The following is a 54,258-nucleotide window of genomic DNA, read 5'->3' as shown; positions in this document are numbered from 1 at the left end:
CAATATCGTTATATCTGAGCATGAGCGGTAAGCCAACATAACCCAGGCCAACAATGGCAATGGTGGCGGTTTTATTATCAAATTTCTCGGTGAGAATGTTGAGTGAGGACATATTTTGCCTTTTAAGATGATGACTTAAAAATAAAACTTATGAAAATAAATTACATTTGGTTTTTAATAGGGTGCTATCTATTTCCATAAGTTTTATTTGGCAGGTGAAAATTTAACAAGCTTTTTAAATAGGTTGTGTAAGATATATTGCTGAAATAATAAATAAGGTAATAACAAAGCTACCGCACTAGGTTATTGGCTCCCAGAACTCCATAGAATGTTATAATTTTATCTACTGTTTTGATTTTTCAATGCTTTTGTCTGCTGTAATAAAAAAGCAATAAAATATAAGGTTTTTTAATGAATAACAGGGGAGGTTAAACCGTCAGACTCGCCGGGTCAAGTATAAATAAAATTTATTTGTTTAATGAATTTGTAGAATAAGCTTAGCAGAAATCTGTATTACCGGCCATGAAGTGGTAGCCAAATAACCAAGCGTAAGCCGCCGAGTGGGCTGTCTTCAGCACGAACCCAACCGCGGTGTTGGTTAATCGCGGTTTCAACAATGGCTAAGCCAAGGCCAGTGCCGCCGGATTCCCGATCGCGGGCTTCGTCTGTACGGTAGAAAGGGCGGAATATGTGTTCACGGTCTTCCGGGTTGACGCCCGGGCCGTCATCATCAACGGTAATAGTGATCCCTTGATTATCGGCGTGAAATGCGACCGCAATATGGTGGTGGGAGTAGCGTAAGGCATTACGCACGATATTTTCAAAAGCACTGCCAAGTGCTAATGGGTTGCAGTAAATTGCCCAAGAACTCGGTGGTAAGGTTGCTTCAAGGGTTTTATCCATCTGTTCAGCTTCGAAGCGAGCATTGTCAAGAATATCGTTCCATAAATCTGTCATTTTAATGTTTTCTCTCAACAGTTCATTTTTATGCTGACTGCGGGAGAGTACTAACAGATCGTTAATCATGCTGTCTAGCCGTTGGGCTTCTGTCTCTATTCTTTCTAGCTCTTTATTTTCACCATGACGGCGGCGAAGTAATGCTGTTGCAAGCTGTAAGCGGGTGAGAGGCGTGCGTAGTTCATGGGAGATATCGGAAATTAACCGTTGTTGTGCGATAACCATTCTTTCCAATACACTGATCATCTGGTTGAAGCTGTTACCGGCGGCCAGAAATTCTTGTGGGCCGGCTTCCAGTTCTGGATGTTGGCGTAAGTTACCTTTAGCAACATCGTCTGCGGCATTTTTTAATTTACGGGCAGGCTTAGCCAAACTCCATGCCAGCCATAATAGGAGTGGCGCACTGATTAACATGGTGGCAGTTAATAATAATAGTGGCCGGTCAAACATCAGATTAATAAAATCCGATTGTGGGCTATTCGCGGGACGAACTAAATAAAGTTGATAATGATCTTCTCCATCTCGAATGGAAAAGGGCCCTAGCATTTCAGAGCGGCCATATTTTTTCTTTTTAGGATGATCTGCGTTATCTGATTGTCCAATAAAGTTACGGACAACTTGCATTTCACTTCTTTGTGCGCCAATAACGCGCCCTTCGCTGGTGACCAGTATTAGGCGCTGACCCGGAGGGGCCCATTTTTCAACCGCGCGAAATAAACGACGCCACCAAAGTAAATCGTTAGCGGGATCTTGAGCTAATTCAGCTTCGATATGTTGTTCCAGCATGACTCCCTGCCGGTATTCATTTTCCAGCAGAGAGGTCAATTGTCTGGAATCCAGTTTCGGCACCATTAATACCAACATTAGGACTAATGCCAGAGTAAACCAGAAAATTGCGAAGATGCGTGCCGTCAAACTGTTTATCATGTCGCAGAAACCATTAAATATCCTCGGCCACGTAGGGTCTTAAACCAAGGGAGCCCATCTTCCCGCTCAGGTAATTTACGGCGTAGGTTAGAAATATGCATATCAATTGCGCGGTCAAATGGCGTGAGTCGCTTACCTAATACTTCTTGGCTCAAATGTTCACGGGAGACAACTTGACCTAAATGTTGAGCTAATAGATAGAGCAATGTAAATTCGGTACCGGTTAAATCGAGAATTTGATTAGCAAAGTTGGCTTCCTGTCGGCCAGGGTTCAATTGTAGGTTATCGACCTGAAGCGTGGGCGGGCCATTGTCTGTTTGCTGTTGTTCACTCCAGTTTGAGCGGCGAAGAATAGCACGTATACGTGCCACTAGCTCACGATCATTAAATGGTTTGGCAAGATAGTCATCTGCCCCTAATTCTAGCCCCAGAACACGATCCAAATCACTTCCTCGCGCTGTCAGCATAATAACTGGCGTTTGATGGTGTAGACGAAGCTCCTTTAACGTCGTAATGCCATTTTTACGCGGCATCATAATATCGAGTAGTAATAAGTCGATCGAATCGTCAAGGAATTTTAATGCCTGCTCTCCGTCATGAGCGATAACAACGTTAAATCCTTCCATTTCAAGTAATTCTTTTAATAGTGATGTCAGTTCACGGTCATCATCAACTAATAGGATTTTATGCATTGATTACTTCCTCCAAGAGCAAAAATACGATAACAAACTTTGCTATTCCACGACTTTACGTTCTTTTACAAGCCTCTGACGCTAGTTTGCAGCCGAGTAAGTATAGTTGTCCACATTGAACCTAATAGCATCGTTCGGGGAAACGAGGAGTTGTTTAATGCGTAACATAGCAGCGTTAGTTTTAGCGTCAATGTTTGTTCTTAGCTCGATGGCATCTTTAGCTGGAACAGCAAGTACAATGCACGCTGCTACGGTACCTGGTAATTGTGCACCTTGTGAATATAAAAATGTAGGAAGTTATCATTATCGTAATAATAACGATATTGGTGATAATGACCATATGTTTAACGGTATCACTTTAACTGAGCAGCAGCGTCAACAGATGCGTGATTTGGTAGGGCAGAAACATCAACCGCGTTCATCGATGTCAATGAGTCCCACAGAGCGAGAAGAGATGCGTAAGCTGGTCACTGCGAAGGATTTTGATGGCGTGGCAGTAAAGGCTCTGATTGAAAGGATGATCAGATGTAATGTGGAGCATCAGGTAGAAATGGCACGTATCCATCACCAGATGTACCAACTGTTGACGCCTGAGCAACAAGCACAATTGGAACAACATTATCGGCAGCGTATGTCTCAGTTACCGAACTGATTTGTAATACCCATAGCAGCAAATGTAGTAGCAAAGTAGTAGCAAACGAGAATTTTTCCTTGCCATAGACACCATCCCTGTCTTTCAGGCCCTTTTTAGGGCCTTTTTTTTTCAGTCACTTACAACACATTTCTTTGTAAAACAACAACATAAAAAAGTATGAAGGGGTTAGAAAGTATACGAAAGTTTTTGAGTGTGGACGCTTGGTGGACGCTCGCCACACTCTCTAGCTTTATTCTACTTCTATCCCACCCTTAAGAGGATTTAATGTAATGGCATGTTGCAGATAGTCCGGGGCAAGGTGTGCATAGACCATTGTTTGGATTATGCTGGCGTGCCCTAATATCTGTTGTAATGCAATTATATTCCCTCCATTCATCATGAAGTGGCTGGCAAAAGTGTGCCTGAGGACATGAGTTGCTTGTCCTTTAGGTAAGTCGGGCTTTACTACATGTAAGATCTTACAGAAATTTATGTAGTCAACATTGAACAGCTTGCCCATTTTCTTTTTACCACGGATTTCTTTCTCTAATTTGTCAGAAATGGGAACAATGCGTTGATCTCCATTTTTGGTATTTAGAAAAATTACACGGCCTTTTAATATCTTGGAGAACGCACACATTGTTTCAAAGGTTGGCTGATGAGTTCCATTTTCATACTGTGACACTCTCGCCAAACCCTGATTAACAAACTTAAGAAGCAAAAAATGACGTCATTGTTTGACATCATAATGGGGCCAAAATAGAATGATGTCATCAAATGACGTCAATGAGATGAAGGATGATTAAGGTTAAAGAGCTGAGCTCAAAGCACCGCAAGACCCTTGCGGATGTGCTGACCACCCCGCCGAAATCCGGCATGAAATGGGATGATGTAGTCAGCCTGATTAACAAACTAGGGGGGAAGATCAAGAACGGCAACGGATCACGCCGGAAGTTTATCCTCATGGGCTCAGTCTATCAGACTCATCAACCTCATCCTGGTAACGTAATGGATAAAGGCGCAGTAAATGGCCTTCGTGAGTGGTTCGAAAATGTAATAGGGGTCGAACATGATTAAAAGCAACAACATTATGACTATCGACGGCCATCCCGCTTCTGTTACCTACGAAGCAGAAATTGGGGCCTTTCGCGGCAAGTTTCTGGATGTCACCGGATATTGTGATTTCGTATCAAACAGTATTGACGGGCTTGAAAAAGAGGGACAAATCTCACTGGCTGAATATATAGAAACGTGCGAGGAAGAGGGAATTAACCCATTCAAAGAAGAGGACAAGCTAAAATCTTTTACTCTTCGTTATCCTGGCTGGCTGGAAGCTCGCTTGACTGCGGCGGCAATATCACACGCAGTCTCAAAGAACCAATTCATAGTTCAGCTGCTTGAGCGAGAACTTCAATAAAATAGATAACGTCGGACAGTGACAAAACTTGTTTTTATTGCTGTTTGGGGTTTTGAGGTCTACTCAACCACCCTAGCGATAACAGATACTGCAATAGTGACTTATCGAGGATACTTTCCTGTTCGGCCTTGATAAATGAAAAAGCCTACAGTATGTGGGTTTGATAGATCTGTTAAGGTGATGGTTAACTTTTAATTAAGTATTTCTTATGAAAGTAATTTGTGGTGAAAGCCCCGTTTAAGGGGGCTTTGTCGTCAATATGGACATTGGGTGGACGATGATAGAAAAAGTATGAAGGGGTTAGAAAGTATACGAAAGTTTTTGAGTGTGGATGCTTGCCACAATATCAGATGCGCCTTCCAGAAAAATTTCGCGAGCAATTAGAAGAGCAAGCGTGTAGAGACGGTGATTTTTCTCTTGTAACATGGATCAAGCGGATTTTGCGTAAAGAACTACGGCAACGAGGTATTGAACCGAAAGGTTGAATCTTGTGAAATGCCAAGAAGCACCCATTCTAGGTGCCTCTTGTTTTGAATTGCTCTAACACCTTTATATGTGGGTCTTAGCCTACCGTAATCTGAACAGGTTTTCCTATACGGGTTAACATATTAACCAATGCGTCAATGGTGAATTTACTTACCTTTTTATTCACAACATCAGATACTCTTGGACGAGAAATGTGCAACACCGTTGCTACTTCAGCTTGTTTCATTTTTTTATCTGCAATCCATAAAGTAATTTCTTCCATTAGCTGTTCTTTGATTTGCAATGTGTTTTCTATTTCTCGTAAAGAGGTTGCATGAAGTTGCTGAGCCTCTTGCTCAGTAAAACCTAACTCAGAAAATATATTATGTCCGGCTGGAGTTACCCTACGAATTTCAGTGTCAATTTTAGTGGTCATTTGATATTTCTCCGTTGCTGGATAACTGCGTTGTATCGTACTTTAGCGATATCCTTATCATGTTTATTCGTTTGTTGAGTTTTTTTCTGAAAACTATGCAATACATAAATAACTTCATCGAATTTAGCAACATACATAATACGATAAATACCTGTATTGTCTCTTAGCCGTATTTCTTTTACGCCAGAACCGATGTCAGAAAAGGGTTTCCAATCTTCAGGATCTATTCCATGCTGTATTCTATGAAGCTGATAGCCTGCGTCTTTACGTGCATCTGTAGGGAAGGCTAACAAATCTTCATAAGAAGAGCCAATCCAGGCAATTTCTTTCTCTGTACCGCTCCTGATTTTCGTCATAGTTTTCCCTTCCTTACCTGATTGTATAAAATTTTATACAATTCTGTGCAAAGTTACAAGAATTGTCGCTTCATTTATCGTGCGCGGCATGAGTCTTTTGATTACTCAAGGATGAACATCTCTAATACTCTTTTTATATCCTCCACTTTGTGCTATCCCTGATACTTACCCAATCAACTGAATTTTATTGTCACAGCGATCACCATAGCGAAATCATCATTACGGGAGTCTTTCGCTATGGCACAAGATTATCATCATGGTGTCCGCGTGCAGGAAATCAACGAGGGTACGCGCACTATTACCACTGTCAGCACCGCTATTGTCGTGCTAGTCTGCACAGCGGATGATGTTTGACACCAAAACTTTTCCCTTAAACACGCTAGTCTTGTTAACCGACGTTCTGACTGCCAATAGTAAGGCCGGCAAAACGGGCACATTGTTCCATGCTCTGCGAGCGATTGCCGACCAGTCCAAACCCGTGACTGTTGTTGTGCGTGTGGCTCAGGGGAAAACTGAAGCAGAAACCACGTCGAATATCATTGGCGGCGTTACCGACGAGGGCAAAAAAACGGGAATGCAGGCGCTGCTTGCGGCACAAGGTCAGCTCGGCATCAGACCGCGTATTTTGTATGATTATTCCCCATGAGGGCTTTGTTAAAAAATTTCTCCCGCAAAGGGCGTAAGCTTCTTGTTGCTCCAGCAAACGCAGCGCCGAACGTATAACTTCACTGGCATTTCCATAACGGCCACTTTCAATCATGTGCTGTACGAACCGGTCAAGCTGTTCACCCATGTAGTAGTTCAAACCTTAACTGAGCAGCATTACCTCATTTAGAGGTGGCTTTTTACGATGCAATAGTAAGTTTGATTTCTTTTATTCCACAAACGCTAGCATATTTTAAAATTCTCTCAATGCTTGCCCTATCTGCGTTTTTTTCAAGTCTTGAAATTGTGGGAGGCTTAACTCCCATTCTTTCGGCTACTTGTGCACTTGTTAACCCCGCCAGTTCTCTCCATGATCTCATTTCCTCTTGCAGTTGAATATGTAGGTCTAAAGTCTGTTTTGTTTCTTCAAATGCTTTGATAAATTCAGGGTTTTTCTCTCTTTTCTTTGCTTCCAATTTTTCGCGGAAAGTCATTACTTTACTCATCTTAGATCCTCTCTTTTATGCATTTTAATCATGTCTTTTTTTCTATTTATAGCTGTTTGTTTGTCTCTTACGTCTGTTTTTTGTGATTTTTTAATAAAGAAACTAAGCATGTAAATAGTGTTCTTTTCTTCCCCGTAGCACCATGTACCCCGTGCTATGTTGTCTCCGTTACTTGTTCTTAATTCAAAAATTTTGTTTCTTTTTTCAAGTAGTTTGCAGTGTGGTTCTCGTAAATCATGCGGTTTATCAGATAAAGTGTCTATCAACGCATAAAACTTACCTTGTAATTCTTCTGATAATCCATCTATTTCAGAGTTTGCGGATGGATGGAAAAAAATTTCTATCATGGTTAATCTCCCATTTCACAGCAAATATTAGCCTTTAGGGTAATATAGATCAAGAGGTAATTTTGTATGTAATGCAATTTAAAGGCAGTTGTAAGATCGGGAGATTAGTGTACTTGTTGTAGTGATAGTTAATTTTGATTAAGATTTTTTATGACGCTCTGAATTGATAAGTCCCAATTGAACTATACCCAAAAAGTTGAGCATTCCTTTAAATAAATCCTTTTATTACATAGTGTTGTGTTGTGAAAACGAACGCTATCTCTGTCTTTCCCTCTGCCTTCTAGTGGTCAATGAGTGGGCACTTGTTGAAATAAATTCTGTTATTTCAAATTAATCAACAAGGAGAGATTGATGTCACCTCCGTTTCTCGCTCCTCCTATCGGCAGGTTTTTTTATTGTTGTTATTCTAACCAATCCTGTTTATCTTATTTCATTTAACTTAAGTAGATTTGATTGTTCATTTGTGCTCAAAAAGGGAAAAGGTATGTCTGGTAACGAGGTAAAAGATCGGCGTCCGATCAAAACACGCAATGCCGTGTGGGCCAGTAAGATGGCTAAGTGGTTGCAATATAAAGGGGCGACACCAAATGGCATATCTGTTGCCAGCGTTGTTTTTGCTGTATTCGCTGGCGTGTGTTTTGCCGTGTGTTTTTTAGTCGAGTCTTTTTGGTTGACTTCAATTTTATTGATTATTGGTGCCTTACTTATTCAAGGCCGACTAATGTGTAATTTATTGGATGGCATGGTTGCTGTTGAAGGGGGATTGAAGACGGCTGCCGGTACTGTTTTTAATGATCTTCCTGATCGTATTGCTGATTCTTTTATTCTGATTGGGGTGGGGTATGGTTTAACACTTTTTCCATTTGCGATTTCTCTTGGCTGTATTGCTGCATTATTCGCTGTTTTGACTGCTTATATTCGCTTGTTAGGTGGGACTTGTGGTTTACCTCAGCGTTTCCTGGGGCCGATGGCGAAACAGCATCGGATGGCATTAATTACCGTTAGTTCAATTGTTGCCGCTTTTTTACCTCAGTTATGGAGCCAGTATCTTTTATTGGCGGTATTAGTCGTTATCACGTTGGGTTGTCTCTGGACATGTATTCGGCGAACCAGAGTCATATTGAATGAATTACAGGAGAAGGATGCTTGTAATGAATAAACCACAAGAAGTGACACTGGTAAGTAAAGGTATGGGTTCGTTTCTGTCTGGGCTTTGCCGTTTGTTAACAGGAGTGAGAATTCGTTGGATTGGGTGTAAGCCATCGGTAGTTTCCCGAATTTATTATGCTAATCATAGCAGTCATCTGGATGGGTTAGTTATTTGGGCTGGGTTTCCTCGGGTGTTACGTTCTCGGGTGCATCCAGTTGCTGCGCGTGATTATTGGAGTAAAACTTATCTGCGCAGATATTTTATTAATAAAGTTTTTCGGGCTGTGCTTATTGATCGTAAAGGAGAAGATTGTTTAAAGGGAAATACCCTGACACCAATGGAGGATGTATTAAAACGAGGCGAATCTTTAATTTTGTTCCCGGAAGGAACGCGAGGGAGTGGGGAGCAAATTAATAAGTTTAAAGGGGGGCTATATTATTTAGCGAAGAAATATCCTGATATTGAGCTTATTCCAGTTTATCTGGAAAATTTAAACAAGGTTTTGCCAAAAGGCTCGGCACTTGTTGTTCCTGTTATTTGCTCGGCAACATTTGGGCAACCTTTGGAAAAGTTAGGTGCAAAAGAGGAAAAAGCTGACTTTTTACAGAGAGCTCGTCAGGCATTGGAGGCGTTAATATTATGACTATGCTTAATAATAAACTAATCCTGTTGTTGGGGGGGATGTTCGTGCCGTTAATTATTGCCAGTATTGTTGGTGCAATACTCTCCTCCAAATATTCAATGGATAACAGTAATGCGACAATCGATAATCTGAATGCCCGCATCCGTGGCTGGTGGGGGATGTGTATTATTTGTGTGTTGTCGGTGATTATTGGGCCAATCGGTTCAGTGTTATTATTTGCGAGTATGTCATTTTTCGCTTTACGGGAATTTTTCACTTTGACACCAACACGACGAAGTGACCATGAGGCGATGTTCTGGTGTTTCTTTATTTTCATGCCATTGCAATACGTTGCCGTTGGTATTGAGTGGTATGGCGTGTTTTCTATTTTCATTCCTGTTTATGTGTTCCTGTTTTTACCTGCTCGTATTGCATTAGCAGGGGATACAACGAACTTTCTGGAACGGACAGCTAAAATACAGTGGGGAATGTTAGTTGCTGTATTCTGTATTAGCCATGCCCCCGCTTTATTGATGTTAGATATTCCTGGTTATGAAGGGGAGAATGTCGAATTATTGTTGTTTTTAATGATTGTGGTGCAGATGTCAGATGTCTTGCAATATGTGTTTGGTAAATTATTTGGTAAACATCCTATTGTGCCTAAATTGAGTCCGAATAAAACAGTTGAAGGTTTTGTTGGTGGCATTTTGGTTTCAGTGTTATTAGGAATGTCACTTTATTGGGTAACGCCATTTTCTCCGTGGGAGGCAGGTTTGATGTCATTAGCGATTACGCTGATGGGCTTTATTGGTGGCTTGTGTATGTCGGCGATAAAACGTGATAGTGGCATTAAAGATTTCGGTGAAATGATTGAAGGTCATGGTGGCATGTTAGATAGGATCGATTCGTTATGTTTTGCCGCCCCAGTCTTTTTCCATCTGACACGTTATTTTTATACATAAAGATTAAATAAAAGATCATTTAAGGGTGCTCTTAAATGATCTAATGTTGAATTATATAATTGTATGAGGTGGTGTATGGCATATCAAATCTTAACAAATACAGTGGCGAGTATTACCGATCTAAAACGTCACCCCCTTGTCCAGTGTGAGCGGGGATATTAAATGGTTTTTTAGCTAACTTGATCTCAAAAAAGGGACTTATTGTTAATACAGACTTGGTTTTTACCGTATTATATGAAAAGTTGAATCAATTCAGCTTGATTGTTTCAGTACGTCGGATGGTAACAGGTTAAAAAGGCAGATTTCTCAGGCAAAGTGATCGCATACGGAGTCCGCCGTTAGCGGGTTTGCAATTAATTACATCTACAAGTCAGAGGTCATCATGAGCAATGAGATCAAAAGAATCGGTGTCTTAACGAGTGGCGGTGATGCGCCGGGTATGAATGCAGCTATTCGTGGTGTGGTTCGTGCGGGATTAACCGAAGGGTTGGAAGTTTTCGGTATTTATGATGGCTATCTTGGCTTGTATGAAAACCGTATGAAGAAACTTGACCGTTTTAGTGTATCCGACATGATTAACCGTGGTGGTACTTTTCTGGGTTCAGCCCGTTTCCCTGAGTTCAGGGATGAGAAGGTTCGTACTGTCGCTATTGAGAACATGAGAAAAAATGGTCTTGATGCTCTGGTCGTTATCGGCGGTGACGGTTCCTATCTTGGCGCGAAAAAACTGACAGAAGCGGGTTTCCCCTGCATTGGCCTGCCGGGCACTATTGATAATGATGTGGCGGGTACCGACTATACCATCGGCTATTTCACTGCGCTGGAAACTGTGGTTGAAGCGATTGACCGTCTGCGTGATACCTCGACTTCCCACAAACGTATTTCCATTGTTGAAGTAATGGGACGTTATTGTGGTGATCTCACTTTGTCAGCCGCTATTGCAGGCGGTTGTGAGTTTATTGTTTTACCGGAAGTCTCATTTAGTTGTGATGAGCTCGTAGCTGAAATTAAAGCGGGTATCGATAAAGGCAAACGCCACGCCATCGTTGCAATTACCGAACATGTTTGTGATGTTTATGAACTTGCGAGACATATTGAAAAAGAGACGCATCATGAAACCCGTGCCACAGTCTTAGGCCATGTTCAGCGTGGTGGTTCCCCAGTTGCCTATGATCGTATTCTGGCTTCCCGTATGGGGGCATATTCCATTCAATTACTGTTGGAAGGTTATGGTGGTCGTTGTGTTGGTATTCAGAACGAGAAACTTGTTCATCATGACATCATTGATGCAGTGCAAAATATGAAACGTGTGTTTAAACAGGATTGGTTGGAAACCGCGAAAAAGTTGTATTGATCACGTCAATACTGGCAAATCTAAATCTGTTGCAGCCTCGTTGGAGGCTGTAATTTATCTTTAGATATTCCTTTCACATATAAATAAATGCTTTTAATTATTTCTGAGTGATAACGCTTTCTGTCAGCCTTGAATTTCATAACAGTTAAAACAGCTTGTGGAGAGATTCAAATGAAAGTCAGATGGCGTGTGGCATTGGCGTTACTATTGATTACCAATAGCAGCGTCTGGGCAAAAGATCTTCAACTTCTTAATGTTTCCTATGATCCAACCCGTGAGTTATATCAGCAGTATAATCGGGCTTTTAGCGATTATTGGCAGCAGAAGACAGGGGATAAAGTGATAATCCGGCAATCTCATGGTGGTTCGGGTAAACAGGCAACTTCTGTTATCAACGGCCTTGAGGCGGATGTGGTGACACTGGCTTTGGCCTATGATGTGGATGCCATTGCGGAACGTGGCCGGATAGCGAAAGCATGGATTAAGCGTTTGCCAGAGAATTCTGCTCCCTATACTTCAACTATTGTTTTTTTAGTGCGGAAAGGTAATCCAAAGCAAATTAAAGACTGGTCAGATTTAGTTCGTCCAGGAGTATCTGTTGTGACACCTAATCCAAAAACATCGGGCGGGGCACGCTGGAATTATCTGGCTGCATGGGGTTATGGGTTGATTCATAACAATCAGGAACAGGACAAAGCGAAAGCATTTGTTAAAGCCCTTTACCAGAATGTTGAAGTGCTCGATTCTGGCGCAAGAGGAGCGACCAGCACTTTTGTCGAGCGTGGCATCGGTGATGTATTAATTGCCTGGGAGAATGAGGCATTATTAGCGATTAATGCGCTTGATAAAGATAAATTTGAAATTGTGACACCTAGTCTTTCAATTCTGGCTGAGCCGACGGTTTCTGTTGTTGATAAGGTTGTTGATAAACGTCATAGCCGTGAGTTAGCAACAGAATATCTGCAATACCTTTACTCACCCGTTGGGCAGGAGATAGCGGCTAAAAACTATTATCGACCACGTGATAAAGTGGTTGCCGATAAGTACCGCTCTTCTTTTCCTGCGTTGGAATTATTTACTGTCGATAAGATATTCGGCGGTTGGGGTGAAGCTCAAAAAGTGCATTTTGCGACTGGCGGTGTGTTCGATGAGATTATTCAGCGATAAAAATGAGTAACCGCCGTAGATGTACGGCGGTCAATTATCGTTGAAATATGAATTAGGCTTTTTTCGCAGCGGCTGCGGCTTTTACGATAACAGCGAAAGCGTTAGCTTTTAGAGATGCACCGCCGACTAATGCACCGTCAATGTCTGGCTGAGAGAATAGTTCAGCGGCATTATCTGCGTTCACAGAGCCACCGTACTGGATAATGACTTGTTGTGCGATTGCTGTATCTTTCTGCGCAATATGATCACGGATGAATTTATGCACAGCTTGAGCTTGTGCCGGTGTTGCTGATTTGCCTGTACCAATTGCCCAAACAGGTTCGTAAGCGATGACCGCACCTTGGAAGGCTGCTACTCCCAATGTGTTCAGAACTGCATCAATTTGCCTTGCACATACACTTTCAGTTTGGCCGGCTTCATTTTCCTGTTCAGTTTCGCCGATGCACAAAACAGGGATTAGACCTTGTTGTTTAAGAATGGCAAATTTTTTCGCAATGAATTCGTCACTTTCTTGGTGGTAAGTACGGCGTTCAGAGTGGCCGATAATAATGTATTCTGCGCCAATGTCTTTCAACATTGTGGCGGAAGTTTCACCGGTAAATGCACCAGACAGGTTAACGTCAACGTCCTGTGCACCTAGAGCAATGCGGCTGCCAGCCAGTGCTTGTTTAGCCTGAGAGAGATAAAGCGCTGGTGGCGCGATAGCGACGTCACAGCCGGTAACACTGCTTAATTCTTGACGCAGGCCAGTGATGAGTTCGTTAACCATATGGGTGCTGCCATTCAATTTCCAGTTACCCATAACTAATGGATGTCGCATGTTTTTTCCTCCAATCAGAGAATGTTTAAGTAGTGAGTTGAATGAAATTCATTCTTAAGATTGATTCGGTAGTTCGGCGCTCCACAGTATAGTGATCATTGCCAACAATAGCTTTTTTTTATTGCTAAGTTTGATTAGTTATCGGGTTCAAATAACCATAGCTTAATCGGTTCAATAGCGAAAGTAAGCGTTTTTTCACTACTATTTACTACAATATAGCGAATAGCGCCGATGTTGTGGCTGTAAAATGGCGATTTTTTGCTGTTTATGAGTAAGTTATCAATATTCTCTTTGCTTTGTTCCTGTGAAAGCGTTGGGTTAAAGTGGCGCATTAGGGCGGTCATGTACTGCTCTGCCAGCATTTGGTTTTGCTGAGTTTCAGCGGTATTTTCTGATGGTAGTAATGTCAGTTGCAGGCTTTTGATTTTTTCGCTTCCTCGCTCAAGTACGGCGGAAGAATAGAGTTTTTCATTGATTTTGCTGGCAGCTCGTGTCAGTGGCGGATAAATGTTTTTACTTATGATTACCCGATATTCGCGTAGTGGCAATGTCGGGTTGCAGCGATTATATTTTTCGCGAAATCGCGGGATAGTTTCATCGAAAGAGGGGGCATTAGGCAGAAGATAGGTCGCTTGTACTGTGGGTTCTGTGGTTGTGGATTTATCAGCATTGGCTACCAATGGCAAACCGACACTGCTTGCCGCTAATATTATGGCTAGAAATTTATTAACGTCCATTTTCATGTTGCCGCTCGCTTAGGTTAAACTGCGCTGGAAAACAGAATACACGATTGGAAAAGAATAGATGACATTACAACAATGGGGTTTTTCATTCAAAGGACGAATTGGGCGGCGTGAATTCTGGATTGGCATTGGTGTTTGCCTGGCCTTGATGTTTGTTATCTTGACTATTCAGGGTATGAGTTCTTTGACCATGCACTATGCTGTTTTTGCACTTGTCTTGGTGATGTATCCCGTAGCGGCAATGATGGTTAAGCGTCTGCATGATCGAAATAAGCGGGGAGGTTGGTCGCTGCTTTTATTACTGGCAGGGTTGTTGGTTGCTGTTGACTGGGGTGGCATGGCTCCGTTCTGGCAATGGGGGATCGGCCGTTTTATCCCCACATTGATCATTGTAATGATGGTGCTTGATTGCGGTGTATTCCGTGGTACGGATGGGCCAAACCGATTTGGTGAGGCGACAGAGAAAGTGGATTTTATTTCTGTCAAAGATGATTGAAATTACCAATATTGTTCACTGGTGATATGCCCCGGTTTGCGGCGTAAGTGTTTTGCCATTCCACGCTGCTCTTTTAGCAGTTGCTGGGTATCTTTCACCATTTGAGGGTTACCACATAACATAATATGGCTGTTGTCACTGCTCATCGTAAGTCCGACAGCGGACTCAAGTTCGCCATTCTCGATCAATGTCGGGATACGGCCAGTCAATGAGCCGAGGTTTTGTTCACGGCTGACGATAGTCTGAATTCGTAACTTGCCATTGAGACGTTCAACTAATTGCTGCATTAAGGGCAGATAGCTTAAATCTTGTGTTAGTCTGACGGCATGCACCAATACGATGTTTGTGAATCTATCCAGATGATCTCCTTGCTGGAGGATTGACAGATAAGGGCCAATGGCGGTCCCTGTTGAAAGCATCCATAATGTTTCACAATCAGGTATTTCATCAAGAATAAAAAAGCCTGCGGCTTGTTCTGTTACTAAGAGATCATCACCCGGTTGCAGAGCTGCTAATTGTGGGCTGAGTTTGCCTTCAGGAACCGTCACTAAGTAGAATTCAAGATTATTATCTATCGGGGCATTAACATAAGAGTAGGCCCGTTGTATCCGTTCATCATCTATTTCCATCGCCAGTTTTGCAAACTGGCCCGCAGTAAATTTTTCAACCGGTGCATGTATCCTGATGCTGAATAAGGTATTCGTCCAGTGAATAACTTGTGTAACTTTTCCTGTAACCCAGTTTGCCATTGGAACTTATCTCCTATCCCGAAAGAAATCTCCGAACAGTTCGTTTTTACGTCGCTATTTTAGTCCTATAGAGATAAATACCATTATCGATTCTGTGTCATAGAAAAATTAACCATTAGTTTATTAATGCTTGGTTTATATGTACATATTTGTTGCCAGATATGGCATAATTGACTGTGATTTTTTCTAAAAATAAAATTGTGCACTATTTTTTTCTTTGGTACAGGAATGCTGATGTTCTTTACGTCAGTTTTGATCTTGCTTTGTTGGCTGCACTCACTCACCCCGGTCACATCATTATCTATGCTCCCGGAGATTCGCTCCCTTGCCGTCGCGATGCATCTTGAAATCCATTGGGTATAGTAAAGAAAGGGTGGTAATTTCACCCTTTCTTTATATTAGAATGCGTTAGCCTTTATCTTCCCAATCCTGCGCACGGGCAACTGCTTTTTTCCAGCCATTGTATTTGTAATTACGCTCGGTGGTTTCAATACCCGGACGGAATTCTTTCTCAATGGTGGCTTTACTTTTCACTTCATCCAGGTCTTTCCAGTAGCCAACTGCCAATCCTGCGAGGAATGCTGCGCCCAATGCTGTGCTTTCACGCACCACAGGGCGTTCTACCCGGGTGCCAAGAATATCTGATTGGAATTGCATCAGGAAGTTATTGGCAACGGCTCCGCCATCTACCCGTAGTGCTTGCAGCCGGGTGCCTGCATCAGCTTGCATAGCATCCAGTACATCACGGGTCTGATAGGCGATAGATTCCAGCGTCGCACGAATGATGTGATTACTGTTGGTACCGCGGGTTAGGCCGAAAATTGACCCTCGGGCGTAGGGGTCCCAATAGGGGGCACCAAGGCCGGTAAAAGCAGGGACCACATACACGCCGTTACTATTTTTAACTTTAGTGGCAAAATATTCGGAGTCAGCCGCATCTGCAATAAGTTTCAGTTCATCACGCAACCACTGAATAGAGGCACCACCAACGAAAACCGCACCTTCAAGCGCATAGTTCACTTCGCCGCGAGGACCACAAGCAATGGTTGTCAGTAGGCCGTGATTGGAGCGTACGGCATCTGTACCCGTGTTCATCAGCAGGAAACAGCCTGTCCCGTAGGTGTTTTTCGCCATACCCGGTTGGACACAAAGTTGACCATATAGAGCAGCTTGTTGATCACCTGCGATACCTGAGATAGGGATCCGAGTGCCGCCTTTACCACCGATGTTGGTCTGACCATAAATCTCAGAAGATGAATGAACGCTAGGCAGTAGGGAACGAGGGATTTGTAATTCATCAAGAATATGCTGATCCCACTCCAGATTGTGAATATTGAACAGCATCGTTCGGGAGGCGTTTGTGAAATCGGTAACGTGGACTCGGCCTTGAGTCATTTTCCATACCAGCCAAGTATCCACAGTACCGAATAGGAGCTCACCTTTTTCAGCCCGTTCACGGGCACCTGCGACGTTATCTAAGATCCATTTTACTTTGGTGCCGGAGAAATAAGGGTCTACTACCAGCCCTGTATTCTGGCGAATATATTCTTCCAATCCCTCTTTTTGTTTTAGTTTAGTACACGCGTCCGCGGTACGGCGACATTGCCAAACGATGGCATTGTAGATAGGTTTACCGGTCTCTTTTTCCCAAATAATCGTTGTTTCACGTTGGTTGGTAATACCAATACCGGCAATCTGATCAGAACTAATATCCGCTTTCGCCAATACTTCTACCAGCGTTGAGCTTTGGGTTGCCCAGATTTCCATTGGATCGTGTTCTACCCAACCCGGTTTAGGATAAATTTGCGTAAACTCTCTTTGGGAAATTGAGATAATATTGGCGTCGTGATCAAGAATTATTGCTCGGGAACTGGTGGTTCCCTGATCAAGGGCGACAATATACTTTTTCTCAATCATATTTTCTGTTGTCATGATAATAACCTGTTCTGGTAATGCTCTACTTTAGGCTTTCTTTTTCTTCTGATCTTCAGTCTTGTGAACATCAGATGGTAAATTGCGACCAATAAGTTTGCGGTAGCCAAATGCTCCCACAATACCGCCGATAATGGGGGCGGTCAGAGTAACCAGACAGTAAGGGATTTCACGCCCACCCGTCAGGGCAATATCTCCCCAACCGGCCAGATAAGCAATTAATTTGGGACCAAAGTCACGGGCTGGGTTCAGCGCGAAACCGGTTAATGGGCCAAATGCACCGCCGATAACGGCAATCACAATACCAATCAGTAACGGGGCCAGAGGACCGCGGGGAATACCATTGCCATCGTCAGTCAGCGACAGAATCAAACAGAGCAGAATGGCGGCAATGATAACTTCTATCATAAAAGCCTGAGAAATGGACAGTGACGCCATTGGGTAAGTAGAGAATACACCTGCGGTAAACAGGCTTTCTGGCGTACCACGAACGATATTGTGTACCTGTTCGTAATCAAGGAATACGCTGTAGTACATCATGTAAATGAGAGCGGCAGCGATGAAGCCACCAATCATTTGGGCAATAATGAAAGGGATAACCTTTTTGCCATCAAAGCGGGCAAACAACCATAGGGCAATCGTCACTGCCGGGTTAAGGTGAGCACCGGAAACACCTGCGGTGAGATAAACAGCCAACGCAACGCTCATACCCCAAATAATACTGATTTCCCATAAGCCTAATTGTGCGCCGGCAATACGTGCTGCGGCAACACAGCCTACTCCAAGGAAAACCAATAGTGCGGTACCAAGAAACTCAGAGATACATTGTCCGGTTAATGTCGTGCTAGTGGTTTGGCTCATATGTTCTATCCTACAAAGAAGATTTTAGAGGCGTAATTATTATTGTCACCTTTCAAAAATTGAAAAGGGGATTATGTAAATTTATCGTTAATGCGCGGAAACGAGAAATAGCGAAATTGAAATGTGTGTGTTGTGTCAACAAAATGAGCGAATCCGCATTTATCCGCTATTTTGCTAAAAATTAAAGTGTGAGACACTATTGAGCTTTTTATTTGGTAGTTATTTTTCATGTGTTGGGGATGTTGCTAGACAGGGGCGCTTTGGCTACATACAATCAGACAATTGCTTACAAGGGGGAACCGAGAATGTCATTTGAAGTTTTTGAAAAGCTGGAAGCCAAGGTTCAGCAGGCGATTGATACTATTACCCTGCTACAAATGGAAATTGAAGAATTAAAAGAAAAAAATCGATCTTTGTCTCAGGAAATTCAGAATGCAACCAGCGGCCGTGAGTCTCTGGCTCATGAAAATGAGCAATTAAAACAAGAGCAACAAGTATGGCAAGAACGTTTGCGTGCCTTGTTAGGCAAAATGGAAGATGTTCAGTAATTGAAATTTCCAGCAGACAAAAGAAGGGCGATCTGAAAAATCGCCCTTAGTTTTATATCATCAGATGATCTCATCTTCTTCGTTGTCATCAAGTTCCAACGGTTCTTCAGACAAAATGATACCGGTGTTATCGGCATACAAATAATCGCCAGAGAAGAAGGTGACACCACCAAAATTCACCCGGATATCGCTTGCGCCGGTTCCTTCATCACGACAGCCAGCCGGAATAGCGGCTATAGCTTGAATGCCGAGGTCGAACTCTGCTAATTGGTCAACCTGACGTACAGCACCGTAAACAACAATGCCCTCCCATCCATTTTGCACAGCGAGTTGTGCCAGCTCAGCGTTAATTAATGCTTGGCGTACAGAACCACCACCATCTACCAGTAAAATGCGTCCATGACCGTTGTCTTCAAGCAGGTCGTAAAGTAGCCCGTTGTCTTCAAAGCATTTAACCGTGATGATTTGACCACCAAATGAAGTACGCCCGCCAAAATTGGAGAACATAGGCTCTACCACATTTACTTCTTCTTGATAGATGTCACAAAGCTCGGAAGTATCATATTTCATAGGATTTACGTCTGGTTAAGGTATGGAACGGTAAGTATATCCCTTTCAGGCCAATGTTAGCAAAATCATCAATTATTAAATTGATATTGTTAACAGGTACCCAGAATGATTAAGTTACAACACCTTCGGAAAAACAGCGCAAATACTGTCTAATTAAAAATAAGACCAACTGAAAATAGAATATTAGTCAATAATGCCGCCTTAACCATCTGTCCCAGCATTGGCCGCATTCCCTCTGGTGTGGGTTCATTAAGTACATACCACATATGTTTGAACAACCAAGGCAGAGCGAGCAGGAACAACCAGCTTGACCAGCCAGACGGGTTTTGTATGGTGAATAATACCAAGCAGAGTATTGCTGTAATTATTAAACATCCGTGATAATAACGGGCTTTTTTAGGGCCGAGACGGACAGCTAGGGTGTTTTTGCCATGCCGTCTGTCATCTTCAATATCACGCAGGTTATTGATATTTAAAACAGCAGCAGAGAGAAGACCACAGGCTGTCGCCGGGAGTATGACAACTGAGTCAAAAAAACCTGCTTGAAGATAATAAGTACCGGCAACACTTAACCAGCCAAAGAAAATCAGTACTGAAATATCGCCAAGTCCCATATAGCCATAAGGTTTTGCACCGACTGTATAGGTAATTGCGGCAATAATTGCTAGCAGGCCAAGTGCCAAAAAACCGAATATATCGCTAGGTTCTTCACAGGCAACAGCAATCAAGGCGCTACCAGACAGGCAAGTTAGCAGGACAATAATCTTCAGCGCTTTTTTCATCTGTGAGGGGGTAATAATGCCTTTTTGCATACCACGTAGTGGCCCGATACGCTTTTCAGTATCACTGCCTTTGATAACATCACCGTAATCATTGGCGAGATTGGACAGGATTTGCAATATGGCTGCTGTTAATAGAGCCAGTAAGGCAACCGGTAGCTTGAAATGCCCTGTCCAGGCAGCAAGGGCTGAGCCAGTAATAATGGCAGCAAGGGCGAGTGGTAGCGTTTTAGGACGCAAACTTTCCAGCCATGCTTGAGTTTGACTGATAGAAGTTGATGAGTTCATTTCTGCGTTCACTTACTCCTGTAGGCTTATAAAAAACGAATGGGAGGCAAGCCTCCCATCATTAATTATAGCGGATCAGAAATCGTATATACCGATTATAGGATAAAGCGGCTCAGATCTTCATCTGCAACCAATTCATCTAGATGCTTTTTAACATAGTCGGCATCAATATCAACTGACTGACCACGACGTTCGCTGGCTTCGAAAGAGATATCTTCTATCAGCCGCTCAAGCACAGTATGTAGGCGACGGGCCCCGATATTTTCGGTTGATTCATTTACCTGCCATGCGGATTCTGCAATTTTGCTAATGCCATCATCCGTGAAACTGATGATCATACCTTCCGTTTCCATCAATGCTTTGTACTGTTCCGTCAGGGATGCACTCGGTTCAGTCAGAATACGCTCAAAATCTTTTGTAGTGAGTGCCTGTAACTCCACTCGGATCGGCAGACGCCCTTGTAATTCAGGGATCAGATCGGAAGGACTGGCAACCTGGAATGCACCTGAGGCGATAAACAGGATGTGGTCTGTTTTTACCATGCCGTGTTTAGTGGATACCGTACAACCTTCCACCAATGGTAACAGGTCACGCTGAACACCTTCACGGGAAACATCAGGGCCTGAAGTCTGACCTCGTTTGCAGATTTTGTCGATTTCATCAATGAAGACAATGCCGTGTTGTTCAACGGAATCAATAGCCTGTTGTTTTAATTCTTCCGGGTTAACCAGTTTAGAGGCTTCTTCTTCGATCAGTAGCTTGAAAGCATCTTTGATTTTTAGCTTACGAGATTTGTGTTTCTGACCGGCAAGGTTCTGGAACATAGATTGCAACTGATTTGTCATCTCTTCCATACCCGGAGGTGCCATAATCTCGACGCCCACAGGTGTGGTAGCAACATCAATTTCGATTTCTTTATCATCAAGTTGACCTTCACGTAGTTTCTTACGGAATGCCTGGCGTGCGGCTGATGGCTCAACTTGTGTCTCCGTTTGTCCCCAGTTATTTTTTGCTGGTGGGATCAAGACATCCAGAATACGCTCTTCTGCCAGTTCTTCTGCTCGATAACGGTTTTGTTCGATGGATTGCAGGCGGACCATTTTAACCGCGGCATCGGTCAGATCACGGATGATAGAGTCGACTTCTTTACCAACATAGCCAACTTCGGTGAATTTGGTCGCTTCGACTTTGATAAACGGCGCATTTGCCAGTTTTGCCAGGCGACGGGCGATTTCGGTTTTACCTACCCCAGTCGGGCCAATCATTAGGATATTTTTAGGCGTTACTTCGTAGCGCAGCGTTTCATCTAGCTGCATACGACGCCAGCGGTTACGGAGTGCGATAGCTACAGCGCGTTTCGCTTTATCCTGACCAATAATGTGTTTGTCAAGTTCGCTGACAATTTCGCGTGGAGTCATTTCAGACATACTATCTACCCTTACGCTTTTGAAGGAAGTTCTTCGAAGTTGTGATTATGGTTGGTATAAATGCAGATATCACCGGCAATGGTTAACGCTTTCTCTGCAATTTGTCTGGCGCCGAGATCGGTATTCTCCAGCATTGCCCGTGCGGCAGATTGGGCGAATGGGCCACCGGAACCAATGGCAATTAGGTCATTTTCTGGCTGAATGACATCGCCGTTACCTGTAATGATTAGGGAGGTATTTTCATCTGCGACTGCCAGCAGAGCTTCCAGTTTGCGTAACATGCGATCAGTGCGCCAGTCTTTAGCAAGTTCAACCGCTGCTTTGGTCAGATGCCCTTGGTGCATTTCAAGTTTACGTTCAAACAGTTCAAACAGAGTAAAAGCGTCTGCTGTACCGCCGGCAAAACCCGCGATTACTTTGTCATTATAGAGGCGGCGAACTTTACGGACATTGCCTTTCATGACGGTATTACCCATCGTTGCCTGTCCATCACCACCGATTACGACTTGGCCATTACGGCGAACACTTACGATTGTAGTCACGAGTAAGCCCTTGGTTACAAAAATAGATAAATGTGACGCACGGTACTTTCGACAGGGTATACGGCTATCGAAAATACCGTGTGCACGGTGTTAGCAGTATAGATGGGGGAGAATTATCATTTTTCAACCCCCTGTAACACGGAGAATGCAACCTGATACGCCAGCGCCTTTCAGACGTTCCCGCATTTTTTCTGCGGTGTTTTTACTGTAGGGACCAAGAACAACACGATGCCAGCCGTCTCCCGTTGTGATCTGGCTTTCAATACCCGCAAACGCCAGATTGGCACGTACTGATTCAGCTTGATCCATATTGCGGAATGAACCACATTGTAAAATCATACGCTGTGCCTTTTCTACGGGCTTAGGTTTACTGGTTTCAGCCGGTGGTAGAGTTTGTGGCTGAACTGGCTGAGCCTGCATTGGTTGTTGTGGTAACGTTTGTTGAGGCTGGGGTTGTGGTCTTGTTTCCAGCGGTTTTTGTGTCTCCGCTGATGGCTTGATGATCACTTGTGAACGCGGCACTTGAACGCCATTGTATGGCACTTCTGGCAGCGAAGTCGTCGGTTGGCGCATATCCGCCTGCATTTGTTCAAGTAACTGCCGTTGCTCGGCGGTCAACTGGGTTTGTGAATTGATTTGCCCCCCGGATGAGGGATCACGTGGTGTCTCAATGCCAACGGGGCGATTTTCCAATTCTTTGATATAGCGCCAGCGTTCTTCTGGTTTTGGCGGTAACCCATTGTTTTGTTGAGAATGTTTTGGCAGTATTTCTGGTTCGCTTTTCTGTTTATTGTGGGTAATAAAGTAAAGGCCACCAATAAAGATAGCGACTAAGGCTACCGCGACGGCCAGCGTTGCTTTTGGCAGCCCTTGGGCTTGGTATTTTTTCTTATCGGTATTTTTACGGCGGGTGTTTGAACGCCCGCGACTCACATAATCTCGTTGTGCCACTGTCTAATTCGCTGAGTAATTTAAGTAAAAGAAAATAAACGATATGTTACTTAACCTGCGGTTATTTGACTAGCTTTTAGGCGAACAGGTGCTTTGCCGAATAATTAATTCCGATTCCAGTAACTGAGACCCGCCAGAAGTTGTGTGACCCTGGATTTGATCTAGCAACAGTAACATTGCCTTGTGACCAATTTGATAACTGGGCTGTCCAACGGTTGTCAACGGCGGATCGCTGTACATGGCGAGACTTAAGTTATCAAAACCAATGATTGATAAATCTTCCGGTATTTTTAAGCCCATTCTTTTAGCCTGCCACATTACGCCAATCGCCATGACATCGCTGTGGCAGAAGATGGCTGTAGGAGGATCCAGCAGAGAGAGCAACTGTTCAGTCAGCTTTGCCCCGCTTTCATGGGTAAAGTTACCTTGGACAATATAATCTTCACGAATTGTCCCACCAGAGCGACGCAATGCTTGGATATATCCCTGACGGCGATAGCGGCAAATCGGTATATTTTCCGGGCCAGAGAGGCAGGCAATGCGTTTATGCCCCAATGTTTGTAGATAATGAGTCGCATTGAATGCCGCGGTCAGGTTATCAATGTGAATAGTCGGCAGCTCTAGCTCTGGTGAAAATTCGTTTGCCATTACCATTGGTGGCAGGTTTTTTTGTTCTTCTTTGCTGGCATCAAACGGGATATTCGAACCCAGTAGCAACAGACCATCAATTTGTTTGGTGGCAATCAGGTTGAGAAACGCGTGTTCCTGTTTTTGCTGATGTTGGCAATCACCGATTAAAACCAGATAGCCATGTTGTTCCGCTGTCTCCTCAATGCCGCAAATCACATCAGTGAAAAAGGGATCGCTGATATTTGGCACTATCACTAAAATAGTTTTTGACTCACCACGTTTAAGATTACGGGATAAATTATTTGGATAATAACCCACAGCCAGTACAGCTTGTTCCACTTTTTGTCGGGTCTGGGAAGAAACCTTTTCTGGATTCATGAGTGTTCTCGATACTGTTGCGGTAGAAACGCCAGCCACTTCAGCGACATCTTTCATTGTTGCGGAGGTGCCATTCTTTTTCTGCTCCAAAACTCACTCCTCATTTCCTGACTGATTAGTTAAATGATTGTCATTTTCTGGTTGCCGGGAAACCGTCAGTGACTTTAAGGAAAGTAACGACATGCGGTTTAAGGTTATGACAATGTTATTAAGAGATCATTCTAAACAGTTTGGCAAATTCATTTATTCCTTAGTTTGTAAAAAAGTGTGATATAAATCATTTATTCGATATGGCTCGCAAATTAGTGAGTAATTTTTCATTGATTACGGATTGTCGGGTGTGATTTTTTAAATAGTAAATAAGAGTATGTTTAATCTGCTCAGGTTATGTGTTTTAAAATAGAGGCGATTAATTACTAACTGTCTGTTGGATCAACATCGATATTCCATTTCACTTTTCGGGTTTGCGGTAAGGCTGTTATCTGTGGATAAACCAGTGCCATGATTTTTTGTAAAACAGTTCTGGATGGATGTTGAATTAATAGTTGCCAACGATAACGACCACTTCTTTTTGACTGTAATGCAGGAACCGGGCCCATGATCCATAAGTTATCATCTCGCAAAGGGTGGTGTTCAAAAAGTAGGCGTAGTTGTTGTAAAAAAGCAGGTGCTTGCTGATTATCGTGATCTTCTGACCGCAAGATAATATGGCTGGTAAATGGCGGCAAAAATACACTTTTGCGTTCATCCATAGCTTGAATAGCGAAAGCATCGTAGCCTTTATTGAGCAAAATTTGCAGTAATGGATGGTCAGGATGATGAGTCTGAAGAACCACTTCTCCTCGTTTACCAGCCCGACCAGCCCGACCAGAAACCTGTGTATAAAGTTGTGCGAAACGTTCTGCTGCCCGAAAATCTGCTGAAAACAAGGCACCATCAACATCGAGTAACGCGACCAGTGTGACATCAGGAAAATGGTGACCTTTTGCCAGCATTTGGGTGCCAATCAGTATACGGGCATTTCCGGCATGAATGTCAGCCAGTTGTTGTTCTAGTGTTCCTTTGCGGCTGGTAGTATCCCTGTCAATGCGGGTAACGGGTACATTAGGGAACAGGGCTGAAATACCGTCTTCAAGCTGTTCTGTGCCAAGGCCAACAGGTTGAAGATGAGTAGAACCGCATTGCGGGCACTGACGGGGAACGGGGCGCAGGCTATCACAATGATGGCAACGTAACTGGCGATGGTATTGATGCAGCGTGTAATAATGGTCACAGCGTTGGCATTCTGCAATCCAGCCACATTCATGGCAGAGTAGGGCAGGTGAGTAACCGCGGCGGTTAAGGAAAAGTATGACCTGATTATTGGCTTGTAGATGTTCTTCAATACGTTTTATTAGTGGTTGAGATAACCCGATTTTGAGTGGTAAGCCTTTTAAGTCCAACAGATGCTGAGTCGCTGGCTGAGCATAACCTGCCCGTTTGGACAATGTTAGCGGGCGGTATTTGCCTTGTTGCACATTGTAAAGTGTTTCCAGTGCTGGAGTCGCAGAGCCCATTATCACTGGGATATTCTCTTTTTTTGCTCTGAATACCGCTAAATCGCGGGCATGATAACGCCAGCCCTCCTGTTGCTTATAAGAGCTGTCATGTTCTTCATCAATAATGATAATGCCAAGGCAGGCGAAAGGGGTAAATAGGGCTGAGCGTGTACCGATGACAATTGCGTTCTCACCTTGTCGCGCTCGTAGCCATACAGCGAGACGTTCACTGTCATTCAGGGCTGAATGAAGAACATCAACCGGTGCGTTGAAACGTTCACGGAAGCGACGGATGGTCTGTGGTGTCAGGCCAATTTCCGGTACAAGTATCAGCGCTTGTTTACCTTGTTCCAGAATATTTTCCAACACACTGAGATAAACTTCTGTTTTACCTGATCCGGTGATGCCCGCCAGTAACCAGGGAGAGAATTGCTGGTCTTCTGCACGGATAGCACCAACTGCTGTGGCTTGTTCGGTATTCAATTTCAGGCGTTCGCCGGTGATTTGGAAGTGATTTTGCCAGTTCTCAGATTCAGGTTGCACAGGGTATAAATCGATAAGTGACTTCTTTTTGAGCGATTGGAAAGCACTTTCGCTCAGTTCCAGTTCTGTAATCTGATGGCGATATATTGCTTTACGGCGCAGGGTTGCCAGTACTTGCTGCTGTTTTGGCGAGCGTTTCAGTTGCGCCAGCGGTAATTCAACGCCTGTTGGTGTGACTTGCCATTGCCATAGTGGAGTTGATTCCGCGGGTTTTCCCTGACGAAGCAGCACTGGTAATGCATGGAACAGGACTTCACCGATGGGGTAATGGTAATAGTCGGATGCCCAGAGCAATAATTGCCAAAGATTTTCTGGAAATAAGGAGTGAGTATCGAGAATGGATTCTATGGTTTTCAGTTGTTCTATCGGAATATCACTGTGGTCAGTTATCCCAGTGACGATACCAATCGCTTTACGTTTGCCAAAAGGGACGATTGCCCGCACTCCTACAACGGGTAATTGACTCTCTGCGGGTAGCAGATAGTCAAAAGAGCGGGTAAGAGGGACAGGTAAAGCAACCTGAACAACAGCCATAAAATTATTCCGAACGATCAATAAATAAAGTAAAAATTGGCTATAGGGTATCATAGACAATATACGGATTTCATTGCGAGATAGGTAGATATTCTGTATGATCCGCCGCCTTTGGTACGGAAGATACCAAACTCATTTTATCAACACGACGTGTGGTGTCTGGCGGCAACAGGGCTGGATAGCGACACGGCCTTAACAGAGGTTATCCCATGAAAAAAGGTATTCATCCTAAATATGAAGAAATTACTGCAACCTGCTCTTGCGGTAGTGTAATACAAGTCAGATCTACCGCTGGTCACGCTCTGAACCTGGACGTATGCGGCCAATGCCACCCATTCTATACGGGTAAACAACGTGATGTTGCTACTGGTGGTCGTGTTGATCGCTTCAAGAAACGTTTCAACGTTCCAGGTGTCAGCAAGTAATTGCAGAATTGCGCCTGTCTGTAATAACAGGCCAACTGATACTAACGCCCGGTGTTTTACATCGGGCGTTTTGCATTGTAGCCATATAAAAAACCCCTGAATTTTTACAGGAGTTTTTTCGCTACTATCAATATTCCCAAGTATCAGGATCAATACCTAATTCCCGCATGATTTTTTTGGCTTCCTCTGGGATTTCATCATTACGCTCTTTACGTAAATCAGCATCATCGGGCAGCGGCTGCCCAGTAAATGCATGCAGGAATGCTTCACACAACAATTCACTATTAGTTGCATGACGCAGGTTATTGACCTGGCGACGAGTGCGTTCATCAGTGAGGATTCTCAACACTTTCAACGGAATTGAGACTGTGATTTTCTTCACTTGTTCGCTTTTTTTGCCATGTTCAGCATAAGGGCTGACATATTCACCGTTCCACTCAGCCATGGGGTACCTTAAATAGTCGTAAAATCATAAAATTAAGCCAGATAACAGCACCAGCTTTCGTTGTGACATATTGCCATTTTATCGTGATTTCCTTATCAATTATACAGTTATAGTATATGCGATAAATTAATGGCTACTAATAAATAAAGCAGCATTAGTTATGATGAATAATTATCCCATTGTCTAATCTAACCGTAAAGAGGTTTAGATGTCTAGATGTGTTGACGTCTACTTTGGTAGCGGATATTCTTCTCTGACTTAATTTATGACAGATAGTGGTAGCTGATATGACACGCAAGCCGGCAACAATAGCAGTTCGCAATGGGCTGAATAATGATGAACAGTATGGTTGTGTTGTTCCGCCTATATATCTTTCCAGCACATATAACTTTACTGATTTTAATCAGCCAAGGACACATGATTATTCCCGCAGGAGTAATCCGGGCCGCGATATGGTGCAACAGGCATTAGCTGAGCTGGAGGGGGGAGCGGGTGCTATCATGACCAGCAGTGGAATGTCAGCTATTCACCTGTTATGCATGGTTTTCCTTCAACCTGGCGATCTGTTGGTTGCGCCTCATGACTGTTATGGTGGCAGTTACCGTTTATTTGACAGCCAGACTAAACGCGGTGCTTATGAAGTGGCCTTTGTCGATCAGAGTGATGAACAGGCATTAAAGCAAGTCTTGTCCAAAAAACCAAAGTTGGTATTGATTGAAACACCCAGTAATCCTTTATTGCGTATTGTCGATATTGCTCATATATGCCAGCTTTCCCATGAGGTAGGTGCGACAGTCATTGTTGATAACACTTTCCTGAGTCCTGTACTACAGAAGCCTTTGGCGTTGGGGGCAGATCTGGTTGTGCATTCCTGTACTAAATATCTTAATGGACATTCTGATGTGATTGCCGGAGCTATTATTGCAAAGGATGAAGAGGTTGCAACGGAGCTCGCTTGGTGGGCGAATAATATTGGTGTAACCGGTGCGGCGTTTGATAGCTACCTGCTGTTGCGTGGCATGCGCACTTTATCGCCACGGGTCCTGTTACAGCAAAAGAATGCATTGGAACTCGTCAATTATCTTCAACAGCAACCGTTAGTGAAAAAACTTTTTTATCCTGCTTTGAAAGATCATCCTGGGCATGAAATTGCTTGTAAGCAACAATTTGGTTTTGGCGCAATGATAAGCTTTGAGTTCGATGGTGGTGAACAGGCGATACGCCGTTTTCTGTCTGAGTTGAAGTTATTTACTTTGGCGGAATCACTGGGCGGTGTGGAAACCTTAATTTCTCATACGGCTACCATGACTCACGCTGGAATGTCAGCACAGGCAAGGGCGGAAGCGGGGATTACGGATTCACTATTGCGTGTTTCTGTGGGTATTGAAGATAGTCAGGATTTAATCGCTGATTTGGAAAATGCATTTCAGGCAGTAGTAAAGGAGTGACCATGGGTGCACTGGTAGTTGCAACGGCGGAAAATGACCGCCAATTACATAAGTTTGGTGGAAGTAGTCTCGCGGATGTGAAATGTTATCAACGGGTAGCCAAGATTATGGCTAATTACAGCCAACCCGGTGATTTAATGGTGGTATCCGCGGCAGGCAGCACGACTAACCAGTTAATTAATTGGCTTAAACTTAGCCAGAGCGACCGTATTTCTGCTCATCAGGTACAGCAGGTTCTGCGCCGTTATCAGCAGGATCTGATTAGAGGTTTGCTACCTGAAACTGTTGCTGAAGAGTTGGTGAAGCGTTTTATTGCCGATCTTGAAAAGCTAAGTGCATTACTGGATAAACCAGTTAGTGATGTGACTTATGCAGAAGTGGTGGGGCACGGAGAGATCTGGTCTGCGCGTTTGATGTCGGCTGTGCTTGAAGCTCAGGGTATTCCTAGCGCTTGGGTGGATGCCCGCCAGTTTTTACGCGCGGAACGGGCGGCTCAGCCGCAAATTGATGTTACCCTTTCCCAACCATTGCTAAATCAGTTGCTAACACAAAATCTAAATAAACGACTGGTGGTGACCGGTTTTATCTCCAGTAATCATGATGGAGAAACAGTGTTATTGGGGCGAAATGGCAGTGACTACTCTGCAACTCAGGTTGGGGCTTTGGCAGGGGCGAGGCGGGTAACCATCTGGAGTGATGTTGCTGGTGTTTACAGTGCTGATCCGAGAAAAGTCAAAGATGCCTGTTTGTTACCACTATTACGTTTGGATGAAGCCAGCGAGCTTGCTCGTCTTGCCGCACCCGTGTTGCATGCTCGTACCTTACAGCCTGTTTCCTTTAGTGATATTGATTTGCTATTACGTTGCAGTTACCAGCCGGAGCAAGGATCAACGCGTATTGAAAGAGTTTTGGCTTCTGGAACTGGCGCAAAAATTGTTACTAGTCACGATGATGTTTGCCTGATTGAGTTGCATGTGGCCGCTCATCATAATTTTAAACAGACATACAAAGATATTGATCTGTTGTTAAAGCGAGAACAAATTCGCCCATTGGCGACAGGCATCCATCTAGACTGTAATTTGATTCAGCTCTGTTACACCTCCGAAGTGGTGAATAGTGCACTGAGTGTGCTGGAAGATGCTACGCTTCCGGGGAAACTTTCCCTTAGAGAAGGTTTGGCGCTGGTGGCACTGGTTGGCGCTGGTGTATGCAAGAACCCATTACATTGCCACCGTTTTTATCAGCAACTTAAAGATCAGCCGGTAGAATTTATCTGGCATGCGGAGGATGGCATCAGCCTTGTCGCTGTGTTGCGGACTAATCAGACTGAACATGTGATTCAGGGATTGCATCAGAGTTTGTTCCGTGCTGAAAAGCGGATTGGTCTGATTTTGTTTGGTAAAGGAAATATTGGCTCTCGTTGGTTGGAGTTATTCGCTCGTGAGCAGAAAAACATTTCGGCTCGCAGTGATTTTGAATTTGTTCTGGCCGGTGTGGCGGATAGTCGCCGGAGTTTACTCGACTATCAAGGGATTGATGCTAGTCGAGCGTTAGCTTTTTTTGATGACGAAGCGACAGAATATGATGTTGATGAATTATTTCTCTGGATGCGAGCACATCCTTATGACGATTTGGTGATTCTGGATGTGACGGCAAGTGAAGAACTCGCTCGATGTTACAGCGATTTTGCCAGCTATGGTTTCCATGTTATCAGTGCCAATAAAATTGCGGGTGCTTCCAGTAGCCGCGATTATCGTTTTATTCGTGATGCATTTGCCAAAACAGGTCGCCATTGGTTTTACAATGCAACAGTTGGCGCTGGCTTACCTATCAATCATACCGTGAGGGACTTACGGGAGAGTGGTGATACCATTTTGTCCATTAGTGGCATTTTCTCCGGCACATTATCTTGGCTGTTTCTGCAATTTGATGGTTCAGTACCATTTAGTGATTTAGTCGAACAGGCGTGGCAACAGGGATTGACAGAACCTGATCCGCGTATTGATTTGTCTGGTCAGGATGTGATGCGTAAATTGATTATCCTTGCCCGTGAAGCAGGGTATGAGATTGAGCCAGAGCAAGTGCGTGTTGAGTCACTGGTGCCGAAAGAAGCAGAATCAGGCTCTATTGAACAATTCTTTGATAATAGCGGTGCTATCAATGAGCAGATGGTACAGCGATTAGCCGCGGCGCAGGAAATGGGCATGGTGCTGCGTTATGTTGCCCGTTTTAATGCGAACGGTAAGGCAAAGGTGGGTGTTGAGGCGGTACGTCCTGATCATCCATTGGCGTCTTTGCTACCGTGCGACAACGTGTTTGCGATTGAGAGCCGTTGGTATCGTGATAATCCGTTAGTGATCCGTGGGCCGGGGGCAGGCCGTGACGTGACAGCCGGAGCGATTCAGTCTGATCTTAACCGTTTGTCACAACTGCTTTAAGCTTTCGAACCTCCACTGACTAAATCAGATGTGATTTCCTTCGCTTGATATTTGAGGTAACGAGAGGGGGGATGTCCTGAGCAGGGCATCTTTCCTCATTGCTGCCTTAGCTATCGATCCACTAAGCCGATATAAACAAAGCCAAAGATTCATTGATGAATTTTTTTCCGATTCATGGTGAATATTCCTCACCGATTTAACTCAAATTTGTTGTTGACTAAAAAATGCCGATCCTTCATCTTATTTTGGACGTCTAAACGTATAGGTGTTTAGATGTGTAAATAAAAGTAACTGGCAAATTATTGATATGGGAAATTATTCCGCTTGTTAACGAGGTGCAGGATATGAGTTTTTTTCACGCAAATCAGCGAGAGGCGCTGAATCAGAATCTGGCTGAACTGGAAGGACAGATCCGTGTTTCATTTGAATTCTTTCCACCGCGCACAGCCGAGATGGAAAAAACCCTGTGGAAATCCATTAACCGCCTGAGCACCCTCAAGCCTAAATTTGTTTCCGTTACTTATGGTGCTAACTCTGGCGAGCGTGATCGTACCCATAGCATAATCAAGGGAATAAAAGAGCAAACTGGCCTTGAAGCGGCTCCGCACCTTACCTGTATTGATGCCAGCCGTGATGAATTGTGCGAAATCGCCCGTGATTATTGGAAAAATGGTATTCGCCATATTGTGGCTTTACGGGGTGATTTACCGGAAAACAGTGAAAAACCCAAAATGTATGGGTCTGATCTGGTTGAGTTACTTAAGAAAGAAGCGGATTTTGATATTTCCGTTGCGGCTTACCCTGAAGTTCATCCTGAAGCAAAAAGTTCTCAGGCTGATCTGATTAGCCTGAAACGGAAAATTGATGCGGGTGCGAACCGTGCTATTACCCAATTCTTCTTCGATGTGGAAAGTTACCTGCGTTTTCGTGACCGCTGTGTGACTGCCGGGATTGATGTGGAAATCGTACCGGGAATTTTGCCGGTATCCAATTTCCGTCAGCTTAAACGTTTTGCTGTAATGACTAATGTGCGTATTCCAAGTTGGATGACCAGAATGTTTGATGGGCTGGATGATGATCCTGAAAGCGCAAATTTAGTTGGTGCTTCTATCGCAATGGATATGGTGAAGATTTTAAGCCGCGAAGGTGTGAAGGATTTTCATTTTTATACCTTAAACCGCGCAGAACTGAGTTATGCAATTTGTCATACTTTGGGTGTTCGTCCTTAATCTTTGGCTCTTACTAAGAAAATCTCTTGGTAAGAGCATGTTTTTTATCTGTTGTATCTTTATAAAGCTTAAATTTTTATTATCTCGTTGGATAATTAGGATTAATATGTTGTTGATATTTATTTTATAGAGTTGAATGGGTGGTAAGGATAGTAATAAATAAAACTTTGTTATTAATTAAATTATTTAATATATACCCGTAATCATTGAAGATGCTTGATTTTATCCGAAATGGAGATCATTATCCTCGCTATGAAAATATTTATTACATCAAAACAAAAAATCAAACTTGAACGTCTTCACGACACCACTCGCGATGGTCAAGTACGAGACAGAATATAAAAGCTATCCTTTTGGTTTCTGAAGGGTAGAGTTCTATGATGATAGCCCAGGCATTGCGACTCCATTAGACCACTGTTGACCGCCATATTATTGTGGATGGGGCGGGTTACAACAAAGCTCATCTTGTGAAGGAGTGGGCTTATGTTAGCAATATTGAGTGACATTCCTTCCGCCATACAGCCCAAATTTAAACCCGATAGAGCGATTATGGAAGGTCATGAATGAACAGGTTCGAAATAACCGTTATTTCGCTGATAAACATGAATTTCGAGACAACGTCTTCAAATTTTTCACCACAACGCTACCGGATATAGCGGACTCGCTGATGTCTAGAATTAACGACCATTTTCAGGTGCTAAAAACTGCATCTTGAAGTTTCTTGGGTATATACCCGTTATCTTTCAAGTTGCTTCTTTGTTGGCTGCACTCACTCACCCCGGTCACATAGTTGTCTATGCTCCCGGGGATTCGTTCCCTTGCCGCCGCGATGCATCTTGAAATCCATAGGGTATAGAAGCAATTTATGAGATATTTATAGAAGGTAAATTTTAAATTAACTTTAGGTTTCTATATTATTTAAGTTTAATTTATATGGTTTTTGGTTTATATTTACTTATTTACTTATTTACTTATTTACTTATTTACTTATTTACTTATTTACTTATTTACTTATTTACTTATTTACTTATTTACTTATTTACTTATTTACTTATTTACTTATTTACTTATTTACTTATTTACTTATTTACTTATTTACTTATTTACTTATTTACTTATTTGCTTATTTGCTTATTTGCTTATTTGCTTATTTGCTTATTTGCTTATTTGCTTATTTGCTTATTTGCTTAATAAGTATGGAGTACCGAATTATCGGTGGCTGGATAATGTAATTCCATTTTTGCTTTGTTGGACGGCAAAGCGTTGAAGGTAATCGTCAAGCTCGTTTACTCCAGAAGTGAAAGCCTTGTGTTGATGGTAGCTTGGATCAAGGCATTGCTCTTCAAACACGTTTCACCTTGCGCGCAGCATTTATTGCATTTTGTAAAGCAGTATTGGGAGTGAAAGCGTCATTCAAAGCGGTTGTGAATGCCTGAAAATCCTAGATTGTCATTGTTAGATCATCTTGGTTTAATAAGTAAAGTCCGCCATAAGCCTTCGTCCAGTATGAACTGTTATGCTTCAATAATCCCAGGCACCTATCCCCAGATAATCCTTCTCTTCTGACACCTAAAACAGATAAAAATCGGGTCACTTTTTTACATAAGTAGGGTAGGAAAAATACTAAGATGACCTTAATTAATTCAATTTATGTTGGAAAAGGTTATGCCAATTTCATCCATTAGCGGCCATACGCTGCTTAGCCAAACGCAAGTTCCTCAGCACGCAGCAGCTTCTCCCCTACTTGAACAGGGTAACCGCTTGTTCGAACAGTCTGTCCGACGTGGCCCTCTGCACTTCCAGAGTTCGGATCTCAAGCATTTGATCACCGAATTGCGTCGGTTGCAGAGTGCTCCCAACAGTGCGCAGGCCCAACGGGTGCAGGATGCTATCCAGCATTGGGAGAGCCACCACCCTAAAGAGGTGGCGGCTCGTAGTACCCGCCTTGCCGAGCTTAAACAGGCTCTGGCAGAACAAGGCGTTGTGGTGCGTACCCTCCAGCCAAAGGTGACGACGACTAGCCCTCAGGCCATGTTAAAGCAGGCTATGCCAGCCTTACAGAAGATGGAAACTTATGCATGTACTGATGGACTTACATTCGTCGGAAAGCACAGCTCTCATCGTCGGCAGGTTGAAGAGAGATTGGATTCATTTGGGGGCAGTCAGAGTCGCAAGGCTGCTAACAAACAGGCCAATGATATGTCCAATATGGCGGCTATTGCCGCTAAACGAGGAAACGTCAGTCTTAACCAACTGAAATCTATTGCCGCCTGTGTCGCTCAAGCCCAAGCTGGTTGCTGCACGACTTTTGCCTACTCCGCGGCAGCCGAGCTGATGAAGCACAATCAAGATAACCAGCAGCGCATTGAGGTAGTCGCTCATCGTGGTGCCAAGGGGCATAGCCAGACCCACTGCTTTGTAGTGGTCGGTCGCGATCCCAACAGTGAACTCAGCAAACCCGAAACTTGGGGTAAGCAAGCACACGTCATCGATCCTTGGGCTGCGACCATAGGTGGTAGGTTGCAAGGCACGCCGAGTAATCCACCGATCGCTAACCTGTGGCCGCCGACTGAATCTGTGTTTGACAACCATAAAGAGTAACCATGTTTAATGCCTTATTATCGGAACTGTGCCGACGCCTTGGGCAGACCGAAGAATCTCTGCATGCGGAAGGGCTCGATCTACCTCTCGGCCCTTTTAGTTTGCATATCCGCCAACGCGATGAGTTGGTAACTTTGTTTATTCCACTAGGTGATGTCGAACCTTGTTCGTTGGCTACATTGGCCGATTGGCCATCATTGCAACTGAGCCGTAGTGGTGAGGGAGAGACTCTGCTCTGGAGCCGTGAATGGTTGGAGAGGCTGGATGCTGAGCTGTTGACCAACTTGGTCGAGCGGATGTTACAGCAAGCTAGGGACCTTACGGCTACGGCACCTATCACTGAAAGCCAAGAATGGCCGCCGTTAAGTATTCAAGGGAGTTCGTGGCATAAAGTTTAGGCGAAAAACCTTAAGAAGCTTTAAGAGATTAATCAGGTGTATTATTGCAAGCCACGAGCGATATTATTTTGTGCATTCGTTGATTAATGACTTTATTACTGGGTACAGGCACTTCTACAGAGGGAGCCTAACGGAAATAATTTGTGAAAAATTCACAGAAGTAAACTTTTAAGTTAATTTAATATAATTACTTAATTACGAGGCTAAACCATCGGCGTCGATATCTATTCGTAAAAATGAACAAGGGCGGTTTCCCGCCCTTTACAGACTCTTAAGCGGGTTTCAGCAGTAGATCAAAGAATGCTAATCTGCGTTGACATGGTATTTCGAGGCCAATTAGCGGAAGTGTTCTGGTAGCTGAAGATACCGTTCTGGTAGCCATCGAGGCTGTATTCCTTAAGGAAACCAACCACAATTTGGCCCGCAGCACATGGCCAATTGTAGTACCCGTTTGTGATGCAAACAGGTGTAGAAGAGTACAGCGAGTATGGCAGTGCGCCGCCGTTCATCCAAGCAAAGGAGTTATAGCCGTAGCCAACTTCCAGAACGGCGGCGCGGAGCTGCTGTCCTCCATGATTGCAGTTTGTCACCGGCAAGTTGGAAGTGTATTCCCATCCGCAATTCGTTGAGCCAACGGCATAGACCCACATATTGGTTAGCGGAGGTGCAGGGGCGTAAGCTACCCCAGATTTAATGTCGAGCTTTTTATCTTCTTCAGCCCGAATAGGACTCTCAGGGTTAGGCAGTAGCTGAGGTTGAGCTGCCAGGGCATTTTGAGCAGTAGGGACCTCCTTCGGTTGCTCTGTTTGGGCATAGGCATTAACGCCAAACAAGGAAGCAAGAGATAGCAATATGGCAAGTTTATTTTTCTTCACGACTGAATCCTCTTAGAAATGGAAAAGCACAATTCTAGGGAAGTGAGAGAAAATCACATTATTAAATTTTATTTATGTAATGATCGAAATTTTTGCGGGGGTTATTGCTTCCGTGCTTATTTTACTGCGGAAAAAGGGTTGGATAAGTGATAAGGGATTTTTCTTAAATTAGGCTTCGTCTGGTGAAAAATGGCTTCTTTTTCGTTGTCTATTGAGCACATGTTGTACGGGGTTGTCTGGAGAAAAAAGATACCGGTACTGTGCTCAATAGTGTTACTACCGTCGTGCGGAGATTGTCTCCTGTCTGACTGCGACTAACCTGTATTTCGCATTCCTGCTGCGATACCGGCAATGGTGACCATCAACGCTTGTTCAACCTGTGGATCAGAATATTGCTGTTGACGGGAACGCAGTAATAGTTCTACCTGTAGGACGTTTAATGGATCAGTGTAAACATTACGCAGGGCGATTGATTCTGCAATCCACGGTAAATCTGCCATTAGGTGTTCATCTTTGGAAATGGCTAATACCGTCTTAATATCCGCGGAGAGTTGCTTGCGCAGTTTCTGACCTAGCGGCCATAAGTTCTTATCTACCAGACGATGATCATAATATTCTGCCAACCACAAATCAGCTTTGGCGAAGACCATTTCCAACATACCAATCCGAGTGGTGAAAAAAGGCCAATCACGGCACATTTCTGCTAGTACATCCTGTTTCCCATCATTTACAACTTGTTGTAGCGCGGCACCTGCACCTAACCAGGCTGGTAACATTAGACGATTTTGTGTCCAGGCGAAAATCCACGGGATAGCGCGTAAACTTTCCACACCACCCGCCGGATGACGCTTGGCTGGGCGAGAACCTAAAGGCAGTTTGGCTAATTCCTGTTCTGGTGTTGCCGCGCGGAAATAAGGTACAAAATCGGGCTGTTCACGCACATAATCGCGATACATCTTACAGGAAACATCAGATAGGGTATCCATCACCTGATGCCATTCTGGTTTAGGTTCCGGTGGTGGTAGGAGGTTTGCTTCCAGAATCGCACTGGCATACAAGGCTAAGCTACTGATAGTGACCTGTGGCAGACCGAATTTAAAGCGGATCATTTCGCCTTGCTCGGTCACACGTAGGCCACCTTTCAGGCTTCCCGGTGGTTGGGAAAGCAGCGCTGCATGTGCTGGCGCCCCGCCACGGCCGATAGTACCGCCGCGACCATGGAATAAGGTCAGCGTAATACCCTCTTTTTCACAAACATTGATCAAGGCATCCTGTGCTCGGTATTGTGCCCATGCCGCAGCCATCACTCCGGCATCTTTTGCTGAGTCAGAATAACCAATCATCACCATCTGTTTGTCATGAATCAGTTCGCGATACCATTGAATATTCATTAATTGCTGAATGATATTTTCAGCATTATTCAGGTCATCAAGGGTTTCGAACAATGGGGCAACGGGTAAAGTGAACGGACAACCGGCTTCTTTCAGTAGCAAGTGAACTGCTAATACGTCAGAAGGTGCTTTGGCCATTGAGATAACGTAAGCGGCGATAGCGTCTTGCGGTGACTCGGCAATCACTTTACAGGTTGCGAAAACTTCTTGCGTTTCAGCGCTCGGCTGCCAGTTGTGTGGAATCAATGGACGTTTGGAGTGTAATTCATACAGTAGGAAAGCCTGTTTTTCTTCTTCTGACCAACTGGCGTAGTCACCTAATTCCAGGTATTGCGTCAGTTCAGAAATGGCAGTTGTATGGCGAGTGCTTTCTTGACGTACATCGATGCGTACCAGCGATAAGCCGAAACAACGGATACGGCGTAAGATATCTAATAATTGACCGTTGGCAATGATTTCCATCCCGCAGGTTTTTAGTGACTGATAACAGGCGTAAAGTGGTTGCCAAAGCTGTTCGTTATCCACCAGCAAATCAGTTGGTGGCAGAACTTGCTCTCCTTTCAGTTGCTTCTCCAAATAGGTCAATGTATTGCTGAGTTGTGTCCGCAATTTTTTAGCAATTTCTCGGTAAGGTTCCAGAATTTCATCACCCCCAGCTAGTTTACGAACTTCTGGTGTGCATTCAGACATGGAGAGCTCAGAAACCAGAACCTGAATATCTTTTAGGAATAGATCGGCTGCTTTCCAGCGGCTAAGCAGTAATACATGACGAGTGACTTCAGCGGTGACATTCGGGTTACCGTCCCGGTCGCCGCCCATCCAAGAAGTAAAGCGGACAGGTACCGCTTCAACTGGCAGGCTGTAATCAATTGACTCTTCCAGTTGTTCATTGAATTCACGCAGGAATGCTGGTACACCCTCCCACAAGCTGTTTTCCACCATAGCAAACCCCCATTTCGCTTCATCAATTGGGGTAGGACGGATTTTGCGGATTTCATCGGTATGCCATGACTGGGCAACTAACTGGCGCAGACGGCGCATAATGTTGTTACGCTCATAGTCCGCTAGATCATCGTGATCGAGTTGCGATAGACAGGTGTTGACGGCTACCAGTTTATGGATCAATGTACGACGAGCGATTTCAGTTGGGTGAGCGGTGAGAACCAGTTCAATAGACAGTTCATTTACCGCTTTTTTCAGATCGCCATTATTGAAATTTTTTTCTTTTAAGCGAGTGAATAATTTCGCTAACGCAACGGGGTTGCTGGCAGCTTCACCATGCGGGGAGATACTGTGATATTGTTCTGCGACGTTTGTCAGGTTGAGAAATTGATTGAAAGCACGGGCAACTGGTAACAGTTCATTATTAGATAGGTTTTGCAATGTAGATAATAGCTGCTGGCGGTGTGCTTCATTACCTGCGCGGGATGATTTGGATAATTTGCGGATAGTCTCAACTTTATCGAGAATATCTTCTCCTAAAGCTTCTTTGATCGTGTCTCCGAGCAGCTTACCTAGCATGCTGACATTACTACGCATTGCAGAATATTGTTGGTTCATGTGACTCTTAGCCTTTATTGCTGGCAGAATGTTGATTCTGTTTCTGTAGAAAAATTTTATTTAAGTGGCGGGAAGTTATTTTTTGTGGCGCCACAGTGTTGCATTGACCCTAAGCCCTCATATTCATATCAGAAAATAATCAGTTTGGGCGAAATTTCTAAAATTTAATGGCAGGTCATACTCTATAAGTATTGCTTATGTATCAGAATGCTTGGGAGGAGTACTTTTGTTGATTGTTATGATGCTTGAGTCCCCCTGACTTTTGGGGGACGAGTAAAACGATTAATTATTGCTTAGACAAAAATGATCTATTAACTGGGAAATTATCTTTCTGGTAGGTCCAATAAATGACATATCAATGAACTCATCCGGTTGATGTGCTTGTTCAATAGAGCCCGGGCCAAGGACTAAAGTTGGGCATACTTTCTGAATGAAGGGTGCTTCGGTACAGTAATTGACCGTTTCAGCTTTGCGCCCTAGCAGTTTTTCAATCACGTCAACCATTTTGTGATCGGTTGGACATTCATAACCGGGAATAGGGGAATGTAATTCATCGATAGTTAAGCGGCCAGGCCAACGTTGCTTCATTGGTTCTAGCGCTTCATTTAGCAGTCCGTTCAGATCCTGTAGCGTTAGTCCCGGTAATGGGCGAATATCCATATGTAATTCACAGTGGGCACAAATACGGTTTACTGCGTCACCTCCATGAATATAGCCGAAGTTCATGGTTGGGTATGGAATGGTAAACGCCGGGTTATTGTAACGCTCTTTTAGCGTATCGCGTAGTTCAATCAGGTGACCAATAGATTCGTGCATCAAGTCAATGGCATTTATACCACGATCTGGATCACTGGAGTGCCCGGATTGGCCAACAATGCGGATAGCGTTTGATAAATGTCCTTTGTGTGCACAGATAGGATGCAATGAAGTGGGTTCACCAATAATAGCGAAATCTGGGCGGATAGTGGTACTTGCGGCAAAATAGCGGGCTCCCGCCATTGTCGTCTCTTCATCTGCGGTTGCCAGAATGTACAGCGGACGGGTTATTTTGCTGACATCAATGTCCCGCAACGCATCAATAATAAAGGCGAAAAAGCCTTTCATGTCTGCTGTACCTAAACCGTACAGTTTGTTATCGCGTTCTGTCAGGGTGAAAGGATCTTTCGTCCAGAGACCTTCGTCAAAGGGTACGGTATCAGTGTGTCCACACAATAGTAATCCACCTGGGCCACGTCCCAATGTAGCTAGTAGATTGTATTTTCCGAGGGCTTTGGGGACGGGCTGTATCTCAATTTCGAAACCAATTTCTTTCAACCAACTTGCCAGTAGGTTGATGAGAGACTCGTTACTTTGGTCAATACTGATATCGGTGGCACTGATAGATGGCGTCGCGATTAATTGCCGAAATAGCTCAATAAATGGAGGTAATTTAATATTCACTGTTGACAGCCTTTATTCATGATAGTATCAATATTCATGCATTTTTTTTGAATAAAAATACATTATCCCGTTTAAATACTGAGCACAAGGTAACGATATCCTATGTTGAATACGCTGGTTGTTGGTGCAAGTGGTTACACCGGAGCAGAACTGGCAGCATATCTGCATCGTCATCCGCATACGAATCTGATTAGACTCATGGTTTCTGCTCAGAGCGTTGATGCAGATAAATGCTTCTCAGATTTACATCCACAGTATAAAGGCATTGTTGATCTACCGCTGCAACCGCTGACTGATATTATTAATGCTGCTAAAGGGATTGATGTGGTTTTCCTTGCCACCGCCCATGAAGTTAGTCATGACATTGCGCCGCTATTTCTGGCAGCAGGTTGCACTGTATTTGATCTCTCCGGTGCCTACCGCGTACAAAATGCTCAGATTTATCAACAATACTACGGATTCAAACATAAGCATACTGAATGGTTAGCACAAGCAGTATATGGACTTGCCGAATGGCAGGCTGAAAACATCAAACAGGCCCAATTAGTTGCTGTACCGGGATGTTACCCAACAGTTTCTCAACTCTGCCTGAAACCGCTGTTGGAAAATAGTTTGCTGGATATCAGCTATTGGCCGGTGATTAATGCGACTAGTGGTGTAAGTGGAGCAGGCCGGAAAGCCAGTATGACCAACAGTTTCTGCGAAATCAGTTTGCAACCTTATGGAATATTTACCCATCGTCATCAACCGGAGATTGAGGAACATCTGGGAACCAGAGTGGTTTTTACTCCACATCTTGGCAATTTCGCCCGGGGTATTCTTGCCACAATTACCTGTAAGTTGAAGTCGGGTGTTACCGCAGAACAGATAGATGAGGTGTATCGTCAAGCATACAAAGATAAGCCATTGGTAAGGCTTTACAGCAAAGGAGTGCCAGCATTGAAATCCGTTGTTGGGTTACCGTTCTGTGATATTGGTTTTGTTGTACAGGGTGACCATTTGATTGTTGTGGGTACTGAGGATAATCTTTTGAAGGGCGCGGCAGCTCAGGCAGTTCAGTGTATGAATATACGTTTTGGGTTTGAAGAAACTCAGGCATTACTTTAATTATTGACGTGAAGGAGTAGAGCAGATGGAACCTTTAGTCATAAAGTTAGGTGGCGTGTTACTGGACAATGAAGAAGCATTGGAACGTGTGTTTACTGCATTGCAGGAATATCGGCAAACACATGAACGCCAGTTGGTTGTTGTTCATGGGGGAGGATATCTGGTGGATGAGCTGATGGAGAAGTTGCAGCTACCGATAGTGAAGGAACAAGGATTACGAGTAACACCCGCTGATCAGATTGGGATTATCACCGGCGCATTGGCTGGTATCGCCAATAAGACCTTGTTGTCGTGGGCGACTAAATATCAACTTGCATCAGTTGGATTATATTTAGGAGATGGTAATGTGGTCACGGTTTCCCAACTGAGTGAAGAGTTGGGGCATGTGGGAAAAGCGATGCCGGGCGATGCTAAGTTGCTGAAAACGTTATTGGATGCGGGTTATATGCCCATTATCAGCTCGATTGGGGTAACGGATAAAGGGGAGCTGATGAATGTGAATGCCGATCAAGCAGCAACGGCGATAGCTCAGACGCTAGGTGCTGATTTGGTATTGCTCTCTGATGTTAGCGGTATTTTGGATGGTAAAGGGCAGAAAATCCCTGACATAAATGTTGAGAAAGCAGAACAGCTTATTGCTCATGGCATCATTACTGACGGTATGATTGTGAAGGTGAATGCCGCTCTAGATGCAGCCAGGACATTAGATCGTCCGGTAGATATCGCCAGTTGGCGTCATGCAGATCAACTGACCGATCTATTTAACGGTGTTCCCGTCGGTACTCGTATTCTGGCTTAAATTAAGTTTGATTAATTTTCGGCAAAGCTTTGCTGATAAATAACAACGGAATTTCAAAGGGTAACTTCATGCATACTAAAGATATCAAAAAAATCGTTCTTGCCTATTCTGGTGGTCTGGATACTTCTGCCATTATTCCTTGGCTGAAGGAGCATTATGGCAACTGTGAAGTTGTTGCGTTTGTTGCTGATGTGGGGCAAAGCCGTGAAGATTTGGAAGGCGTGGAGCAGAAAGCTTTGCGTTCTGGCGCGTCAGAATGTCACGTTGTGGATCTGCGTGAGGAATTCATTAAAGATTATGTTTATCCGGTACTGAAAACCGGTGCTCTGTATGAAGGTAGCTATTTGTTGGGCACTTCAATGGCACGCCCCATTATTGCTAAAGCACAGGTTGAATTGGCACTGAAAGTAGGAGCAGATGCACTTGCTCATGGTGCAACAGGTAAGGGTAACGATCAGGTTCGGTTTGAAAGCACTTATACGGCACTAGCCCCTCAGCTAAAAGTAGTTGCACCGTGGAGAGAGTGGGATTTACGTTCCCGTGAAGCGTTGCTGGATTATCTGAAAGCACGAGATATTCCAACCACTGCAACATTGGAGAAAATTTACAGCCGTGATGAGAATGCGTGGCATATCTCTACCGAAGGTGGTGTACTGGAAAGCACTTGGAATGCATCCAATAAAGATTGTTGGGTGTGGACAGTCGATCCAGAAGAGGCATCAGATGAAGCTGAATTGGTTAGTGTCATGATTGAGAAAGGCGAGGTTGTTGGGGTCAACGGCAAAGTAATGTCTCCATATCAATGCCTTGAAGCGCTGAATATTCTGGGAGTAAAACATGGTATCGGTCGTATCGATATCGTGGAAAACCGGCTGGTGGGAATGAAATCTCGTGGTTGTTATGAAACGCCGGGAGGAACCATCATGATGGCTGCGTTGCGTGGTGTTGAACAACTGGTTCTGGACCGCGATAGCTTTAAATGGCGTCAGCAGCTTGGGCTAGAAATGTCTTATGTCGTTTATGACGGACGTTGGTTTGCCCCGCTACGTCGATCTATTCAGGCAGCGGCTGAGACGTTGGCTGCGGATGTCAGCGGTGAAGTAGTACTGAAACTCTATAAAGGGCAGGTAACAGCGATCCAGAAAAGATCAACAAATAGCCTTTATTCTGAAGCGTTTGCAACGTTTGGTGAAGATGAGGTTTACGATCACAGCCATGCAGCAGGATTTATCCGTCTGTATTCTCTCCCTTCGCGCATTCGGGCATTAAATAGTAAAGAGTAATTTCATCGTTCGTAGTTATGGAGGTAATGACCAGATCGTGAATTCATCCTTGTATTTGATTTTTCGAGTCTATTATCTCCATGTTGCGAATGAAATTGCTGTTTATGAAAGGTAATCAATCACTCAGACATCAGATAATCAGGAACAAAAATATGGCACTCTGGGGCGGGCGTTTCAGTCAGAAAGCAGATCAACGGTTCAAACAATTTAACGATTCACTTCGCTTTGATTACCGGTTAGCGGAACAGGATATTACCGGTTCAGTTGCATGGTCGAAAGCGTTGATAACGGTTGGTGTGTTGACCGTTGAAGAACAACAAAGATTGGAGCTGGTATTAAATGAATTGCTGAATGAGGTTCAGGCTAACCCACAAGCCATCTTGCAAAGTGATGCAGAAGATATCCATAGTTGGGTAGAAGGGCAGTTGATCAGTAAAGTTGGTGAGCTGGGTAAGAAGCTTCACACTGGTCGTAGCCGTAACGATCAGGTGGCAACAGATCTTAAACTTTGGTGTAAAGAATACATTTCACATCTCCATCAGGCAATTGTGGAATTACAACAGGTATTGGTGATCACCGCAGAGAAGAATCAGGATACGGTGATGCCGGGTTATACCCATCTGCAAAGAGCGCAGCCTATTACATTTGCTCACTGGTGCTTGGCATATGTAGAAATGTTGGTCCGTGATGAAAATCGGTTACAGGATACTTTAAAACGGCTGAATACTAGCCCGCTTGGGTGCGGTGCATTGGCTGGAACCGCTTATGATATTGACCGCGAACAACTAGCATCATGGCTAGGTTTTGCTTCAGCGACGCGTAACAGCCTAGATAGTGTTTCAGATCGTGACCATGTATTGGAACTGCTATCTAATGCCAGCATTAGTATGATCCATCTTTCCCGTTTTGCGGAAGATCTCATTTTCTTTAATAGCGGTGAAGCAGGATTTATTGAACTGTCAGATCGAGTCACTTCCGGTTCTTCTCTGATGCCACAGAAGAAAAACCCGGATGCACTGGAGTTAATCCGTGGTAAATGTGGCCGAGTGCAGGGGGCATTAACCGGTATGATGATGACCTTGAAAGGTCTGCCGCTGGCTTATAATAAAGATATGCAGGAGGATAAAGAAGGGTTGTTTGATGCGCTGGACATTTGGCTGGATTGTTTGCATATGGCTGCGTTGGTGTTAGACGGTATTCAGGTCAGGCGTTCACGTTGCGCAGAAGCAGCTAAACAGGGTTATGCTAACGCGACTGAATTAGCTGACTATTTGGTTGCAAAAGGGGTTCCATTCCGTGAAGCCCACCATATTGTTGGGGAAATTGTGATGATGGCGCTTACTCAGGGTAAGGCGCTGGAAGCGTTGCCATTGACAGAGTTGCAGAAGTTCAGCAGTGCAATTATTGAAGATGTATATGATATTTTGTCTCTGCAATCTTGCTTGGACAAACGCCTTGCAAAAGGTGGCGTATCGCCAAAACAAGTTATGAAAGCGATTGTAGAGGCTAAACAGAGGCTAAAATTAAGTTAGTCATCGTCAGCAGGGGGGATTAATCTATCCCCTATGGATTTCAAGATGCATCGCGACGGCAAGGGAGTGAATCCCCGGGAGCATAGGTAACTATGTGACCGGGGTGAGCGAGTGCAGCCAACAAAGAGGCAACTTGAAAGATGACGGGTATATCCCCTGTAAAATAAGTGAGATCTTTATATATAAGTTTTTAAGGATTATCTGATAGTCTTTTCCTCACATTGATATAATTATCTATTGGTAGTTTCTATCATTTATATTAAATATGTTGAGGTGGGAATGAATATCCGCGATCTGGAATATCTTGTGGCGCTTGCGGAGCATCGGCACTTTCGCCATGCTGCTGATTCTTGCCACGTTAGCCAGCCTACGTTAAGCGGGCAAATTCGTAAGCTTGAGGATAATCTGGGGGTCATGTTATTAGAGCGCACCAGCCGTAAAGTTTTGTTTACGCAGCAAGGGATGTTATTAGTAGAACAAGCCAGAACAGTTCTCCGTGAGGTGAGGATTTTGCAGGAAATGGCATCACTTCAAGGGGAAAATATGTCTGGTCCTCTGCATATTGGCTTGATCCCGACAGTTGGTCCATATCTGTTGCCTAATATTATCCCTAGGCTTCATAGTTTGTTTCCTAAGTTGGAAATGTATCTGTATGAAGCCCAGACTCAAAGTCTGTTAGCCCAGTTGGATAGTGGCAAATTGGACTGTGCGATTCTGGCAATGGTTAAGGAGACAAGAGATTTCATTGAAGTGCCATTGTTTGAAGAACCCATGAAACTAGCTATCTATGATGACCATCCTTGGGCGGAGCGTAAAAAAATCGCTATGGATGAATTGGCAGGTGAAAAATTGTTGATGCTAGAAGATGGTCATTGCTTGCGTGATCAGGCAATGGGGTTCTGTTTTCAGGCTGGTGCGAAGGAAGATACCCATTTTCGTGCAACCAGTTTGGAAACCCTGCGTAATATGGTTGCTGCCGGTAGTGGAATAACCTTATTGCCTGATTTGGCAGTGCCACAAGAGAAAAAACGTGATGGCGTCTGCTATCTGGAGTGTAACAGCCCTGAACCTAAGCGGTCTGTTGTTTTGATTTATCGTCCTGGTTCACCTCTGCGTGGTCGCTATGAGCAACTAGCAGAGGCTATTAGAGCTAAAATGGGCACTTATTATGGGCAATCAGAATAGCCGATTAAGGCCGTTTAAAGCCGCGACACGATAGGCTTCAGCCATAGTTGGATAGTTGAAAGTAGTATTGACGAAATATTCGATAGTATTACTTTCACCTTTCTGTTCCATAATTGCCTGGCCGATATGAATAATTTCAGCCGCACGTTCCCCGAAACAATGAATGCCAAGAATCTCTTTTGTTTCTCTGTGGAACAGTATTTTCAGGCTTCCTACGTTCATCCCCGCAATTTGTGCGCGTGCAAGATGTTTAAATTGTGCGCGTCCAACTTCATAAGGCACTTTCATTGCTGTTAATTGTTGTTCGGTTTTACCTACAGAGCTAATTTCAGGAATGGTATAGATACCCGTTGGGATATCTTCAATCAGATGAACTTCGGCGTTTCCTTTCGTCATCGCTTGGGCGGCAATTCGGCCTTGATCATAAGCAGCTGAGGCCAAGCTTGGATAGCCGATAACATCTCCTACAGCGTAGATATTTTCGTTGCTGGTTTGATAGATCTTATTAACTTTCAGTAAACCGCGGCTATCTGCTTCCAGACCAACGTTTTTTAGCCCTAAAGTATCCGTATTACCTGTTCGACCATTAGCATAAAGCAGACAGTCAGCTTTGACTTTTTTACCGGATTTAAGGTGAACGATAACACCATCATCAACACCTTCAATTTTAGAATATTCTTCATTGTGGCGGATCACTATACCGCTATTCCAGAAATGGTAAGAAAGTGCATCTGACATCTCTTGATCAAGGAAGGCGAGTAAGTGATTACGAGTGTTAATCAAATCAACTTTTACGCCTAATCCACGGAAGATTGAAGCATATTCGCAACCAATCACTCCGGCACCGTAAATAATGACATGTCGTGGCTCATGATCCAGTTTCAGAATGGAATCGCTGTTATAAATACGGGAGTGAGTGAAATCGACATCTGGCGGACAATATGGGCGAGAACCAGTTGCGATAATAATCTTATCTGCGCTTAAAATATCGTGGTTATCGTCAGCATAGCGCACACTCACCCGGTGGTCATCAATGAATGTTGCTTCTCCGGAAAACATACGACACCCATTACGTTCGTAAAATCCTTGACGCATTCTAGTTTGCTGATTAATTACCATTTCAGCTCGGCGCAGGATTTCAGCAAATGAAGAGCGAAGAACGCGGGAATTATCACTGTACAGAGGATTTTGGTTAAATTCAATAATACGACTGACGGCGTGGCGGAGGGCTTTAGACGGGATGGTACCCCAATGAGTACAACCACCGCCGACATTATTATAGCGTTCAATAACAGCAACGCTTTTACCCTGTTTCACCAATCCCATTGCTGCTCCTTCTCCACCGGGACCAGAACCAATGACAATGGCGTCAAAATGAATATGTTGCATAGAGGAAAGACCTGTTTTTACACAAAATTACAACGCTATATTAACATTGGTTGACTTAATAACCCAATCATCATAAGGAGTTTATGTCATCGTTTAGGGTGAATTGAACATAGTTTTACCCGTTATGCTGATACCATGAAGTTTTTGGAAAATAAATAATTATCTAACGATCGAATTAGCAAAGGGGAAATGCTCCTTTAATGATTTTCTGACTACGCGTAGTCACCTTTATCATCTTAATATCTAATAAGAAAATGCGCTGATAAAATGACATGGATCATTATAAATGACATGATAAGCATATCATTACGGCAAACGTATTAAAATTTGGTATATTTCCTAACATGTAGTTCAGATAAAGAGTCAGGATTCGTGTGAGTAACATTATCGGCATCAGAGCGAAACAGAAAGAAAAAACTCGTCGTTCACTGATTGAAGCGGCTTTCAGCCAGTTGAGTGCCGAAAGGAGTTTTACCAGCCTTAGCTTGCGTGAAGTCGCCCGTGAAGCAGGTATTGCACCCACTTCATTTTATCGTCATTTCCGCGATGTTGATGAGCTTGGGCTCACTATGGTGGATGAAAGTGGTTTGATGTTACGTCAGTTAATGAGGCAAGCCCGGCAACGTATTGCTAAAGGTGGCAGTGTCATCCGCACGTCTGTTTCAACTTTTATGGAATTTATCGGTAATAACCCAAATGCATTCCGATTATTATTACGTGAACGTTCAGGGACTTCTGCTGAATTTCGTGCCGCTGTCGCACGGGAAATCCAACATTTTATTGCTGAGCTGGCAGACTATTTAGAACAGGAAAGCTGTATGCCGAGGCATTTTACTGAAGTGCAGGCAGAGGCAATGGTAACAATAGTATTCAGTGCAGGTGCAGAAGCACTGGATATTGATTTGGAGAAAAGACAGCGTTTAGAAGAACGTTTAGTCTTGCAGCTACGGATGATTGCTAAAGGTGCATATTATTGGTATCGCAAAGAAATGAACCCACCGAACCCTAAACTTAAATAACTATGAAGGAGGAGAACGAAATGATGGAACAATATCGCCAGGACAAAAGTACATTGTTACTCGCTTTTATTGTCGGATTAGCAACGAATGGAACATTTTCAGCAGTTTTTAGCTCAGTTGTTTCTTTTTCAGTTTTCCCATTGATAACATTGATTTTATCAGTTTATTGTATCCATCAGCGCTATTTGAATTACTCAATGCCAGATGGGATGCCTAAGTTGGTTGTCGCCTGTTTCCTCTTAGGATTATTTAGTTATAGTGCGATTATCAGGGTTGAATACCCTGAAATTGGCTCTAATTTTCTGCCCGCAGTAATGGGTACCGTACTGGTATTTTGGATTTACAGAAAGGTAAAAATTCGTAAAAACCAGGCAATTACAGAAAATTGTCATTAATTGATGAAAAACGCCGGAGAGATCTATCTGCCGGCGTTTTTGCTTTATATGTTTGTCAAGTATCAGTTTAATTTTTCCAGAAGCACGCCGCATTCCATATGATGAGTATAAGGAAACTGATCAAACAGAGCCAGATGGCTAATTTTATGCGTTTGGGTTAATGTCTCCAGATTATGGCAAAGGGTTTCCGGGTTACAGGAAATATAAAGAATCCGTGGATATGCCCGGACCATCTCAAGTGTTTTTTCATCAAGGCCGCTACGTGGCGGATCGACAAAGATAGTTTCACATTGATAGCTTTTTAAATTTATTCCTTGAAGGCGATTAAATTCGCGTTCACCATTCATTGCTTGGGTGAATTCCTCTGCTGACATTCGGATAATTTGTACATTATCAATACCATTGGCTGTAATGTTGTATTGAGCGGCAGCAACGGATGGCTTGGCAATTTCTGTTGCCAATACTCGTTCAAAATTTTGAGCTAGTGCCAGAGAGAAATTGCCATTACCACAGTAGAGCTCAAGTAAATCACCTTTTGAATCTTTGGTAATATTAATTGCCCATTCAAGCATATGAATATTGACGCTAGCATTTGGTTGGGTGAAGCTGTTTTCCACCTGGCGATAAATCATGTTTCGGCCTGCGACAGGTAAAACCTCATCAATATAATCATGATCCAATGTGATTTTGGTTTTAGCGGCTCTGCCAATTAACTCAACGTCAAACCCTTTATGTCTTAACGCTTCACGCAGTCTTAATGCTTGTTGTGTCCATTCTTCCCCCAATTTTTTGTGATAAAGCAGAGAAACAAGGATTTTATTACTGCAAGTAGACAGATAATCAATTTGAAATAGCTTATGACACAAGATCTGTTCAGATCTAATGGAGTCAATTAATACTACCATCATTTTGTTGATTAACTTACTGGCGACAGGGAATTGAACAAGGCGAATACGTTGTTTCGTCTGTTGATCGAACATAATATGGTACAAATCATCCTGCTCATGCCAGATTCGAAATTCTGCTCGCATTCTGTAATGAGATAGCGGTGAGCGGAAAACCTCTGGCCTCGGGGGCTGGAAAGGTGCCATCATGTTTTTTAAACGGCTGACTTTCTCCGTCAGTTGCTGTTCATAGCTTTCCGTTGGCAGGAGATTTTGCATTATGTTTGTTCTCTTATATCTGTAGTAAGAAAAATTTTCGTGCAAAATTGTAGGGAAAGAGCAAAGAATGTCCAGTTTTCTTATTACTCATACACGATCCTGTCTATGCTTACTATTATGAATAGGCTCAACGCTTCATCGTAGCGTGTCCTTCTAACAATAAATTGTGGGATGTTTTCTCTCATGATAAATAAAAAGCGGTTATTATTATCCACTGTTTCAATTATGGTGATTTCTGGCTGGAATCAAGCTTCTGTTGCGGTGGAGTCGCAGGATTCATTGGTTGTGACGGCGAGTCGTTTTAAACAGCCGATATCAAGCATATTGGCTCCTTATACTGTTGTAACACGAGATGAAATTGATCGTTGGCAGTCAAATAGTGTAGCCGATATTTTGCGTCGTTTACCCGGTGTTGATATTGCGCGGCATGGAGGGATTGGACAATTAAGCTCTTTGTTTATACGTGGTACTCATGCTAGTCATGTATTAGTACTGATGGATGGAATACGTTTGAATCAAGCGGGCATCAGTGGCTCCTCTGATTTAAGCCAAATACCTGTATCATTGGTTCAGAAAATTGAGTATATCCGTGGACCACGCTCCGCTGTTTATGGTTCTGATGCTATTGGTGGTGTTATTAATATCATCACTACCAGAGAGAAGCTAGGAACCAGCCTTAATGTAGGTATCGGCTCACATGGCTATCAAACTTATGATGGTGCAATTCAACAAACGCTAGCTGAAAATACAGTTCTGACAGCAGCAGCTAACTATACTTATACCAAAGGATACGATGTTGTTGCTGATGGTAATACCGGTGGTTTTAGACAACCTGATCGTGACGGCTTCATGAGCAAAATGCTTTGGTTAGGAGTCGATCAAAAATTTAATGAGCAAGTCAGTGGATTTGTTCGAGCTTATGGCTATAACAATAGAACATCTTATGATGCGGATATTAATTGGAGTTATCCATATGCCAGACCGGATACTCGTGAACTTTATAGTCGCCACTATGACATGGGAGTCAGATTTAACCAAGGGATCTACTCATCCCAGTTAATTACAAGTTATAGTCATACAAAAGACTATAACTTTGATCCTCAATATGGACGCTATGATAAGTCTGCTAGCCTTAATGATTCTGAACAATATAACTTGCAATGGGGGAATACTTTTCAGCTATATCAGGGCATAGTCAGTACCGGTGTGGATTTCCAAAAACAATCGATAGAAGCTGGAACCAGTTATATTCCGAAGAGTAAAACGGTACGTAATACAGGAATGTATCTGACAGCACAGCAACAACTGAAAGATTTTATTTTAGAAGGTGCAATTCGTTCAGATAAACATTCAGAAGCTGGCTGGAATACAACATGGCAAGCCAGTTTAGGTTGGGAGTTTATTAAAGATTATCGCTTGATAGCCTCTTATGGTACGGCATTTAAGGCTCCAACGCTCAGCCAGATGTACGGTTTTGGTGGTAATCATGATTTGAAACCGGAAGAAAGTAAACAATGGGAAGGCGGTATCGAAGGCGTCACTGGCCAGCTAACTTGGCGTATGACTGTATATCGCAATGAGATTGAGCAATTGATCGATTATGCGAATAGCCGCTACTACAATATTGGTAAAGCGAAAATTAAAGGTGTTGAGTGGACTGGCTTAATAGACACTGGCATGTTTCAGCATCAATTGACAATACAGTATATTGACCCCCGTAATAGTGAAACTAATGAAATTTTAGTTCGTCGTGCGAAGCAGCAAGTGAAATATCAACTTGACTGGCAGTTATATGATTTTGATTGGGGGTTAACTTATCAATATCTAGGACGGCGTTATGACAAGGATTTCAGTACATCCCCGGCTAAGCGTGTGAAATTAGGTGGCGTCAGCTTTTGGGATTTAACAGTTTCATATCCAGTCACTTCTTATCTGACAATTCGTGCTAGAATAGCCAACCTGCTTGATAAAGATTACGAGACAGTTTATGGCTATCGCATTCCAGGACGTGAATACTACCTCACTGGGAGCTATAACTTCTGATTTAAATAAAGCCGCACGCCCAACAGTTTTAGTGTTTGATTCTGGGGTAGGCGGCTTATCTATTTACCAAGAGATCCGACAATTATTACCAGATCTCCATTATATATATGTTTTTGATAACGAAGCATTCCCTTATGGTGAAAAATCGGAAGAGTTTATTGTTGAACGAGTCGTTCAAATTGTTGGTGCTATTCAGCAAAAACACCCCCTGACAATAGTGGTTATTGCATGTAACACTGCTAGTACAGTCAGCTTGCCAGCTCTGCGTGAGCGGTTCAGCTTTCCGGTTGTTGGTGTGGTTCCAGCGATAAAACCTGCTGCAAAGTTAACTCGTAATGGTGTCGTTGGATTATTGGCGACTAGAGCAACAGTTAATCGTTCCTATACAAAAGAACTTATCGAAAAGTTTGCGACAGGTTGCAGGATTGAATCTATAGGTTCTGCTGAATTAGTAGAATTAGCTGAAATTAAACTGCATGGTGGTAAGGTCTCTCCCGATATTTTAAAAAAGATACTGAAACCGTGGCTTGGAATGAAAAAACCACCTGATACAGTGGTATTGGGTTGTACCCATTTTCCATTATTAGCAGAAGAATTAGTTCAGATATTACCTGATGGCACGCGTTTAATTGATTCTGGTGTTGCTATTGCTCGAAGAACGGCTTGGTTGGTTAAACATCAGAATAATCTTGTTTGCACTTCAGCAGATAGTCTTGCTTACTGTATGAAAGTGAATACTGATACTGATGCATTAATCCCCGTTTTGCAGGAGTATGGATTTTCAAAACTAGAAAAATTGATAACTTAAGTTAAATTTGATGGAATAATCATCGGTCGTTAACTTTTTTCAAAATAATTATTGCCAGCGTCAAAGAATTCCCTATAATGCGCCACCACTGACCGACACAACGCTGATAAACATTGTGAGGTCGGGCAGAGAAAGCGATAATCAGTGCTTGACTCTGCGGGCGAACAGCGTAGTATACGCAGCCCGGCTGAACGAGAATGTTATTTTTTATGTCAGCCTGCTCTTTAACAATTAATCAGACAATCTGTGTGGGCACTCACAAGACCGTATCACAAAAAAATACGTTTTAAAGTCTTGAAGAGTGAACAACAGTTAATTC

Annotated in this window: 50 protein-coding genes and 4 pseudogenes; 27 read left to right on the top strand and 27 right to left on the bottom strand. The window is 43.5% G+C overall.

The annotated features are described in order from the left end of the window. Positions 1–513: 513 nt before the first annotated feature. Together cpxA and cpxR are read right to left on the bottom strand one after the other, a co-directional pair. Positions 514–1,884 (bottom strand): envelope stress sensor histidine kinase CpxA, encoded by a 1,371-nt coding sequence (cpxA, locus tag AACQ38_RS19625; protein WP_011148858.1) that lies wholly within the window; start codon positions 1,882–1,884, stop codon positions 514–516. Next, positions 1,881–2,576, bottom strand: coding sequence for an envelope stress response regulator transcription factor CpxR (gene cpxR, locus AACQ38_RS19620; protein ID WP_011148857.1), 696 nt, complete (start codon positions 2,574–2,576; stop codon positions 1,881–1,883). Before cpxR ends, cpxA begins: the two co-directional genes overlap by 4 nt. Before the next feature lie 157 nt (positions 2,577–2,733). Between cpxR and cpxP the strand changes: the two genes are divergently transcribed. Then, the gene (cpxP, locus tag AACQ38_RS19615) at positions 2,734–3,228 is read left to right on the top strand and encodes a cell-envelope stress modulator CpxP (RefSeq protein WP_165578859.1); all 495 of its coding nucleotides are present in this window, start codon (positions 2,734–2,736) and stop codon (positions 3,226–3,228) included. A gap of 232 nt (positions 3,229–3,460) precedes the next feature. On the opposite strand, the pseudogene AACQ38_RS19610 reads toward cpxP, so the two are convergent. Next, positions 3,461–3,826, bottom strand: a pseudogene (locus tag AACQ38_RS19610) (tyrosine-type recombinase/integrase); the annotation flags it as partial. A 182-nt stretch (positions 3,827–4,008) separates the two neighbouring features. Between AACQ38_RS19610 and AACQ38_RS19605 the strand changes: the two are divergent. Further along, the gene (locus AACQ38_RS19605) at positions 4,009–4,287 is read left to right on the top strand and encodes a type II toxin-antitoxin system HicA family toxin (protein WP_165578858.1); all 279 of its coding nucleotides are present in this window, start codon (positions 4,009–4,011) and stop codon (positions 4,285–4,287) included. Beyond that, positions 4,280–4,627 (top strand): type II toxin-antitoxin system HicB family antitoxin, encoded by a 348-nt coding sequence (locus tag AACQ38_RS19600; RefSeq protein ID WP_011148854.1) that lies wholly within the window; start codon positions 4,280–4,282, stop codon positions 4,625–4,627. Before AACQ38_RS19605 ends, AACQ38_RS19600 begins: the two co-directional genes overlap by 8 nt. A gap of 562 nt (positions 4,628–5,189) precedes the next feature. Here AACQ38_RS19600 and AACQ38_RS19595 read toward each other — a convergent pair. Beyond that, a complete protein-coding gene (locus AACQ38_RS19595; RefSeq protein WP_054477596.1) occupies positions 5,190–5,528 on the bottom strand; it encodes a helix-turn-helix domain-containing protein in 339 nt (112 codons plus the stop codon). Beyond that, a complete protein-coding gene (locus AACQ38_RS19590) occupies positions 5,525–5,884 on the bottom strand; it encodes a type II toxin-antitoxin system RelE/ParE family toxin (protein ID WP_054477599.1) in 360 nt (119 codons plus the stop codon). Before AACQ38_RS19590 ends, AACQ38_RS19595 begins: the two co-directional genes overlap by 4 nt. 237 nt (positions 5,885–6,121) lie before the next feature. Between AACQ38_RS19590 and AACQ38_RS19585 the strand changes: the two are divergent. Further along, positions 6,122–6,512: pseudogene (locus AACQ38_RS19585) on the top strand (phage tail protein); the annotation flags it as partial. A 33-nt stretch (positions 6,513–6,545) separates the two neighbouring features. On the opposite strand, the pseudogene AACQ38_RS19580 reads toward AACQ38_RS19585, so the two are convergent. From AACQ38_RS19580 to AACQ38_RS19570, 3 genes and pseudogenes are all read right to left on the bottom strand, one after another. Further along, a pseudogene (locus AACQ38_RS19580) lies at positions 6,546–6,677 on the bottom strand (type II toxin-antitoxin system ParD family antitoxin); the annotation flags it as partial. Positions 6,678–6,729: 52 nt separating this feature from the next. Next, complete coding sequence (locus AACQ38_RS19575; RefSeq protein WP_165578860.1) at positions 6,730–7,023, bottom strand: helix-turn-helix domain-containing protein; 294 nt, start codon at positions 7,021–7,023, stop codon at positions 6,730–6,732. 8 nt (positions 7,024–7,031) lie between these two features. Continuing rightward, the gene (locus AACQ38_RS19570; RefSeq protein WP_011148843.1) at positions 7,032–7,382 is read right to left on the bottom strand and encodes a type II toxin-antitoxin system RelE/ParE family toxin; all 351 of its coding nucleotides are present in this window, start codon (positions 7,380–7,382) and stop codon (positions 7,032–7,034) included. Between the two features lie 484 nt (positions 7,383–7,866). Here AACQ38_RS19570 and AACQ38_RS19565 point away from each other — a divergent pair, with 484 nt between their 5' ends. The 5 genes from AACQ38_RS19565 to AACQ38_RS19545 all read left to right on the top strand — a co-directional run bounded on the left by AACQ38_RS19565 (position 7,867) and on the right by AACQ38_RS19545 (position 12,637). Further along, positions 7,867–8,541 (top strand): CDP-alcohol phosphatidyltransferase family protein, encoded by a 675-nt coding sequence (locus tag AACQ38_RS19565; RefSeq protein ID WP_011148842.1) that lies wholly within the window; start codon positions 7,867–7,869, stop codon positions 8,539–8,541. After that, the gene (locus AACQ38_RS19560) at positions 8,534–9,175 is read left to right on the top strand and encodes a lysophospholipid acyltransferase family protein (protein WP_011148841.1); all 642 of its coding nucleotides are present in this window, start codon (positions 8,534–8,536) and stop codon (positions 9,173–9,175) included. Before AACQ38_RS19565 ends, AACQ38_RS19560 begins: the two co-directional genes overlap by 8 nt. After that, on the top strand, positions 9,172–10,116 hold the full coding sequence (locus AACQ38_RS19555; protein ID WP_181573468.1) for a phosphatidate cytidylyltransferase: 945 nt from the start codon (positions 9,172–9,174) through the stop codon (positions 10,114–10,116). The genes AACQ38_RS19560 and AACQ38_RS19555 overlap by 4 nt, the downstream gene beginning before the upstream one ends. Positions 10,117–10,498: 382 nt before the next feature. Further along, positions 10,499–11,470, top strand: a complete 972-nt coding sequence (gene pfkA / locus AACQ38_RS19550) for a 6-phosphofructokinase (protein WP_113042999.1) — start codon at positions 10,499–10,501, stop codon at positions 11,468–11,470. Between the two features lie 171 nt (positions 11,471–11,641). Beyond that, complete coding sequence (locus AACQ38_RS19545) at positions 11,642–12,637, top strand: sulfate ABC transporter substrate-binding protein (RefSeq protein ID WP_011148838.1); 996 nt, start codon at positions 11,642–11,644, stop codon at positions 12,635–12,637. Positions 12,638–12,689: 52 nt separating this feature from the next. Here the strand turns inward: AACQ38_RS19545 and tpiA are convergent, their stop codons facing one another. Then, positions 12,690–13,457 carry a triose-phosphate isomerase gene (gene tpiA / locus AACQ38_RS19540; protein WP_165578856.1) on the bottom strand — a complete coding sequence of 256 codons (768 nt, stop codon included), beginning with the start codon at positions 13,455–13,457 and terminating at the stop codon, positions 12,690–12,692. 134 nt (positions 13,458–13,591) lie between these two features. Beyond that, positions 13,592–14,194: a YiiQ family protein gene (locus AACQ38_RS19535; RefSeq protein WP_011148836.1), complete on the bottom strand. Its 603-nt coding sequence runs from the start codon at positions 14,192–14,194 to the stop codon at positions 13,592–13,594. A 67-nt stretch (positions 14,195–14,261) separates the two neighbouring features. Between AACQ38_RS19535 and AACQ38_RS19530 the strand changes: the two genes are divergently transcribed. Then, positions 14,262–14,696: a DUF805 domain-containing protein gene (locus tag AACQ38_RS19530; RefSeq protein WP_058589784.1), complete on the top strand. Its 435-nt coding sequence runs from the start codon at positions 14,262–14,264 to the stop codon at positions 14,694–14,696. Positions 14,697–14,698: 2 nt separating this feature from the next. Here the strand turns inward: AACQ38_RS19530 and fpr are convergent, their stop codons facing one another. The 4 genes from fpr to AACQ38_RS19510 all read right to left on the bottom strand — a co-directional run bounded on the left by fpr (position 14,699) and on the right by AACQ38_RS19510 (position 18,238). Beyond that, positions 14,699–15,445 (bottom strand): ferredoxin--NADP(+) reductase, encoded by a 747-nt coding sequence (gene fpr / locus AACQ38_RS19525; protein ID WP_165578855.1) that lies wholly within the window; start codon positions 15,443–15,445, stop codon positions 14,699–14,701. 83 nt (positions 15,446–15,528) lie between these two features. Continuing rightward, on the bottom strand, positions 15,529–15,831 hold the full coding sequence (locus tag AACQ38_RS19520) for a hypothetical protein (protein ID WP_165578854.1): 303 nt from the start codon (positions 15,829–15,831) through the stop codon (positions 15,529–15,531). Positions 15,832–15,853: 22 nt separating this feature from the next. Beyond that, positions 15,854–17,377: a glycerol kinase GlpK gene (gene glpK, locus AACQ38_RS19515; protein ID WP_011148833.1), complete on the bottom strand. Its 1,524-nt coding sequence runs from the start codon at positions 17,375–17,377 to the stop codon at positions 15,854–15,856. A gap of 30 nt (positions 17,378–17,407) precedes the next feature. Then, a complete protein-coding gene (locus AACQ38_RS19510; RefSeq protein WP_011148832.1) occupies positions 17,408–18,238 on the bottom strand; it encodes an MIP/aquaporin family protein in 831 nt (276 codons plus the stop codon). A 305-nt stretch (positions 18,239–18,543) separates the two neighbouring features. Between AACQ38_RS19510 and zapB the strand changes: the two genes are divergently transcribed. Then, positions 18,544–18,786 (top strand): septal ring assembly protein ZapB, encoded by a 243-nt coding sequence (gene zapB, locus AACQ38_RS19505; RefSeq protein ID WP_011148831.1) that lies wholly within the window; start codon positions 18,544–18,546, stop codon positions 18,784–18,786. A 60-nt stretch (positions 18,787–18,846) separates the two neighbouring features. Here the strand turns inward: zapB and rraA are convergent, their stop codons facing one another. From rraA to priA, 7 genes are all read right to left on the bottom strand, one after another. Then, positions 18,847–19,356 (bottom strand): ribonuclease E activity regulator RraA, encoded by a 510-nt coding sequence (rraA, locus tag AACQ38_RS19500; protein WP_011148830.1) that lies wholly within the window; start codon positions 19,354–19,356, stop codon positions 18,847–18,849. Between the two features lie 149 nt (positions 19,357–19,505). Continuing rightward, positions 19,506–20,423 (bottom strand): 1,4-dihydroxy-2-naphthoate polyprenyltransferase, encoded by a 918-nt coding sequence (locus tag AACQ38_RS19495; protein ID WP_011148829.1) that lies wholly within the window; start codon positions 20,421–20,423, stop codon positions 19,506–19,508. Between the two features lie 95 nt (positions 20,424–20,518). Further along, positions 20,519–21,850 carry an HslU--HslV peptidase ATPase subunit gene (gene hslU, locus AACQ38_RS19490; protein ID WP_011148828.1) on the bottom strand — a complete coding sequence of 444 codons (1,332 nt, stop codon included), beginning with the start codon at positions 21,848–21,850 and terminating at the stop codon, positions 20,519–20,521. An 11-nt stretch (positions 21,851–21,861) separates the two neighbouring features. Further along, positions 21,862–22,392 carry an ATP-dependent protease subunit HslV gene (hslV, locus tag AACQ38_RS19485; protein WP_011148827.1) on the bottom strand — a complete coding sequence of 177 codons (531 nt, stop codon included), beginning with the start codon at positions 22,390–22,392 and terminating at the stop codon, positions 21,862–21,864. A gap of 123 nt (positions 22,393–22,515) precedes the next feature. After that, positions 22,516–23,343 (bottom strand): cell division protein FtsN, encoded by an 828-nt coding sequence (gene ftsN, locus AACQ38_RS19480; RefSeq protein WP_165578853.1) that lies wholly within the window; start codon positions 23,341–23,343, stop codon positions 22,516–22,518. Between the two features lie 69 nt (positions 23,344–23,412). Then, on the bottom strand, positions 23,413–24,441 hold the full coding sequence (cytR, locus tag AACQ38_RS19475; RefSeq protein WP_011148825.1) for a DNA-binding transcriptional regulator CytR: 1,029 nt from the start codon (positions 24,439–24,441) through the stop codon (positions 23,413–23,415). A gap of 326 nt (positions 24,442–24,767) precedes the next feature. Beyond that, positions 24,768–26,966 carry a primosomal protein N' gene (priA, locus tag AACQ38_RS19470; RefSeq protein ID WP_165578852.1) on the bottom strand — a complete coding sequence of 733 codons (2,199 nt, stop codon included), beginning with the start codon at positions 26,964–26,966 and terminating at the stop codon, positions 24,768–24,770. A gap of 209 nt (positions 26,967–27,175) precedes the next feature. Here priA and rpmE point away from each other — a divergent pair, with 209 nt between their 5' ends. Continuing rightward, complete coding sequence (gene rpmE / locus AACQ38_RS19465; RefSeq protein ID WP_011148823.1) at positions 27,176–27,391, top strand: 50S ribosomal protein L31; 216 nt, start codon at positions 27,176–27,178, stop codon at positions 27,389–27,391. 127 nt (positions 27,392–27,518) lie between these two features. On the opposite strand, the gene metJ is transcribed toward rpmE, so the two are convergent. After that, a complete protein-coding gene (metJ, locus tag AACQ38_RS19460; protein WP_011148822.1) occupies positions 27,519–27,836 on the bottom strand; it encodes a met regulon transcriptional regulator MetJ in 318 nt (105 codons plus the stop codon). 287 nt (positions 27,837–28,123) lie between these two features. Here metJ and metB point away from each other — a divergent pair, with 287 nt between their 5' ends. From metB to AACQ38_RS19430, 6 genes and pseudogenes are all read left to right on the top strand, one after another. After that, positions 28,124–29,284, top strand: a complete 1,161-nt coding sequence (gene metB, locus AACQ38_RS19455) for a cystathionine gamma-synthase (protein WP_041380429.1) — start codon at positions 28,124–28,126, stop codon at positions 29,282–29,284. 2 nt (positions 29,285–29,286) lie between these two features. Further along, a complete protein-coding gene (locus AACQ38_RS19450; protein WP_011148820.1) occupies positions 29,287–31,722 on the top strand; it encodes a bifunctional aspartate kinase/homoserine dehydrogenase II in 2,436 nt (811 codons plus the stop codon). 344 nt (positions 31,723–32,066) lie between these two features. Beyond that, positions 32,067–32,951, top strand: coding sequence for a methylenetetrahydrofolate reductase (gene metF / locus AACQ38_RS19445; protein ID WP_011148819.1), 885 nt, complete (start codon positions 32,067–32,069; stop codon positions 32,949–32,951). A gap of 425 nt (positions 32,952–33,376) precedes the next feature. Next, a pseudogene (locus tag AACQ38_RS24175) lies at positions 33,377–33,666 on the top strand (transposase); the annotation flags it as partial. A 950-nt stretch (positions 33,667–34,616) separates the two neighbouring features. Continuing rightward, positions 34,617–35,552: a hypothetical protein gene (locus tag AACQ38_RS19435; RefSeq protein WP_165578851.1), complete on the top strand. Its 936-nt coding sequence runs from the start codon at positions 34,617–34,619 to the stop codon at positions 35,550–35,552. Positions 35,553–35,554: 2 nt separating this feature from the next. After that, positions 35,555–35,950, top strand: a complete 396-nt coding sequence (locus tag AACQ38_RS19430) for a type III secretion system chaperone (protein WP_011148817.1) — start codon at positions 35,555–35,557, stop codon at positions 35,948–35,950. A 293-nt stretch (positions 35,951–36,243) separates the two neighbouring features. On the opposite strand, the gene AACQ38_RS19425 is transcribed toward AACQ38_RS19430, so the two are convergent. The 3 genes from AACQ38_RS19425 to argE all read right to left on the bottom strand — a co-directional run bounded on the left by AACQ38_RS19425 (position 36,244) and on the right by argE (position 41,216). Beyond that, positions 36,244–36,825 carry a YolA family protein gene (locus AACQ38_RS19425; protein WP_011148816.1) on the bottom strand — a complete coding sequence of 194 codons (582 nt, stop codon included), beginning with the start codon at positions 36,823–36,825 and terminating at the stop codon, positions 36,244–36,246. 314 nt (positions 36,826–37,139) lie between these two features. After that, entirely contained in the window at positions 37,140–39,776 is a 2,637-nt protein-coding gene (ppc, locus tag AACQ38_RS19420) for a phosphoenolpyruvate carboxylase (RefSeq protein ID WP_011148814.1), read from the bottom strand. Positions 39,777–40,058: 282 nt separating this feature from the next. Next, complete coding sequence (gene argE / locus AACQ38_RS19415) at positions 40,059–41,216, bottom strand: acetylornithine deacetylase (RefSeq protein ID WP_165578850.1); 1,158 nt, start codon at positions 41,214–41,216, stop codon at positions 40,059–40,061. Between the two features lie 102 nt (positions 41,217–41,318). On the opposite strand from argE, the gene argC reads away from it, so the two are divergent. From argC to oxyR, 5 genes are all read left to right on the top strand, one after another. Next, on the top strand, positions 41,319–42,323 hold the full coding sequence (gene argC / locus AACQ38_RS19410) for an N-acetyl-gamma-glutamyl-phosphate reductase (protein ID WP_165578849.1): 1,005 nt from the start codon (positions 41,319–41,321) through the stop codon (positions 42,321–42,323). Between the two features lie 25 nt (positions 42,324–42,348). Beyond that, a complete protein-coding gene (gene argB, locus AACQ38_RS19405; protein ID WP_011148811.1) occupies positions 42,349–43,122 on the top strand; it encodes an acetylglutamate kinase in 774 nt (257 codons plus the stop codon). Between the two features lie 68 nt (positions 43,123–43,190). Beyond that, on the top strand, positions 43,191–44,405 hold the full coding sequence (locus tag AACQ38_RS19400; RefSeq protein ID WP_165578848.1) for an argininosuccinate synthase: 1,215 nt from the start codon (positions 43,191–43,193) through the stop codon (positions 44,403–44,405). 152 nt (positions 44,406–44,557) lie between these two features. Continuing rightward, the gene (argH, locus tag AACQ38_RS19395; RefSeq protein ID WP_165578847.1) at positions 44,558–45,937 is read left to right on the top strand and encodes an argininosuccinate lyase; all 1,380 of its coding nucleotides are present in this window, start codon (positions 44,558–44,560) and stop codon (positions 45,935–45,937) included. 279 nt (positions 45,938–46,216) lie between these two features. Continuing rightward, positions 46,217–47,122 carry a DNA-binding transcriptional regulator OxyR gene (oxyR, locus tag AACQ38_RS19390; RefSeq protein WP_165578846.1) on the top strand — a complete coding sequence of 302 codons (906 nt, stop codon included), beginning with the start codon at positions 46,217–46,219 and terminating at the stop codon, positions 47,120–47,122. Here the strand turns inward: oxyR and sthA are convergent. Further along, positions 47,114–48,511: a Si-specific NAD(P)(+) transhydrogenase gene (sthA, locus tag AACQ38_RS19385; protein WP_011148807.1), complete on the bottom strand. Its 1,398-nt coding sequence runs from the start codon at positions 48,509–48,511 to the stop codon at positions 47,114–47,116. The two genes, oxyR and sthA, sit on opposite strands and share 9 nt — an antisense overlap. A 374-nt stretch (positions 48,512–48,885) precedes the next feature. Between sthA and fabR the strand changes: the two genes are divergently transcribed. Then, positions 48,886–49,530: an HTH-type transcriptional repressor FabR gene (fabR, locus tag AACQ38_RS19380; protein ID WP_011148806.1), complete on the top strand. Its 645-nt coding sequence runs from the start codon at positions 48,886–48,888 to the stop codon at positions 49,528–49,530. Positions 49,531–49,553: 23 nt separating this feature from the next. Further along, on the top strand, positions 49,554–49,925 hold the full coding sequence (locus tag AACQ38_RS19375; protein ID WP_011148805.1) for a YijD family membrane protein: 372 nt from the start codon (positions 49,554–49,556) through the stop codon (positions 49,923–49,925). 62 nt (positions 49,926–49,987) lie between these two features. Here the strand turns inward: AACQ38_RS19375 and trmA are convergent, their stop codons facing one another. Then, positions 49,988–51,091, bottom strand: coding sequence for a tRNA (uridine(54)-C5)-methyltransferase TrmA (trmA, locus tag AACQ38_RS19370; protein WP_339367072.1), 1,104 nt, complete (start codon positions 51,089–51,091; stop codon positions 49,988–49,990). 180 nt (positions 51,092–51,271) lie between these two features. On the opposite strand from trmA, the gene btuB reads away from it, so the two are divergent. Both btuB and murI read left to right on the top strand, forming a co-directional pair. Then, positions 51,272–53,131, top strand: a complete 1,860-nt coding sequence (gene btuB / locus AACQ38_RS19365; RefSeq protein ID WP_165578844.1) for a TonB-dependent vitamin B12 receptor BtuB — start codon at positions 51,272–51,274, stop codon at positions 53,129–53,131. Beyond that, on the top strand, positions 53,076–53,939 hold the full coding sequence (gene murI / locus AACQ38_RS19360; RefSeq protein ID WP_011148802.1) for a glutamate racemase: 864 nt from the start codon (positions 53,076–53,078) through the stop codon (positions 53,937–53,939). The genes btuB and murI overlap by 56 nt, the downstream gene beginning before the upstream one ends. The last annotated feature ends 319 nt before the right edge of the window (positions 53,940–54,258 follow it).

This window comes from Photorhabdus sp. RW14-46 (genome assembly GCF_963887965.1).
GTDB lineage: Bacteria > Pseudomonadota > Gammaproteobacteria > Enterobacterales > Enterobacteriaceae > Photorhabdus > Photorhabdus laumondii.
The sequence above is the reverse complement of the archived record's forward strand: the minus strand, read 5'-3'. Positions and strand labels throughout refer to the sequence as shown.

Bases quoted from the DNA above. Each gene is read 5' to 3' on its own strand.
- btuB (WP_165578844.1), top strand. From the start codon at position 51,272: ATGATAAATAAAAAGCGGTTATTATTATCCACTGTTTCAATTATGGTG.
- AACQ38_RS19430 (WP_011148817.1), top strand. From the start codon at position 35,555: ATGTTTAATGCCTTATTATCGGAACTGTGCCGACGCCTTGGGCAGACC.
- pfkA (WP_113042999.1), top strand. From the start codon at position 10,499: ATGAGCAATGAGATCAAAAGAATCGGTGTCTTAACGAGTGGCGGTGAT.
- hslU (WP_011148828.1), bottom strand. From the start codon at position 21,850: ATGTCTGAAATGACTCCACGCGAAATTGTCAGCGAACTTGACAAACAC.
- metJ (WP_011148822.1), bottom strand. From the start codon at position 27,836: ATGGCTGAGTGGAACGGTGAATATGTCAGCCCTTATGCTGAACATGGC.
- AACQ38_RS19435 (WP_165578851.1), top strand. From the start codon at position 34,617: ATGCCAATTTCATCCATTAGCGGCCATACGCTGCTTAGCCAAACGCAA.
- AACQ38_RS19530 (WP_058589784.1), top strand. From the start codon at position 14,262: ATGACATTACAACAATGGGGTTTTTCATTCAAAGGACGAATTGGGCGG.
- zapB (WP_011148831.1), top strand. From the start codon at position 18,544: ATGTCATTTGAAGTTTTTGAAAAGCTGGAAGCCAAGGTTCAGCAGGCG.
- rpmE (WP_011148823.1), top strand. From the start codon at position 27,176: ATGAAAAAAGGTATTCATCCTAAATATGAAGAAATTACTGCAACCTGC.
- AACQ38_RS19575 (WP_165578860.1), bottom strand. From the start codon at position 7,023: ATGACTTTCCGCGAAAAATTGGAAGCAAAGAAAAGAGAGAAAAACCCT.
- glpK (WP_011148833.1), bottom strand. From the start codon at position 17,377: ATGACAACAGAAAATATGATTGAGAAAAAGTATATTGTCGCCCTTGAT.
- ppc (WP_011148814.1), bottom strand. From the start codon at position 39,776: ATGAACCAACAATATTCTGCAATGCGTAGTAATGTCAGCATGCTAGGT.
- AACQ38_RS19595 (WP_054477596.1), bottom strand. From the start codon at position 5,528: ATGACCACTAAAATTGACACTGAAATTCGTAGGGTAACTCCAGCCGGA.
- oxyR (WP_165578846.1), top strand. From the start codon at position 46,217: ATGAATATCCGCGATCTGGAATATCTTGTGGCGCTTGCGGAGCATCGG.
- argH (WP_165578847.1), top strand. From the start codon at position 44,558: ATGGCACTCTGGGGCGGGCGTTTCAGTCAGAAAGCAGATCAACGGTTC.
- AACQ38_RS19535 (WP_011148836.1), bottom strand. From the start codon at position 14,194: ATGGACGTTAATAAATTTCTAGCCATAATATTAGCGGCAAGCAGTGTC.
- AACQ38_RS19495 (WP_011148829.1), bottom strand. From the start codon at position 20,423: ATGAACTCATCAACTTCTATCAGTCAAACTCAAGCATGGCTGGAAAGT.
- cpxR (WP_011148857.1), bottom strand. From the start codon at position 2,576: ATGCATAAAATCCTATTAGTTGATGATGACCGTGAACTGACATCACTA.
- rraA (WP_011148830.1), bottom strand. From the start codon at position 19,356: ATGAAATATGATACTTCCGAGCTTTGTGACATCTATCAAGAAGAAGTA.
- AACQ38_RS19400 (WP_165578848.1), top strand. From the start codon at position 43,191: ATGCATACTAAAGATATCAAAAAAATCGTTCTTGCCTATTCTGGTGGT.
- AACQ38_RS19510 (WP_011148832.1), bottom strand. From the start codon at position 18,238: ATGAGCCAAACCACTAGCACGACATTAACCGGACAATGTATCTCTGAG.
- AACQ38_RS19570 (WP_011148843.1), bottom strand. From the start codon at position 7,382: ATGATAGAAATTTTTTTCCATCCATCCGCAAACTCTGAAATAGATGGA.
- AACQ38_RS19450 (WP_011148820.1), top strand. From the start codon at position 29,287: ATGGGTGCACTGGTAGTTGCAACGGCGGAAAATGACCGCCAATTACAT.
- AACQ38_RS19560 (WP_011148841.1), top strand. From the start codon at position 8,534: ATGAATAAACCACAAGAAGTGACACTGGTAAGTAAAGGTATGGGTTCG.
- priA (WP_165578852.1), bottom strand. From the start codon at position 26,966: ATGGCTGTTGTTCAGGTTGCTTTACCTGTCCCTCTTACCCGCTCTTTT.
- sthA (WP_011148807.1), bottom strand. From the start codon at position 48,511: ATGCAACATATTCATTTTGACGCCATTGTCATTGGTTCTGGTCCCGGT.
- argC (WP_165578849.1), top strand. From the start codon at position 41,319: ATGTTGAATACGCTGGTTGTTGGTGCAAGTGGTTACACCGGAGCAGAA.
- metB (WP_041380429.1), top strand. From the start codon at position 28,124: ATGACACGCAAGCCGGCAACAATAGCAGTTCGCAATGGGCTGAATAAT.
- AACQ38_RS19565 (WP_011148842.1), top strand. From the start codon at position 7,867: ATGTCTGGTAACGAGGTAAAAGATCGGCGTCCGATCAAAACACGCAAT.
- fpr (WP_165578855.1), bottom strand. From the start codon at position 15,445: ATGGCAAACTGGGTTACAGGAAAAGTTACACAAGTTATTCACTGGACG.
- tpiA (WP_165578856.1), bottom strand. From the start codon at position 13,457: ATGCGACATCCATTAGTTATGGGTAACTGGAAATTGAATGGCAGCACC.
- AACQ38_RS19590 (WP_054477599.1), bottom strand. From the start codon at position 5,884: ATGACGAAAATCAGGAGCGGTACAGAGAAAGAAATTGCCTGGATTGGC.
- cpxP (WP_165578859.1), top strand. From the start codon at position 2,734: ATGCGTAACATAGCAGCGTTAGTTTTAGCGTCAATGTTTGTTCTTAGC.
- AACQ38_RS19555 (WP_181573468.1), top strand. From the start codon at position 9,172: ATGACTATGCTTAATAATAAACTAATCCTGTTGTTGGGGGGGATGTTC.
- AACQ38_RS19600 (WP_011148854.1), top strand. From the start codon at position 4,280: ATGATTAAAAGCAACAACATTATGACTATCGACGGCCATCCCGCTTCT.
- cpxA (WP_011148858.1), bottom strand. From the start codon at position 1,884: ATGATAAACAGTTTGACGGCACGCATCTTCGCAATTTTCTGGTTTACT.
- AACQ38_RS19375 (WP_011148805.1), top strand. From the start codon at position 49,554: ATGGAACAATATCGCCAGGACAAAAGTACATTGTTACTCGCTTTTATT.
- AACQ38_RS19545 (WP_011148838.1), top strand. From the start codon at position 11,642: ATGAAAGTCAGATGGCGTGTGGCATTGGCGTTACTATTGATTACCAAT.
- metF (WP_011148819.1), top strand. From the start codon at position 32,067: ATGAGTTTTTTTCACGCAAATCAGCGAGAGGCGCTGAATCAGAATCTG.
- AACQ38_RS19605 (WP_165578858.1), top strand. From the start codon at position 4,009: ATGATTAAGGTTAAAGAGCTGAGCTCAAAGCACCGCAAGACCCTTGCG.
- argB (WP_011148811.1), top strand. From the start codon at position 42,349: ATGGAACCTTTAGTCATAAAGTTAGGTGGCGTGTTACTGGACAATGAA.
- murI (WP_011148802.1), top strand. From the start codon at position 53,076: ATGGCTATCGCATTCCAGGACGTGAATACTACCTCACTGGGAGCTATA.